Raw genomic sequence first — 57671 nt, 5'->3', positions numbered from 1 at the left:
CTTCTCCTCAGGAAGAAACCGTTAAACATGGAACAGAAATATATGTCCAGAATTCTGAAGATTCAAAGAAACTGGCAGGAAAAATCTATAAAAAATTTAGTGTTCGTAAAATTGAAGAGCGCAATAATCTTCATATTTTAAGAGAAACCAAAGCTCCTGCAGTATTGGTAGAACTTGGATTCATCAATAATTCTTCAGACAGAGCTTATATTACCAGTGAAAATGGACAAAAGGAAATCGCACAAAAATTCGTTGATATCATCAACGGAAATTAAATAAAGAAACAATTTCTGATTTATTCAGAATAAAACCCGGTAAAGGACTTTGTAACGTTGTTGTTTACCGGGTTTGTCAATTTTTATAAATTAAAACTCTTTTTCCAGCCTTCTACCAATTCTGTAAATCGGGAAGTCTCAAAGGTTTTATTTCTTATTTTACCTACAGAAAATATGCCTTTCTCGTCAGAAATCATTAAAATTTCTTCTGCTTTCTGAGATTCAAATGCAATAATTTCGTGTTCCTGGATATCAGCCAGTTTATTTTTATGTAAATAAGTAACGAAGTTTTCCATTAAAGGAGAGATGTAAGCTCCTTCTGTCTGTTTTGGAACTTTAATAACATCTCCTTCCATAAACAAAAGGTTACCACAAGTGGTACGGGCAATCCTTTTATTAGGGTTTAACAGAATAACATCATCAAGATCATTCTCCTGGGCATAAATTCCGCCATAGATGTTTTCCGGACAATGTACTCTGATATTGCTTAGCAGATTATTATTTACATTAATTTCCTTAATCAGATCCAGTTCCAAGGCTCTCTGATGAACAGCCAAAACATCATCCATTTCTTCTACTTCATAAAAATAGGAAATTGAAGATTTTGCTAATGTTAATTCATCCTGATTTCTGAATACCTGGAAATTGATAATTCCATTCTTTATTCCTTTACCTTCTATAATATCCTTTTGGAACATTGACTGGAAAAACTCCAATGTATAGGTTAAAGGAATATTCATTCTCATCTTTCTCATGGAAGCCATCAGGAAGAAATAGCATTCTTCATCCATGATCAACCTGCTGTCTCTTACAAAGAAAGAAACCTTCACTGCATCGCCCCAAAGAAAGGCTCTGTTCTTTACATTCAATGTACCTGAGGTAAAATATTGATTTTCCAATTTTTGATGTGATTTATTTACAAAAAAATAATGAACGATAAATCGTTCATCAGTTTTATCATTTGATATAGTCCTGCATTATGCAGCACCTAATTTTATTCTGAGATTTTCAATAAGATTTTCCCAATACATCGCGTTTTCTTCTTCGTCTCCTTCTTCACAGAAGTCCGTAATATTTAGTGCCAAATCTTCTGTTATATCATCTATAGTGATAGTCATTTCAAAGAAATTCTTAGTTCCTTCATCTTCTTCCCATCTGAAACGCACGAAACCTTCAGGCTTATATCTGATCAAAGTGGCCTTTTCAGCAGGTCCTCCACCCCAGCTAAAAAAGAAATCATCGCCTTTCTCTGTAACCTCATCTGCAAACCATTCAGACAACCCCTCTGCAGTAGCCAGATATTCGTATAAAATCTCTGATAAACAGTGCATTGGAAATTCGTAATGGACTTTATGTTTCGCCATATAATCTTTGTTTTTATCGTCCCGCAATATATAAATTAATTTTTTTATTACACAAAATTGCAGTTACTTTTTTAAAGAATCTGCATGATATTTATCAGAGATTATAAATATGTATTATGTTAAGTATTAAGGTTTAAAATTGCCATGTCAGGCATAAAAAAAATCTCTCCATCGGGAGAGACATTTTCTTTAATCTTCATTAAGAATATCAAGTATAATTTGGCAGCCTTCTCTAATTTCATCAAGAGATAATGTAAGGGGTGGAGAAATTCTCAAATATTCATTTCTATACAATTGCCAGAATACAATAAGTCCGTTTTTCATACATTTTTTAGCTACATTCAATGTATATTCAGGTTCTCCAAGATTTACGGCCAGCATTAAACCTTTACCATTTATATTTTTAATTTTTGGATGTACCAAAAGTTCTCTGAATAATTTTTCTTTCTCTTCAATTTCTTTCATTATACCACTTTCCAGCACTTCTTTCAAAGTAGCATAACTGGCTGCTGCAATCAATGGATTTCCTCCAAAAGTAGTTACATGTCCTAACTTCGGAGAATGGGACAACGTTTCCATAATCTTTCTGGAACTCATAAAAGCTCCTACCGGAACTCCACCTCCCATCCCTTTACCCATAACAAGGATATCCGGAACAATTCCAAAATGTTCAAATGAGAATAGCTTTCCTGTTCTTCCAAATCCGGGTTGGATCTCATCCAGAATCAAAAGCGCTCCCACTTCTTCACATCTTTTTTCAGTTTAATCAGATAATCATCATTCGGAACCAGAAATCCTGCAGCTCCCTGAATAGTTTCCAGAATTACACATGCAGTTTTCTCTGTAATCTTATCAAATTCAGCTTCATTATTGAATTCGATAAAAGTAACCATCGGTAATAATGGGCGGAACTCTCTTTTATGGTTTTCATTTCCCGAAACGCTTAATGCTCCGTGGGTGTTCCCATGATAAGAGTTTTTAAAGGAAATGATTTCTTCTCTTCCGGTATATCTTTTAGCCAGTTTCAAACTTCCATCAATAGCCTCTGCACCGCTATTTACCAAATATGTCACTTCCAAAGGTTCCGGAGTAGCTTCAGCAAGTAATTTACATAGCGCAATCGGTTTTTCCTGAGCATATTCCCCGTATACCATTACGTGAAGATATTTATCTGCCTGTTCCTTGATCGCATTAATCACTTTCGGATGCGAATGCCCAAGGGTATTGGCAGAAACTCCAGCTACAAAATCGAGATACTTTCTTCCATCTGTTCCGTAGATATAGTTTCCTTCAGCTTTTTCAACTTCAAAACCTGCTGCAAATTTTGTGGTTTGTGCCTGATATATAAAAAAATCTTTATGCATTTCCATTGTCTCAAAAAATTTCAGCAAAGCTATAAAAGATTCAGCAAATGCCGAAATTATTGATCGTGAATAAAAAAGCCACCCTTCATTGGTATAAGGGTAGCTTCTCATTGAAATATAAAGATTCGTTTACTTTATAGTACTTTTTCTACCGTTACGTAGCTATCATTCGTTACGGTATAAGCTGTAGTTCCTCCAACTTCTGAAATAGCTTCCAAGGTAATATACTGTCCCTGTACTGCATATACTGAAAAATCAAGATTGATTTTCCTGTTTGTTCCGTCAAAATTTACAGTATCTTCCAGTAACTGAAATCTCAATTGGTCATTAATTAAGAGTCCTGCTCCCAATCTGTTGCTGAATGACCCTGCCGGCCCTGTAAAAGTTATATTCAAATTTATTCTGTAAAGTCCTGTCTGGCGGATGTACAACTTATTGAGATCTGCCCCACTGGTTGGTACATTGGTCTTAAGTTTTAATGGATCTGCTAAGAAGTTAACCTTATCAATTAAAGAATTAATAGGAAGCATCACAGATCCGGTAGTTGTGGCTACTGAATTTATTCTAAATCTGGAAATGTTATCAGATTCCACTTCAAAAGCTTTACTCCAAACTAACCCATCAAATACCATCACCTCGCCTGTACTATTCACAAATAAAAGCATACCTTTCAGTTCTGTAATACTTGTAGCTGGTGCATTCGCTCCAGTATACGGAAGATCTGTCAATGTATTTACAGTTGGAATACCAAATCCTTTTACTCCTGTTGCTTCACTAGTGTTAGTTATGTACATCATTACTTTATCATTTCCACTTGCGTTGGAATCCGGACTTCCGATATTGGTAAAATTTACCTGTGCATTATAGCTGTTTATGATGAACATAAATAAAAACAGACTGTATATATTTTTCTTCATGATTTAAAGTGCTTTAATTAAACGTGCTGCAACGAATGAACTCACCGAATTGGAATCTGTTCCGTACGCTGAAAGCGCACCTCCCGAAAGAGCATTAGAACTGATAGATGGAACCACTCTAAGTTCAGCTCCTGCAGGCATATATAGTGTATGCGAGAAACTTGATGTCTTATTTCCCTGTGTATCTACAATGAAAACAACAGAATAATTAGTCTTAGAAACAACAGTTTCCCAGTCAGATGATGATGTATATTTTACCTGTAACGTTAGTTTAAATTCAGTTACTCCAGCCTGGGCACCAAAACTTCCTCCTGTAAAGCCTAGTGCTACACCTATATCATATACACCATTCTGTTTTACAGTAACAGTACTAGCAGCAGGATTTTTCAGCGCCAGATTATCCACAAGTACCTGACTCTTATCGTCTGGAGCTAAATAGGTAGGAGTTCCACTAGAAAAACAGAAACCTATTCCAAAAGAAATACATGGAATTGAAATTCCTGAAGAAACCCCTAATCGGGAAGCCTTCGGCTGGTAAATTCCCTGTATCTGCCTTGCCGGATTCCATGAATAGCCATCATATTTATAATACTGATCATCACTTTTATTATAAATAAGACCACCTACGAGATTAGTATAATCATCGAATACGTCCGGAGCAGAAGCATTATACTTCGGAAAACCGGTATAAGAATTGGAAAAAGGTAAAATAATTCCCTTGTTTCCATCCTGAACTTTCACTACATTTTTATTGCTTACAAAATTACCTCCAATAGCAACCTGTGCATGCAAATAATATTGAAGAATGAGGGCTAATACAATTATAATCTTTTTCATCTTATTGCATATTTATTTTTTCAACAATAATTTCTGATACAGCATTTCCGGTTTTCGTCATGGCAAAGCTCATGTTATTACCACCCAAAGCTCCTGTACAAACACCTGTACCGATGTTCTGAGTACCTCCTAGTGACATTCTCAATTTGTCTCCTGCGTTGAAAACACCTACATAAGTAAATGCTAAAGATTGCCCTACATCAATGGATCCTGGTAACAATGTTGATACAGATAATGCTCCTGAAGTAGAAGCACTTGTTGTATTATTGATAGGTCTCCAGGTAGCATCCGCTGCTGTACTCATTTCCAGATCCAGCCTTGATTTCAGATTGATGATAACCCCTACACAAAGCGGAGTACTAATATCTATGGCTCCACTTTTTAAAGGATATTTTATAAAGTCCTTTCGTATTAATATTAATTACATTACTGGTAGTGGCAGCCAGTGCAACATCTGAAGATATGTCATTGAAACTACCTGCTGTAAAATTAATATTAGCAGCCGTACAGGTCTTTACTGTAAGACCACAGGCCAGTCCACATGTTCCACAACTCGTGGTCACATTTCCTGATCTGATAAAACGGGCCATTTTATTGTTCTTCATGGTGGTCACAATAGGATCTGAGATTTTCCAACTTGTTCCGTCATTCTGAACAATACTTCCTGTTTCACGGTTAAAAATAATGGATCCTTGGGTACCATCTCCTGTTGTACCAGTTAATGAGGAAGGTAATACAGCAGTTGTATTCGCTCTAGGTAATCTAGCAGCGTAATCATCCTGCTTTACATGCAGCTGAGTCCGAACATCCGGCTGAAAGCCCGTGGTTTTCGAAATACCAACTTGAGCATTGATCTTTATATTACAAATAATAAAGATCAAGATAATAAATTCTAATTTCATATTGTCTTTTTTAGATTGGCTTGACCTATTAAATGTATAAAATATTATAATTAGATAATTATATAGTCATAAAAAAAACAATAACTCCAATATGTTAGAATAAATATAACCAATAAACACCGCTGTAGTGAAAGGAAAATCCCATGTTTATTGCAGAAAAAAAAAATATTTTTAAAATTTAAAATTTAAGAACAAAATCTGAGCAATTTCAGGTTTTTTTTTGTTATTTGAATCACAAAAATTTCACCATTTAATGATATGAAGAAGGTCTTTTTTAATATTTACTAATACAAACAACATTTTACAGCAACTTTTACCAGGAATAAAACCCAATTATATAAAAAATATAAAATATTGTAATTCAATAAAATAATTTAATTCCAATAAAAATAACAAAGCGTTTCAATCATTCATTTTTAGTGTTATCAATCCGATTAAAAAAAAATAATTAACATGTATTTTTTTCACTATTTAATGATATAAAATACAAAAACAACTCAATTTATTGACATTTTAACAATTACCGAAAAAAATATGGCTCTGTTTAACCAAAACCTAGCTGAACAAAAATTTTAAACTCCTCTTTTTATTTCTTTTTATTCAATAAGAAGATCAAAATAACTATTAGAAATAAAAAAACCGCTTTACAATAAAGCGGTTCATTTTATGATTATTTTCTTACTCTTTTAGGTTTTTTAGCTTCTTCTTTAGCCCGTTCTTTCTCTATAGCATCCTGAGCCTGATCATACAATTCATTATCCGAAGAATATTTTATCTCTTCATAATTTGGACTGTCGACCAATATATCCTGCCATTTCCTGATCCGGTCTTTCGTATTCCAGTTGAAATCCGGAAACTTTCTTCTTGAAGGTTCTATTTTACTCATTGGATAAGTATCAGCAGTAGCACCGATGCTACAGGAAATAATCTGTAAAGCCCTTTCCTCAAATAAAGCGCCGATAATACCACATGCAGAAAGTGTAATCCCAATTCTTTCCGGCTTCTGGGTTTCTTTGTTTACATCATCTACATAAGCAATAGATTGTGCATTCCCCACTACTCTAGCCTCTTTAATATCATTACCCTGATAATATACTGTCATGTACTTACCTTTTACCTGATTGAATTCATCTTTCAGAGTTAAAGAGTCTACTTTACTAATAGCTAAAGCATTTCCAATAACTTTTAAGGAATCTATATTTTCATTCTGAGTATTAAAATAGGCTTCAACTTTGTCACCAGTCACCTGCTTTTCCCCGCTCCATAAGATCGGTTTTGTGTACATGTGCATAATACCATCCGTTTCATTAAAGGATATAGAATCTGCTCTTCCCTGTGCATTGGATTTATATATTCTTGCTTTTCTATAGGCTCTTAAAAAGCTCTTTTTTATTTTGATATCTAAAGAGTCCGGTTTTTGATAGGATATGATTTTCTCAGCAGCAAAATAGGCGGTATCTTTTTCCATAATTTTAACAGCGTAAGGACCTTTGGTCATCATTGAAGAATCTTTTTTCTCAAAGATTTCACCATAGCCACCTTTCATATATCTCCTTTCTTTCGGATCATCCAGTTTTACATTACCGGTAGCTTTTCCAAAACCTGTGATCTGATTAAAATACATATCCTCACCGGTAAGGATTTTATCATTATAAAAGATCTTGGAATTTTTGTTCAGGAAAGCTTCTTTGGTTTCCATCCTATAGGTTCCTCTTTCCGTATACACTCTATTTTTAGGATTGGCTCTATTGGTAATGGTTGTAGGTCCGAAAAATTCAGCTACTTTGGTATTCTGGTTCTGCTTGATATTTACTCCTTCAATGATATATTGGGCATTGTCAATTTTCACATTACCTACAAAATCAATCATTTTGGTATCCAGAAAATAGGTAGCAGACTTGGTATACATTACATTTCCCTGGCTGTCAGAAATGGTACCTCCTGTATTAAAATAAGCCTGACTCGATAGTTTATCATAATACAGAATATCAGTTTTGATGGTCTGCTTAGGATCCGTCAGGACAACATTTTTTCTGGCAACACCTTTCTGCGTATTCCCATCATACTCCATTTCCCCTGCTGTAATAACAGAGCCGTCCGCATTCTGAAGTTTTGCATTTCCAATTGCTTTGGCAAAGTTTTCTTCACTATAAAGAACAACTTCATCTGCCGTAAGTATAGATCCCTTTTGTTCTATCTGAACATTTCCTACAAAATATTGATTACCGTCATATTTGGCGGGATCTTTAATAATTTTATCTGCGTTGATAAGTTTGATTTTATCTTCAGGTTTCAATGGCTGCTGCTTTGCAGGAGAAGGGGTGAGATAAGGATCTCTCTTCACAGGAGTTTTATCCTGCGCAAAGCTAAGCGTAGAAATAAAGATAAACAGAAAAAGGATTATTCTCATTAATTAGTCATTCTTAGTGCCATAAAAATATAGCGAATGAGAATCAATTTTTACGCCAAATGCTTCTTCAATGGCTTCTTTGATTCCTTGAATTCTTGGGTCACAGAATTCAATAATTTCTTCGATTTCTTTATCAGAATCTTTTTGTAGATCACCAAGTGATCATGCTGTTTATCAAAATAAGATTTCTCATAAGATGAAGACGTCAAGGTTTTTTCTCCGAACTGATGTTTACGGATTAATCCGGCATCAAGGAAAATCTCAATCGTATTGTAAATAGTTGCTTTCGAAACATGATATTTCTTCTGCATCATCAGAAGATACAGATCATCAACATTAAAGTGATGATCCATATTATAAATTTCTTCTAATATCGTATATCTTTCAGGAGTGTTTCTGAACCCTTTTTCTAGTAAGTAGTTTCTTAAAACATCCTTGATCAAAGCTATATTTTTTTCTTTTTGTATTGTATCCATTAAAAAAATTATCTACAAATTTATTGAATTTTATTTAAATAGATAGTATGGTTTAAAAGCTCCAGGGATTAAGAGTTATGACGGTAATACCCAGATTGTTCAATTTTATTGTCATAAACAGTAAGCTCTGTAATAGGGGCAGACTCTACTTCTACGTTATGTGAAGACACTCCCCACGCCTTAAAGTCATCACTTCCTATATATTTTACAAAGTTGTAAATATTAAGGGTAATCTTCTGTTTAACAGTTAAAAGTATATCGTTGATATAAGTATTATCTATAATTACATATTTCAAATCCGGCGGTATGTCATGAGCTCTTAGAGACGGGTGGCTGCTTCTTGAAGGAATAGTTCCATCTGCCATAAGATCTTTCAATACCATATTGAAATAATCATTGATTCTTCTATCTACTTTAAATCCAAGAAGGAAGTTAATTTTATAAACAGTTCCGGGAAGAATTTCATCAACCGTATACTTGAATGTATACGGATCTTCCTGATTCACAATACTTAGAATAAAGTAATGATCTGCTCTTTTCGGCTGTTTTTTGATGATAGAATAAATAATTTTAGATTCTACTTCATCATTTCTTTTAGCACGGCTCAGATAAGCTAAGTTTGTGGCATATTTGGGAATGGTTTCATCCAACTTCATATCTTTAAGAATGGATATATATTTGTCAATCTTCACAAATTGGATAAATCTTGTTTTGATTAACCTTCCATTATACCATGCATACATAGAGATTCCAATAGAACCGGCTAATACTACGGTGATCCATCCTCCTTCCATGAACTTAATGATATTTGCACTGAAGAAGCCTAACTCAATAGCCAAATAGACTAAAGCAAATAATAATATTAAAACTTTACTTACTCTATGTTTCAACAACCAAAAAATAAGTAGAATGGTTGTCATTAACATTGTTACTGTAATGGAAAGTCCATAAGCTGCTTCCATTTTTCCAGATTCTCTGAAGTGCAGCACTACAATAATGCATAAAATTAAAAGGCCCCAATTGATTCTAGGGATATACATTTGTCCTTTAACTCCAGAAGGATAGTCAATTTTTTGATTAGGCCAAAGGTTGAGCGACATTGCTTCAGAAAAAATGGTAAAAGAACCCGTAATCAAAGCCTGGCTAGCAATAATAGCGGCAGCTGTTGCTAAAATTACTCCTGGTATAATCATCCATTCTTCCATAATCCCAAAGAATGGGTTTACAACAGAAAAACCTGGTTTTTCAAAGTTTGTTAGAAGCCAAGCTCCTTGTCCAAGATAATTTAAAATAAGCATTATTTTAACAAATCCCCAGCTTACTCTTATATTTTTAGCTCCGCAATGTCCTAAATCTGAATAAAGAGCCTCTGCTCCAGTTGTACAAAGGAACACTGCACCTAAAATAACTATTGCACTTGGAGAGTTTACAATGAGTTTGTATGCGTAATAAGGGTTAAAAGATCTTAGAATTTCAAAATTTTCACTCAAATGCATTACCCCTAAACCTCCTAATACTAAAAACCAAACCACCATTACGGGACCAAAAAACTTTCCAATAAAGCTGGTTCCGAATTGCTGTACCACAAAAATTGCAATGAGAATTCCAATGGTAATAGGAACAACAGGAGTATGTGGATTATAAATTTCAAGACCTTCAATAGCTGACATCACGGTAAGTGATGGTGTAATTACCCCATCTGCAATAAGTGCAGCAGCTCCTACAATGGCTATAAGATAAAGCCATCCTTTTTTCAGATTCTTAACTAGAGAAAATAAGGCAAGAATTCCTCCCTCCCCTTTATTATCTGCCCTTAAAGCAATGATTACATATTTTATGGTAGTCTGAAGAGTAAGTGTCCAAATAATACAAGAAAGGGCACCTTCTATATATTCATTGAAAGGCATATTACTCCCTTGAGACCTTGCATTCACAATTGCTTTCATTACGTAAAGCGGAGAGGTACCAATATCTCCAAAAACAATCCCTAGAGACACTAAAACTCCAATAAAGGAAAGTTTCTTTATGTCGAAGTGGTAACCATCTTCTGTAACTTCTGCCATATCAGCTTAATTTAATTTAAAGGCGCAAATTTATACTAATTTTATGACGTCATGAATTTTTCTTCATGAATATAATAAATGAAAAAACTTCCTTTCGGAAGTTTTTTTCTATTATGATTACTTAACGTACATTGCTTTTTTGATTTCCTCTTTTACTTTTTCAAGCTTAGGGAACCATTCTGCGAATAATGCAGCTGAATATGGTGCTGGAGCATCAGGAGTTGTAATTCTCTTGATTGGAGCATCTAAATAATCGAATGCTTTTTGTTGTACCATATAAGTGATTTCAGAAGATATTGATCCAAATGGCCAAGCCTCTTCTAAGATTACTAATCTATTTGTTTTCTTTACAGATGCTAAAATAGTATCAAAATCTAAAGGACGAACTGTTCTAAGGTCAATTACCTCTACAGAGATTCCTTCTTTTTCCATGTCTTCAGCAGCTTGTAATGCCAACTTCATAATCTTACCAAAAGAAACTAAAGTAACATCTTTACCTTCTCTTTTAATATCTGCTTTTCCGATAGGTAAATAGTACTCTTCTTCAGGAATTTCCATTTTATCACCATACATCTGCTCAGATTCCATGAAAATAACCGGGTCGTTATCTTGAATAGCTGTTTTCAATAATCCTTTTGCATCATAAGGGTTTGAAGGTACGACTACTTTAAGCCCCGGACAGTTGGCAAACCAACCTTCGAAAGCCTGAGAGTGTGTAGCTCCTAATTGTCCTGCAGAAGCTGTAGGTCCACGGAAAACGATTGGGCAGTTCCACTGTCCACCACTCATTTGACGGATTTTCGCCGCATTATTAATAATCTGGTCAATTCCTACTAAAGAGAAATTGAATGTCATAAATTCTACGATAGGTCTGTTCCCATTCATTGCTGCTCCTACAGAGATCCCTGTAAATCCAAGTTCTGCAATCGGTGTATCGATCACTCTTTTTGGACCAAATTCATCCAGCATTCCTTTTGAAGCTTTATATGCACCATTATATTCTGCCACTTCCTCCCCCATCAGGTAAATGGATTCGTCTTTACGCATTTCCTCGCTCATTGCCTGTGCAATTACCTCACGAAAAGTATATTCTGCCATATTTTCTTGAAAAATTTAGACTACAAAAATAGTGTTTTTTTATTATACACATAATAAAAAGGCGTTTCATTTGAACAAGATACTTCAATATTAATAATAATTCAAAAAAGGACGTTTTACTGGAAAGGAGGCTGGAAGCTGGAAGAGGGAAGTTTAATGTAGTTTGAAAGAATATATCAATACACTTTCATTTACTTTTTAAAATTAACATCATTCCCATTATTAAAAAATGGCTAATAATAGCTTCCAGCTTCCTTGTTCCAGCCTCCTTTGTTAAACTCTTATTTCTTCCTGAAGGCTCAGTTCTTTATAATTTTTTCTGAGATCCTGCAAAATTTTCCCGTAGGTTCTTTTATAAATTACATATAGAATATAAAGTCCAATCAGGACAACAATTCCAAAAATTATATAATTTGCTATCCCGGGTATCATTGTATCAGGATTGGTAGGTAAGGCTTTTATATTATGAGTACTGTTCCAACCGTCCTTGGATCCTGCCATAAAATCTCTTACATTATGATCGAAATGAATAATATTGTCTGTAATCATCAGGATCAATGAAATACATGCATATGCTAAAATGAGAGTTCTCAGGTTCAAAATACTTTTCATTAATGTTATGCTATCCTGTCCGGTTTTCATTCTATTGAACAGAAAAAGGATTAATCCTGTAAAAATTAAAAATAAAGCAACTCTTATATAAGGAAACTGCTCATCCAGACACCCATACAAGGCCCATAATACAAGTTCAACCATACCGATAAGAAGTAAAGTTTTGGTTACAGAAACAGATTTATGCTTTATCATATTATAAATATCATTTTCGGAATATTCTTTAAAATCATATGATTCTTTATTCCAGTCTTTTTTCAATAATTCTAATTCGTCCATATTATTTTGTGTTTATTTTGGTTTTCAAATTATTTTTTGCTCTGTTCATTTTTACTCTTGCATTCCCTTCTGTAATACCAAGGATCTCCCCTATTTCTTTATAAGGTTTATCTTCCAGATACATCATGATTAAAGCTTTCTCTACATCAGACAACTCATAGATTGCCTTATACATTTTTTGCAGTTTATGCTCGTCATCTTCGTAAGTTTCGTACTCTATTCTAAGGGATGAGACATCAACATCTACTGCTTGCGAGTTCTGTTTCTTAGGTTTTCTGAATAGTGTAATCGCCGTATTAAGCGCTACACGATACATCCAGGTAGAAAACTTGGAATCTCCTTTAAATGTGGAAAATGATTTCCATAACTGAATGGTGATTTCCTGGAAAAGGTCTTCATGATCTTCAGCATTGTCTGTATATATCCTACATATTTTGTGGATAAGCTTTTGATTAGGCTTAAAAAATTCGATAAATATTTTCTCCTGTCCGGTGCTCATAATCTATAAGTGGGGAGATTTTATTTTCGTTACATATTTTCCAAAAAAAATGACATTTCATTTCTGAAATGCCATTTTAAAATTCTATTTAAACTTATATTAATTAGCTTTCTCCCAAACCTGGGTTCTTCCTAATAATGATAATCCCAAATACCCTCTTACATTAAGCTTATCTCCGCTTTTTGTAATGGTACATTTATAAGTTTTACCTGTTTTAGGGTCAGTAATACTACCTCCGGTAAATTCATCACCTTCTTTTTTCAATCCTCTAATGATTTCTAATCCTAAGATTGGTTTACCTTTCCTATCATCTTTACAAGCGGTACAGTTAGGATCAGCAGGTTTTATCAATAACTGAGAAACCTTTCCATAATACTTTCCGTCTGACTTCTTGAAGATTTCAACAATAGATTTAGCCTGCTTGGTTTCATCATCTACTGTCTTCCACTTTCCTTCTATCTGTGCAAATGTCATCACACCAAATAAAGAAAGTGCAAATGTGAACATTATTTTTTTCATATTTCTATAGTTTTAATTTTAATACAATATACTTTTCTATGTATTGATAAAAATATAAATTAATTCTTAACGAACAAAAACTTTTATTATACAAAGCATAAAAGACCTTATAAATGGATTCACTTAATTAAGCTTTCTATTAATCACCCTATCCATATAATCCTGATACCAAGCTTTTGCCGTTTGTTTTCCCTGTTCTACTTCAGGGGTTTTTAATTGGCCAATCAGATTCTTTTCAAGGGCAAGGTCAGATTTATCATATACTCCGACAATATCCTTGCCATCAAAACGATAAATATAATTTCCGATGATAAACTGCTCATTACTTCCATCTGAATTTACCATAATCCCCGGGTATTTTTTATCACTTACCAAACTTCTCCCCCAGCTTCTGATAGGTTTGTTGTAACCAATCAGGTCTGCTAGTGTAGGATAAATATCTATTTGCTGAGCAATCTCAGGATTTTCACCTTTAAGTTGGTATTCTGGATTAGGAGAATATAAAACCAATGGAACAGCAAAACGATTCATTGCTTTTTCATATTCCGGATAATACACCTGGTTGGTATGATCTCCTGTGAAGATGAAAATCGTATTGTGAAACCAGGGTTGTTTTTTAGCCGTTTCAAAATATTTCTTAATGGCATAATCCGTATACTGTATCGGCTCATGCATTTCTATTTTCCCTTTTTTGAATTTCCCCTGATACTTTTCAGGAATCTTGAATGGGTGGTGAGAGGATGCTGTAAAAACAGTAGTCATAAAAGGCTGTTTCTTTCCTACATTTTTAGCAAAATACTGAAGGAACGGTTCATCCCAGATCGCCCACATTCCATCAAAATCTTCATCGTGATTATATTCTGTCTTCCCGAAATAGTGCTTAAACCCTAAAATATTTCCAAATCCAAGAAATCCCATAGAACCATTAGGTGCTCCGTGGTAAAAAGAAGTATCATATCCCAATTCATTACAAACAGAAACAATAGACTGTATTTTTTGGTTGGAGTACGGAGAACCTGTAAAAGCATCAGCAAGACTTGGGATTCCTGCCAAAACACTACTCATTCCGTGGATAGACTGCCTTCCATTGGCAAAAGTATTTGGAAAAATAAGACTCTTGGACGCCAGACTATCCATAAACGGAGTATAGGAAACGTAATCTTTGATGTTTTTATCTTTATTAAAAGCTCCCGAATACTCTCTCCCAAACGACTCTACAATAAAAATAACAATATTGGGACGGTCTTCTACTTTTCTGTCATATTGCTTAACGGGTTGAACATTTTCCGCAATATATTTCTGATCTACAAAATGAACTTCCTTGAAATTATTGGTATTTAAAGTTCTGAAGAAAGAGAATGTACTGTTGAGAACCAAATTTCCCTGCAATGGATTGGTTACAAAACGGGTAGCATCCACCATATTGATAGGTCTTGTACTATGTTTGAAATCCCCCCTGATTCCTCCTACTACCAAAACGGCTGTAATACACAAGGTAACAATGGAAGATAAAAAATAAGGAAGTAATTGAGTAGGTTTCGTCTCTTTAACCTTTATTTTTTTATAAAGAAAAACCCATAATCCCATTAAAACAATAAACCAGATCAGCACAAAAGGATGCTCACCAACGGAAATCATGAGGGTCTGGGAAACATTGGATTCGTGTTCTGCCACCTGAAATACGGCCGAAGTAAGCCTTGCCTGAGAGAATTTATAGTAAATAAAATCTCCGAAATTCATCCCATATGCCAAACCATTAGTCAAAAAGTAAACCCAGAAAAGAACTTTCTGAAACCCTTTTTTGTATTGATAACCAAGGGTAAAAGACTTAACAATATGAATAATGCATTCACATACAATATAGCAGTGGTATCGAAGGCTATCCCATGATAAGCAAGCTTAAGATACTCTGAAACAGAGTCTACCTTAATCAGGTCTTTATTAAAATACCAAAATAAAAGTCTTGCAATCTGATAAAAAGCATAGGCTAAAAAAATCCTGTAAAGCAATGCCAGAACTTCCTGTTTTCTAAATCCTTTTAAAAATTTCATGGGGCAAATTTACATCAAAATCGCTTTATGGCGTTTTTTAGTGCATATTATTTTGAGCTAGAATTTTTAAAAACTGTAATTTTGTACTTATGGATTTTATAAAGAATAATCTAGCCAATGCCTTGACTCTGGCTAATCTATTTGCGGGTTGCGTAGGTGTAATACATCTTATTTTGGGAGACTATCAAACAACGGCAATATGCCTGATTCTCTCCGCTATTTTTGATTTTTTTGATGGATTTGTGGCCAGAGCATTAAAATCAAACTCGAACCTGGGACTTCAGCTTGATTCTCTTGCGGATATGGTAAGTTTTGGAGTTATTCCGGGACTCACCATGTATAAAGCACTTGAGCCATTCGGAACTGAGCTTCTTGGGCTTCATTTCCCATTTGAAATTAAATATATCGGTCTGGTAGTAACTATTTTCTCTTGTCTAAGACTTGCTATTTTCAATCTTGATGAGGAGCAGAGATATTATTTTAAAGGATTAAATACACCTACCAACACGGTTCTTTTATTTGGATTATACTATGCTTTTAAAGAAACCGGAGCATTCAGCTTCCTGTTTGACAATCCATTACTGCTTATCATCCTTTCATTCCTTACATCTTGGCTTCTTATCAGCCCGATTAAAATGATGGCGATGAAGTTTAAATCCAAAGCATTAAAAGACAATTATCCCAAAATTGTACTATTAGTAGGTGGAATTGCTATTCTTGCTATCTTCAAGACTGTAGGAATCCCGATGCTGGTGATTTATTATATGGTAGTATCCCTTATTTTTCAAAGACAATTAAAATAGGAAGTTGAGAACTTTTTATTTTCAAATTAACACATTTTCAAATTATTAATAAGCAATATGAACTTAAAACTCCATAAACCCCTTTGTATTTTTGACCTGGAAACCACAGGAACTAACATCGGAAAAGACAGAATTGTGGAAATCTGTATTTTAAAAGTAAATCCGGATGCCTCCAGAGAAAGCAAAACCTGGAAAGTGAACCCTGAAATGCCGATTCCAAAAGAAAGCAGTGAAATTCACGGAATCTATGATGAGGATGTAAAAGATGCGCCTACCTTCAGGGAAATCGCTTCCAAAATCATGGAAATGATTACCGGAACTGACCTGGGAGGTTTTAATTCTAACAGATTTGACGTCCCCCTTTTAGCTGAAGAATTGCTTAGAGTAGGAATGGATTTTGATCTTAGCAAATTCAAATTGGTAGATGCGCAGACTATTTTCCATAAAAAAGAACCTAGAAACCTTGGAGCAGCCTACCAGTTTTACTGTGGAAAAACATTAGAAAATGCACACTCTGCTGAAGCTGATGTAATGGCAACGTTTGAAGTTCTGGATGCGCAAGTGGGGAAATATGATGATATTCCGAAGGAAATTGCTCCATTAAGCGAATTTACTTTCCATAACAAAAATGCAGATCTTGCCGGGTTTATTGGGTATAACGATAAGCAGGAAGAAGTTTTCAACTTCGGAAAATATAAGGGACAAGGTGTAAAAGCAGTTTTCCAAAAGGATCTTGGATACTTTGGATGGCTTCAGAATGCAGATTTTCCTTTATATACGAAGAAAGTATTCACTAAGATTCAACTGTCAAGCAGATTTTAAATATGTCTGATCTCGTTCGTTTTAAATTTTATGAAACTGCCCTTGAAGCAAACAGGGACAAACAGATTCTTGCTGAAAATGGGATCAACAGTTTCATTGCCAATGAACAGCTTATCCAATCGGATTGGCTGCTTTCTCAGGCCGTAGGCGGAATTCAGCTTCAGGTTTTTGAAGAAGATCTGGAAAAAGCGGGTCAGGTCCTTCAGGATTATAAAGATAACGAACAATACTCATTAGAAGTAGAACACACTATTGAAAATTCGGAGTTTGATTTTGTATGCCCAAAATGTGGGTCCAACCATATTTACAGGGATGACAGAGCTACCAGCTTTTTTGGCATTTCATTTCTAACGAGCCATAAATTTGTGTGCTACTATTGTGGAAATGAATTTACCATGAATGAGTAGAAAAAATATTTACATTAATAATGAAGATTGCTTCGTTCTCACAATTACGCAATCCCAAATAAAATAAAGAATTATGAAGATCATCTGCATAGGAAGAAACTACAGCGAACATGCTAAAGAATTAGGAAACGAAGTTCCGGAGAACCCTGTTATTTTTATGAAACCGGATACGGCGGTTTTGAAGGGAAATGATTTTTATATCCCTGAATTCTCCAATGATATCCATTATGAGCTTGAAGTGGTGGTAAAGATATCAAAAGGGGGAAAATACATTCAGAAAGAAACGGCTCACAAACATTACGAAGAATTGAGTTTAGGGATTGATTTCACGGCCCGAGATCTTCAGAGTGAATTGAAGTCAAAAGGACTTCCATGGGAGCTTGCCAAGGGTTTTGATGGTTCTGCTGTGGTTGGAAATTTCTTTAAAAAGGAGAACTTTACTCTTGATAACCTTTCTTTCTCACTTCTTAAAAACAAGGAAAAAGTTCAGGATGGCAATACAAAGGATATGCTCTTCAATATTGATGATATTATTGCCTTTGCATCTCAATATTTCACTTTAAGAGTAGGTGATCTTATCTATACAGGCACTCCAAAAGGAGTAGGAAAAGTAGATGAAAATGATATTCTGGAAGCTTACCTGGAAGACGAAAAAATTCTTGACATCCGAATATTATAAGTATTTAACATAAAAGTCTGGTAAATTTTTCATATCTTTAGGTAACAAAATGAAAGGTTATGATAAATATTGTATTACCCGTAGATTTTGGGGACAAAACAGACCAACTGGTGGAAGGTGCCATAAAATTTGCAAAACAACTTAATGGTAGAATTTACCTGATCCATGTTGCACCATCTGATATCGGCTTTGCGATTGGTGATATGGGGTTCCAATATTTTCCGGAAGTGGAAGCGAATGAAATTCGGGAAGAATTGGTTCAGCTTAATAAAATTGAACAAAGGATTATCGCCCATGATATCGATTGTGAGCACCTTTTAAAACAAGGATTAGCAAAGGATATCATTTTGGAACATGCCAAAGACAAAAATGCGGATTATATTGTGATGGGATCACATGGAAGAAGTGGAATTTATGATGTATTTGTAGGAAGCCTTACCAAAGGACTTACAAAAAGTTCAAATATCCCTGTTTTGGTACTTCCTATTCACGACTAAGTAAAAGAAAATTTTAATCGTTAGTATAAAAAAACCGATCAAATAAATTATTTGATCGGTTTTTTACTATATAACCAATTAATTAACCTTCTTTTTGTAGATATTCGGATCGTAGTAAGGGTGTTTACCTTCCGTTGGAGAATAATAGTCTTTATCTTTGTCACCACCTAGTGTTACAACCAGTACGTAGCACCAGTAAGTAAATAATACACAGCAAACTATAAATAGAATCCAGTTTAAAACATTTCCGAAAGTATCAAAGAATGCGAAACTCGATTTGAAAACTTTGCTTAAGAATAGAAAGAAAGACGTCATTATTTTCCTTTTTTAAATTAACTTTGTACAAATTTATAAAAAATGTTTAAATTACTTTCAAAAGAAAGCAATATTTTTTCAATTCCTGTTTATATTGGTTGTCTTCTTTTAGTAGTCGTAATATTTAACATACTGAATTTCAATACTTATGAAGCAATTATTGCCGGAATTACTTTTCTGGGAATTGCGTTGGGATATTTTTGCTTTCACAGTGTTGCCCTTAATTATCAGACCCATTTGCCGCTATTCTTATATACATTCTTTATTTTTGGATTGTATCCGGGTAATCTAGATATAGGAATTGCCGTTTCATTGCTTACTAATTCCTTTCTGATCCTACTCTTAACGAGTGCTGATGAGGATATAAGGAAAAAATCATATGTATTGGTGGGAGCCATTGTTGCTTTAAACTTTATCTTTCTGCCAACCACCTGGCCTATGGCTGTTTTTGTGATTATCCACGTCATTGCTACTTCGGCCAAAGTAGGTTTAAATCTTTTCAGATTCCTTTTGGGAATTATTCTGATTGCATTCAGTTATTTTTCTGTTATGTATTTCGTTCAGTTTACTTCATGGAATATTGATTATTTCCCGTTTGGAAAGATGAGACCCGTAACAGATTATACGGAATTATTTCCTTTAATTCCCGTGGCATTAATGCTTATTTATGCCGTATATGACCATTTTCAAAATTACAATAAGAAAAGCCCAATCAGCAGATACAAATACACATTTCTGCTGGTCTTTTCCTTAGCTCAGCTTGTTACCATCATTTTATATATGAATAAAAGCTATGAATATTTATTGCTTCTGGCATTTCCATCCAGTATTATTCTGAGCAGAATGATGAGATTCTTACCCAAATATTGGATGCAGGAGGCCGGCTTATGGCTTATTATTTTAAGTTTACTTACCTTTAAAGCAGGTACGTATTTTGATTTATTTTAAAAAATTATGATTCAGATAGACGATAAATTGATTTCTGAGGAAATCTTTTCCGAAGAATTTGTGTGCAACCTTACCAAATGTAAGGGGGCATGTTGTGTGGAAGGTGATGTAGGAGCTCCACTGGACAAAAATGAGCTTGAAATACTGGACGGTATTTTTGACAAAATTAAACCCTACCTTACTCAAGAGGGCATCAAGGCCCTTGAAGAACAGGGTACATGGACTACTGATCCACACGACGGAATGTATGTTACTCCTATGGTTGAAAACCGTGAATGTGCCTATGTTACTTTTGACGATAAAGGCATTACGAAATGTGGCATTGAAAAAGCATACGAAGATGGTGCTGTAGACTGGCAGAAACCTATTTCATGCCACCTTTACCCTATCCGTGTTACAGAATACTCTTCATTTACGGCTTTAAATTATCATGAATGGAATGTATGCAGCGATGCCTGTACGCTTGGAAAAGAACTTCAGGTTCCTGTTTATAAATTCCTGAAAACGCCATTAATCAGAAAGTACGGCGAAGAATTTTATGATGTTCTGAGCGGTGCTGCAGAAGAATGGAAGAAAGAATATGGTTCATAGATAATCTTCTTTACATAAAAAGCCGGAATTATTAATTTCCGGCTTTTTATGTATAAAGGATAGAAGATGGATGATGGAGGTTACTTCTGAACCTTTAGCAATTGATAATCATATCAATCAATAATGCTAAAATTTAATGATTGTCTTCATTCACTTCCAGCATCAAGCTTCCTTACTCTTTAAGCTATTTAAAATCAGCATCCGTTACTCCGGAATTTACTGTAACTTTAGTCGTTTTAATTTCTACTTTCTGGCCTGCACCTTCTGCTTCAACTTCTTTAGGGAATTGTATTCCATCTACCGTCATATAACTTTTAATCACTACATTACCCTCTCCTGCCATCGTTTTATATAAAAGTCCTGTAGCAGTATCAAAATAAAATTTTCCTTTATCTGAAGCCAATACATTATAGTCTTTACCATCCAGTTTTTCTACGGTAACATTTTGAAAAGTAGCTCCGTCAAATGCTAATGCATCTACCGGTTTTGCTTTTTTAAGTTCAGTAACTTTGTCTGCAGGAATGGCTGTTTTGTTTCCCATCTGATCAAAATATCCTTTTTCACCGTCGAAAAACTGAACCATCTGCTGCCCCATAAGTGATTGTACAGACTTGAACTTGTTCCCCATTTTTTTGGTAGTCATAGTAATTTCCATACCTTGGGCTGTCATGCTATTTTCCATATAAAGAGTTTTTACTCCTTCTAGCTTATCTTTTCCTCCCAATGCTTTAAAGTAGTTATCCAATACCTCTTTAGCGGTAATCGTTGATTTAGCGGCCTCCGTTTTTACAGAAGCGGCATCTTTCTTCTGAGCTGCTGCCGGAACAAAGAAAAGTACGACACAGAAAAATGGAATGATGATCTTTTTCATATATATAATAAGTTTAAAGGGTAAATATAGGAATATTGGCGGACATGCTAAATATGAGTAATGAGTAATTAATAATGAATAATAAGTGAGCAATCATGGGATGATCCCAAAGCTGAGGGAGTCTTATAATGTTCAAATAAAAAAACCGCCAAAGAATTGACGGTTTTGAAATATTTATATCTGAGTATAATTATTTTTTAAGTTCTTCTAAAAATTCGTCGTGAGAAATTTTAGTTTCTTTTTTGCTAGCTTTTTCAAGAATTACATCTTTTAATTTAGCCATAGCCACTTCAGAAGAAATTTGTCTTACTTGCTCCTGATCTTTTAACATTTCAACAGCATATTTTTGGATCTCCTCATCACCTAAGTGGTGGATTCCGTAGATAGCCAATTGGTTTTTCACTAATTGCTCAGCTTGTGCCAATACATCAGCATAATCAAGATTGATTTCGTTATCAGTCATCAATTTACCTTCGATGATCTGGTATCTCAATTGGTTTTTCTCGTTTTCAAGGATTTCTTTAGCCTGCTCTTCAGACTGGATGTTCTGGTTAGAGAACATTAACCATTTTACTAAGAAAGCTTCAGGAAGTGCTACTTCTTCTTTTTCAGTAACTTGCTCTAATACTTTATTCACGAAGTGAACGTCAGCATTTTGCTGGAAATACTCATCTAATTCTGTCTTAACTTTTTCTTTAAGCTCTTCTTCAGACTTGATGTTTCCTTCTCCGTATACTTTGTCGAATAACTCCTGGTTAAGTTCAGCTAAGTCTAATGAATAGAAGTCTTTTACTTTAACTTCCACTTCATTGTGGTGTAGGTGCTCTACTTCTTCTTTGCTGAATCCTAATTCTTTAGCTAATTCTTCATCACCTGCAAGAGTTTCTTTAGTTACTTTTACAGATCCATCCATTTTCAAAGCTTTTACTAATTTGAAAGCTTCTTTGTTTTCAGCTGTAATGGTAACGTTCTTTGGGTGGTGGTGGTGCTCTCCTTCAGCATCTTCTTCCACAACTTGAGAAACTTCTAAAGCGATGTAAGAATCTTTAGTGATTTTATCTTGAGGAACCTGCTCAGCGAAACGCTTCTGCATGTTTTCAATACTCTTGCTGATTTCTTTTTCAGAAGCTTCTACTTTGTAGTGAGGCGCTTCATACTTAGCTAAATCTATAGTGAATGCAGGCTCATATCCTACTTCGAAAGCAACTGTTACCTGATCAGCATTGTAATCTAATTCGTTTACTGGCTGAGGAATAGGCTGACCAACTAATCTTAACTTGTTGTCGTTAACATAGCTGTTCAATGCATCAGAAACCTGTCTGTTGATTTCTTCAAATGCAATTCCTGCTTCATATTGTTTCTTAACCATACTCAAAGGCACTTTCCCTTTTCTGAATCCAGGAACTTGCGCATTTTTAGCATAATTAATCAATTGCTTTTCTACTTTTTCTTTGTAGTCAGATTTCTCCAATGTTACAGTAAGTAATGCACTTACATCATCATGGTTTTGTGCGGTAACCTTCATTATCGATTAAAATTTTAGGTTGCAAAAATATGAATTTTTTATGAAAATCACCCATTTAAAATCAACTAATACAGCCAAATATTGTTAAATAAAAAAACCACTGAAAAAATCAGTGGTTCCCCAAAATTAATATAACGATATATAGGCTCTTTGCTATGAAGAGCTTATTTTTTAATTAATAATATTGTAATTAGCTTGTGCGTCTGTTTCACCTCCTGTATGAGCTCCGTAAATCACCCCGTTTCCACTCACAGCAGAAGCTTCAGAAACCGTTACCGGCTCATGGAATAATGTAAGAACCAACTGACTAGGTGCAGAAGCATTTTTTACAGCAGTATTGACCAGCCATCTTGTTTTCAGCCCTACACGGTTTCCATCCCCTCTTGTAGAGCTTTCATCATCAGTACGGGTTAAGGTGATGTCAGAGTTTGGAAAGTTATACACCAGGAAGTGTTCATTTTTTGCGTCTTTAATTTCCTGAGTAGCGTCTTCGTCACCATTTTTGAAAAGAACCTCTACATTATAAGTATGTCCATTGATCAATTTAACATTAGGGTTCGTGGTACTGTTCACCTGATAATCATAAACTACGGGAACTCCTGTAGCTTCATCCGTTACTTTTAAAAGAACATCTGACAGTTCTTCCTGAGGAAGATCATCTGCTTCGTCATCGCTTCGGTTACAAGAGGTTACACTTAAAGAAACGGCAAAGAATAAAAGTCCTAAAATAAAAGTTGTATTTTTAAAAATATTTTTCATGTTTTTGATTTTAAGTAATTAAAATTGATATTTAAGAGTTAAAATAAAGTTTCTTCCCATTTCGTTGGAAAAGAAACGAAGTCTGTTCAGATAATCTCTGTAAGACGTATTGAATACATTTCGAATTGAAAAATCAATTCCGAAATTTTTAGACAGATTTACCCCTGCCTGAAGGTTCCAAAGGGAATATCCGTTTGGAGGTGTAGAAATATCCACTTCTTCATTGTAAGGATTTCCGTCCGAATCGAATAATCTGATCGGAACGTTATAAACAGGAAATCTTGTCTGTTTCAGATAAGTATTGTTACTTACTGTGAAATAGAAGTTTTTCCATTCTTTTTACTGAATTCCAATGAATTGTTAAAATTCGGTGGCATCATTAAAATAAGCGGTACATCATGAGTCGTATCCTGACCATATACATAAGAGCCGCTTCCTTTATAAGTCAGGTTATCCGTAATTTTAAGCTGAGCATCGATATCTAATCCATACATTTTCGCGTTGATCTGCTGATAATTATACACTACAAAAGCTCCACCCCATTGTGTATTCTGATACCCTGTGGGAATTTGGTTGATGAAGTTTTGAGTATAAAAGAGATATGGGTTTACTGAAACATTCAATCCTTTTAAAACATTTGCTTTTATGTCTGCCACTACATTAAACTGATTTCCGGTTTCACTTTTCATTCTCATATCTCCCCTTTCAATAATGGCAGCAGAATGGTGAAGTCCATCGGCGAAAAGTTCTGCAATATTTGGAGACCTTGAAACTCTTGCATAATTAAATTTCAAATCAAAATACTCAGAATGATGATAAACAATCCCTCCGTTCACAGAAATATTATTATAACTTAAAGATGGTTTTGTAAGAATCCTGTTTTGATTTATTCTTACTACAAAGTCTGAATAATCTGTTGCGTAAGTTTTATTCCAATCACTCAGATCATACCATTTTGTCACTTCATAATGATCATAATCGTATCTTCCTCCAAGTTCGATATCCAGCTTAGGTGCTATTTTATATTTTAATACAGAATAAATTCCTGCATAATATCTGTCATAATTTGGAACAAGACGTCTGGCCTCAGTCTGGGTATTGGAATAGTTATTCTGATACCCCGCATTAATTCCTGTTTCAAGATTCCATTTGCCTCTTTCTACCAGGTGATTTACATTCAGATCATTGGTAATCAACTCAAGATCCAATGCTGGTTTTTTACTAAGTTGTTCTGTACGTCTTATATCATATTCTTTTCTATGATTGTATTGAAAGCTATAGGTAGCTGTAAGTTTCCCAAAGTTTTCAAATCTTTTGTAAGCGGATATTTTAGCAATATGATGTTCAATTTCTTGTTGAGGATTATCAATATCATAACTAAAATCTCTTTGATAGATTGGTTCCGGTGCTGTAAGCGCATTACGTAGATCTTCAGAATTTCCTACATGGGAACTTCTAAGAATTCCTACTGTGCTTTTTGTCAGATAATAATCAAATGAGAATCCTTTTTCAAAGGTCATTTTCTGAACGCCAAAATTAAACCCGGAACTTTCAAGCCCTGTATTCATCAGACCATAATCTGGAGCTTCCAGATCACCTAGCTTTTTATAGCTTCCATTCGTTTTTATTGCCCAGCCATTCTCCCAGGTTTTTGCAAGCTTAACATTAAGATCAGCCCCTCTTCCATTTGAAATTCCGGAAAGAGAAACATTTCCCATAATAGTATCTTTCTTTGGTAAAACCTGAGGTTGTAAAACAACGACTCCACCTACAGCACCCGCTCCATATTTCAAAGCAGATGCTCCTTTGATCACATCGATATGTTCAAAATTATTGACATCCACGTTAGGAGCGTGTTCTACTCCCCATTCTTGTTCAGCCAGCTTCACCCCATCATTAAGAATGGAAACTCTGCTTCCATAAAGGCCATGGATAATAGGCTTAGCAATATTATTTCCGGTTTTAAGAACGTTTACTCCGGAAATGTTAGTTAATAAATTCCCTAAGTTTTCGGTGACATTTCTTGAAAGCGTTGATTTATCAAGTGTTTTCACCACCATACTTCCATTGTTCTTGTGACTTCCATGAATGGTCACTGTTTCAATATCTTTAATATGATGTTCCAGTGTAATGATAAGCTGAATATCCTGATCAACTCTTATATTTTCAGTATAATCATTGCAATCAGGATGTTGTGCAATGAGTGTATACTTCCCTGCAGGGACTCTATCAAAGGAGAACATTCCTTTTTTATCTGTTTTTGCTGTAAGATTCCCAATTTTCACCACTGCATTTTCCAGCATGGTTTTGTCATGAAAATCCTGAACCGTTCCTTGTACAGTATAAGCTTTCTGTGCACTCGTAAATACCGATCCGCAAAAGATCAGCAGCAGGCAATATATCAATTTCATTGTAAAATAGATTGATTGCGTACCCTTTTAATGAGGGGTACACTTTTCGTTAAAATTTATTGAATGGGCTTAGATTCATGATACAGGTATCATGTATCATGTAAAATGTATCACTGATAAGAAGTCAAAAGTTAAGATTGTGGAACTAAGTCAACGAGTACTTATCCTTTACAAGCTACAGCTGTTTTTCAACAACTTTAACCATTAAACTTCAAACCTTGAACATTAAATTCTACAGTATAGAGTTTAAACCCAATAAGAATGTATTGATTAGGAAATTGCGGGTGGTCCGCGAAGCTGAAAGGTAAATTTGGTCTGAGACCAGATTTTTTCCTGAATGGCGATAATTTGCTTTACCTCGTGCGTATAATGCTCAAAGCTAAAGCTGAATTCTTCAGGAGCTAATGTGTGTCCGGTCACCAAAAAGTGGCAGGCCAGACAGTCACCCGCTTTCTCTTTAGTAATGGCTTTCGTTACAGAATTTTCGACTTTTTTAAGATTAAATGTTTTAAAATAATCTACAGATTCATGATGGTGAAAGCTCTGAGAAAGCAGCGCGATGAAGTATACCCCAAACAACAGCCTGGAGATAAATACTTTTAAGTTTCTGCTTTCTTTAATCATGGGTCAAAATTATGAAAATAATTTAATTTTCAGCCAAAACTTCTATTAAATTACTTTTATGATTCACTTTTGATAAGTAGAAAAGAATCATATTTTGTTACAAAAAAGCTTCATAAAGTAAATTATGAAGCTTTGTATGATCAATTAATCAAGTTGGGTTCCCAGGTACTCCCATTCCTGCAGAGCGTTGTCCAGCTCCTCTTTAGCTTTATTGTATTTTTCTAAAGTTTCATCGGAAGGGTTTTCTTTAGCGAAAGAAGCTTCCATTTCTTCTACTTTAGTTTCAAGCTCAGAAATTTTTTCTTCTACCTTCTTGATTTTATTTTGAATATTTTTTTGTTCCTTGCTGACAATATTAGATGCCTGGCTGGTGCTAACGACAGGTTTCTCTTCTACTTTCTTTGGCTCTTCTTTTACTTCATTGTGAAGTTTAGCTTTTTCTGCAGAAATTTCTCTGATGGTTTCTTTTTGTCTGTACTCAAGATATTCATTGATATCTCCAAGGAATTCTTTCATCTTCCCATCACGGAATTCATAGATTTTATCACAAAGTCCCTGAAGGAATTCCCTGTCGTGAGAAATTACAATTAACGTACCTTCAAAGTTCTGTAACGCCAGTTTAATAATCTCTTTAGACTGAATATCCAGGTGGTTGGTAGGTTCGTCCATGATCAATGTATTGAAAGGACGAAGTAATAGTTTACAAAGTGCCAGACGATTTCTTTCCCCTCCGGAAAGTACTTTTGTTTTCTTGGTAACAGCATCTCCCTGGAATAGGAAAGATCCTAATAAATCTCTTACTCTAGGCCTGGTTTCTTCTGTTGCTGCATCTTCTGCTTCTTCAAGAACCGTTTTATTCGGTGTTAAAACTTCTTCCTGATTTTGGGCAAAGTATCCGATGTTTACGTTATGTCCAAGATTCCATACTCCTGAATAATCTTTAATATCTCCTGCTAAAATTTTAGCCAAGGTTGTTTTTCCTTGTCCGTTTTGTCCTAAAAGAGCAATTCTATCTCCTCTTTGAACAATAAAATCTACATCGTCAAAAATCTGCTTCTGACCATAAGCTTTTCCAAGGTTTTCAGCTTCGAAAATTACTTTCCCTGGAACCATAGACTGTACAAAACGGATATTGAATTTTGAAACATCTTCATTATCTACTTCAATACGTTCTATTTTATCTAATTTCTTAATAAGTGACTGGGCAAAAGATGCTTTGGTAGCACTTGCACGGAACTTATTAATGTTATCTTCCATCTGCTTGATCTCCGCATCCTGATTCTTTTTAGCCTGAATCAGTTTTTCACGGCGGTCTTCACGCATCACAAGATATTTGGTATAATTGGCTTTATAGTCGTCAACCTTCTTATTGTTGATATCAAAAGTACGGTTACAAACAGCGGTCATAAACTGTTTATCGTGACTTACCAGCACAATTGCTCCGGGATAATCTTTTAAGAAGTTTTCCAGCCAGATGATAGATTCCATATCCAGGTGGTTGGTAGGCTCATCGAGAAGCATGATGTCATTCTTTTGAAGAAGCAGCTTTGCCAATTCGATTCTCATTCTCCATCCTCCTGAAAACTCATCAGTGATTTTTTGGAAATCATCAGCTTTAAACCCTAAACCAAACAACACTTTTTCCATATCACCTTCCAGATTGTAGGCATCATGGTTCATCAAAAGGTCATTCAGTTCGGTCATTTTATTAATCAAATCCGTATAGGAATCACTTTCGTAATCGGTTCTTGTCGCCATTTGGTGATTCACCTCTTCAAGTTCGTTCTTCCATGCATTAATTTGCTCAAAAGCCTGCATGGTTTCAGCCCAAACCGTTCTTCCTTTTACAAAATCAAGATCCTGCTTTAGGAAACCAATGGTAACGCTTCCTTCTGTAATCACTTCTCCTTCGTAGAAATTAATTTCTCCGGACAGCATTTTCAATAAAGTAGATTTTCCTGCTCCATTTTTTCCTACGAGCCCCACTTTATCATCCTTTTTAATGGTAAAATTTACATTTTGAAATAAATAATTTCCCGAATGGTGTAATCCTAAACTTTGAACCGAAAGCATTTTAATTGATAATTAGTAATGAATAATGAATTTTCGGGGGCAAAAATACGGAAAAAGAAATGAATGGCCCAGAAATAAAAAAAACGGCCCAAAACAGACCGCTTTTTTAGCTTTTCAAAGCCATCCCGATCCTATCATCTTATTGTATCAATGATCATCCAGAAAACACAGGTTCGCCAGCTGATTTTCCAGAAATACATCCAATTTCAATTCTTAGAAAATAAAAATTCTATTTCTAAAGGAAAATACAAAGGGCATCTGATGTGATGCCCTTACAACCTAAAATTTAAAACTAAAAAGGACTACTACTAATTATTGATTTCATCCAACTTTATTGCCGGAGTTCTGATAATAGAACGAGTCCAGATATCGTTATTGGGAACGCTGGTTCCATACAGAAAATCGGATACAAAACTATCTTCGGGAAGATGAAGTTCAACTGAAAGCCTTGCATTACTTTTTTGATCCACGATAGTGCTGCTTGAAACATTCAATCCATTGTTGAGAAGCTCAACATTTACTTCATATTCCGATCTAGCCTTCAAGCCATCGTGATACAACCCGAAATTAGCTGAAATATGGATATAATCAGCCAGTATATTGTAATCGTATAATGGCTTTTTATCTATAATAAACTCTCTTACATATTCTTGCAATTCTTTATACAGCTCTCTCAATAAAGGATGTCTACCATAATCTGTTTCCAGCTCATTTCCTGATGCAAAAACTGGTGAAACGGCATTGGTTTCTTCCAGCATGAGTTTTCCATATATTTTTGATAATTCATTGTACACTTTATCTCTGCAGACATAAGCTTTAGAAAAGGCATCTTTTCTTTCTATTTTGAATCCTGAAAGTAAAGCATCCCATGCCTTATTTCCTTCAAGATCGGTTTTCCTGTTTCTTATATTTTGAACATAATTCTTAAGATCATCTGAACTGGCAAAGTCTGTAGAAATATATGCTGACTGCGGACCTTCCAGATAACCGCCTCCGATATCAGCATGAGCTCCCGGAACAAAAATTTCTTTCCAGACGGTGGTATTATTCCGGAACTGATGATCCTTCATTATTTTAGAATTCTCAAAAAAGCCAGTCAGCGGGAAAAAAAAACGGCATTCATGAAGTGCACAGATATGAAATACATTTTCCACCTGATGAGGCACACTCAGATCATAAGTATTAAACGGTTTTGATTCTACCGTATCAAAAGCTCCCAAAAACTTCACCTTAATTTTAGCAAAAGGATAGTTGGAAAAAAGCCAATGACTAAAGGTTCTGGCCAGCATTCCTCCTCTCCCGAAACCATATAAATAAAAATGATATTCGTCATTTTCATCATGAACGATCTTCTTTACAAAGTCTTCTGCTCTCTGAAGTTTATCATCTGATGAATACCCTTTTCCATAAGGTGGATTTGCACATGTTGTCATGGCAAAATTACTGTCTTCCTCTCCTGAAACGGTTCCTATTCCTTCAATGTATATTTTCTCAGTACCGATAAACGATTTGTACAATTTATAGATATTGGTGAATGCACCGTGATAGCTTTCATTATTATTCAGTGGTTTATCTGATGAAAGTGCATTTACCCCATTGTTTCCTGTGCCGTCAAAAAAAATTCCGGCGGAAATCACTCTACTGCTATTCATTCTTTTGTTAATTTTTTATTACAGATCTCTCTGTACATTTATGTTTTTATTTTAAAATCCCTAAAAGAGACATTTCAAAATAACGGAAGAAAGAGCAGTCTGGCTAGAGTGAAAAGTACCAAATAAAAAATTCCGTATTTCTACGGAATCAGATTATATTTTTTCAAGGGAATAAATATTGTTGACAATGGCATAGATTACTATTCCCACTGTGTTTTTAGCTCCTATTTTTTCAAGGATACGCTGCCTGTGGCTTTCAACAGTTCTGGGACTTATGAAAAGTTTCTCACCAATTTCATTGTTGGTAAATTCCTGACAGATCAGTTTTACAACGTCTTTTTCTCTTTCAGACAATTCGTCTTCGGTTTCAAAAAGTGAATTTTTCTTAGCTGAGCTGTTCATATAGGTAAACAGCATCTGATGGTCTTCAGCAGTAAAGAAAACTCCGTTTTTATAGACCATCGTAATGGCATCAATAAATGTTTTCTTATCAGAATTTTTAGGAAGAAAAGCGGAAACGCCCAGCTTGACCATATATCCTAAAATGGATGTTTTATAGTGGGAAGATAAAATAATGATTTTAAGATCCGGATATTTTTCTTTGAGAACCTCCACCAGTTCAAAACCATTCATCGGCTTCATTTGAACATCTACGAGGGCAATATCAGGAAAGTCTTTCTCTGAAAGCTTCTCCAGACAGTCTATAAAATCAGGGCCGTTATCTGCAGTAAGGGATACAGATATATTTTTTTCATTAGACAGCAGCATTTTTACCCCTTCAAGGATCAGCTGTTCATCATCAATCAGTGCTATTTTGATTTGGGAACTCATGATATTTCGGAATTTTAATAATTAAACGACTTCCTTTATTTAAAAAGATTTTTTCCATTTATGACTGGCATTCATCGATTTGATCCTGGATTCAATGTTTTTGATCCCCATTCCTTTTTTCACTTCTTCATATTCGAATCCCTGTCCGTTGTCTGAAATAACGACGGCCATATTTTGCGGATCATCTTTAATATAAATCCAAAGATCTGTTGCTGTTGAATGTTTGATAACATTGGTGGTAAATTCCTGAATAATCCTGTACAATTGTACTTCTACAAAAAGATCTTTCTTTTCATATCCCGGCATTACCTGCATGGATATATTAATTTTGTGAGAAAGATTGGCAATGAGTTCTTCTACATACAAGATCAATCCTACTGATTCGAGATTAACAGGATATAATGAATGAGAAATACTTCTGGCAGCATCGATCAATGAGGACATTTGCCCATAAATATTTTTTTTAATCAATTCATCACCTTGGGTATCCAGATTATTGAGCCATAAGGATAGGATATTGAGCCTGTTTCCAATATCATCATGAATCATTACGGCTATTCTTTTCCGCTCTTCTTCCTGAGCCTTGATATTTTCCAATGCCAGTTTTTTCTGATGAAGGACTTCTGCTTCATGCTGTACATTTTTCTCCTTCATAATCCTGCTTATAAAAGCCCTGTAAGCTAATAGAATAAAGGCTACTATAATTGCTATGGTAACAATTATAAGGATTAAAAGGTTGATATTTAAGGTTACTTCTTTAATCGGATAAAGGTATATAAGAGTGAACAGTACAGGATACTGGAAAAAATATTATTGGCACTGAAAAGTATATAATAACTGTTTTCCGAAAGATTAACAATCTGATGCTGGATGATGAAAATAAATACTGAAACAGAATAATAGAAAAAAATACTGGCATCTACCCAAAGAAAGCGGTTCTGTGCTGATGTTTTTTTAATTTCACTAATCAATGTAAGCCCTGAAAGGCAAATGATGATCATATTAGAAACCACCTTTGCAATATCAGCATTGGCCGGATAGTCAAACCCGTACTTTGAGATCATAAAGCCAACGGAAATGGCTGCTCCCAATCCTAAAAGATATTTAGACCAATCCAGCTTTCTGATAAACAAACCTGTCAGTAGAAAAAATTCTCCGGCTATATAAAACGGATAGAGAAATGAAGTATCATTAAGCCTGAAAACATAAGGAAGTGCAAGATTCAGCAGTTCAATAAAAAATAGAAAAGCAATACAATAAAAATATTGCTTTTCTTTATGATTTAATATGCGGTATTTAGCTGCTCCCAGCAAAATAACTGCCAGAAGCAATGCATAGTTTAGGAATAAAATCGTCTTATAAAGATCTGCCATTCCTTAATTAATTTATTATTTTTAAAATCCATTTTCAACCCCTGGTATACGACAGATTGGAGGACATGGTTTTGCCCAGTCATACATATTAGAAAATGTTTCAGCATGTTGTGAATTCTGAAGGTCTTCACGGAAAGAAATGAAAATAAGAGTTACTAACATTTTCCCGTATACTTTGTTAAGTTTAAGCCCAAAAGAACATTTGATTTCTCGCAAGCCTGCATCTGAAAGACATAAATCTGCTGTAGGAACATAAAATTTGGTAAAGATTCCTGCTCCTTCAGATTCTTTGTGTTCTTTATAGAACCAGTCCATTCCTGATTCTCTCCAGGTTTCAATAGCATCAATAGCCACATCCTGATCCAAAATAGGTTTATTGGAGATAGGATAAGCCATATCTGAAGTTTGTTCCATTTTTTCAAGCCCTTTGGAAAGAATGGCATTTTTAACAATAGTATATTCCTGAATCTCCTGAAGCTTCAGGTCTTTATCTAATTCAGTAAGATAAGTGTAAGGATATTCTGTTTGATCTATTCGGTCTCCTTTTTCATTCAGTGGATAAAAAATCAGAATGACCTGATTGTTCAATATTCCCATTGCAGCACAGAATTCAGGATACTCCTTATAGCTTTTCATCCATTGAAGGGGGCCATCAGAAATATTGAATACATAATTGGTAGGAATTAAGTTCTTTATCCTTAAAAAATCCCAGCGGCAGCCAATCCATTCGTCAGCAGCTGCTTTACATTTTTCTACAGAGAGCAAATAATTTACGGAGTTTAATGTTGTCATAAGCATGGTTTTTAGCTGTATAAAATTATACAAACTAAACATGCTGTGCAAGTAGGAATTTAATTAATAATTTCTCACTGTAATATGATAACAGCTTTGTTGTTTTTCTTTTATGTAATAAATTCTACCAGCATCCGCATAATGCTTTAAAACTTTCTCTAGAGCCGCTTCCATTTTTGGATTATATTTCAGGACATTATTAAATCTTATATAAGAAATATCAAAAGAATTGCCATAGTTATGAGAGCTTATTCCCAATGATGCATTAGAATTCACTCTTCTTAACCGGCATTGGTCTTCCAATGTTCTGGTAATGGATGAAACCGTGAAAGTGCCTCCTTTTGTTGCCTTGCTGAATTTGGAACCCATATTTTCCAGTGTAGTCTTTCCTTTAGAAACCATATAAGCCCTGCTGTAATCTAGCCTCTGAACCTGATATCCTTTTCCTGACTTCTTGATTTTATGAAACTTCCCTTTGTTGATATATTTCTGTACGGTTTTGGAGTCTTTCAGTAGATGTACTCCAAAACTTTTGGAGGCATCCAGATGTGATTTGTAAAGCGCTGTAGGTTCTACCTTTAAAACAGTTGTAAGATCATAGCAGGGAAGCGCTTTTTTTGCTGCCTGCGAATAATGTAAACTATACATAAAAGGTACAAAGACCACATAAAGAAACTTTCTCATTAACCACCACTTTAAATTAGTACCGAACAATAAAACGATTATGTTAGTTCATCCAATAGCAACTATAATCGTATCCCGACAAATCCCAAACAAACATCAAACCAATTTGTTTAATTTATAATTTTTATTCCTTCAATTTTGAAATATTTTTTCAGTTTTAACTTTTTACTTTAAGATATAAATTCTACATTTGAGTTACATTTTAAAAATAAACAACATGATAAAAAAACTTTTTGCTGAATTTTTCGGCACATTTTGGCTTGTTTTCGGAGGTTGCGGGAGCGCTGTTTTTGCAGCGGGTGTTCCTGATATCGGGATCGGACTTTTAGGAGTTGCGTTAGCCTTCGGTCTTACTGTTCTTACAATGGCGTATGCCGTAGGTCATATTTCCGGCGGTCACTTCAACCCTGCTGTTTCTTTCGGACTTCTAGCTGGGGGAAGATTCTCGGCTAAAGACCTTATCCCTTATATTGTAGCGCAGTGTCTTGGTGCTATTGTAGCAGCCGGATGTCTATATACAATCCTTAACGGAGCCGGGGTTGTCGATTTCTCGGCACCGGGAGCTTTTGCTACCAATTTCTACGGAGAAGCAGTCTACAACGGAAAAGCATTCAGTATGGGTGCTGCATTTCTGGCGGAGTTTTTATTAACAGCTTTTTTCCTTATCGTGATTATGGGTGCTACGGATAAATGGGCCAATGGTAAGTTTGCCGGTATCGCCATTGGACTTGCCCTTACTTTGATCCACTTAATCTCCATCCCTATTACAAATACTTCTGTAAACCCTGCAAGATCCCTATCGCAGGCAGTTTTCACAGGCGGATTAGCGATGTCACAACTTTGGTTGTTCTGGGTAGCTCCTATTCTTGGTGGAATTGTAGGTGGACTGATCTACAAATTTTTACTTCAGAGAGATTCTGACGAAGTAGTAGATTAATTCATTTTAGAACTATAAATAACTATAAAATCCTGTCTAATGACAGGATTTTTTTATGCAATGTTTTTATATTATTTACTTTTTATTTTTAAGATCAAAAGGATTTTTGAAGATGAGTTCTTCATGCTTACCTTTGATTTCCATTTTTCGCTGAAGTAAGTTCAAGGCTATTTTTCTGATGAAAAGATCTTTATCATTCAGTTGCCAGTAAGAATCTCCGTGAAGTCTTTTGGGTGGACGGATAAGATAGAATTCTGTATTCCAGGTATCTTCATTATGATAAAACTCAATGATTCCGCAATGCTCCGGAATACTGCCAGCATCTACCATTCCCATTGGCAATAAGAAGCTGAATGCGTTACAAATATAATCTCCACAAGAAATTTTATCGTGTTTCAGAAACGTCTCTCCGGTATCTTTATTAATGTATGATTTTTTGAAATCATTTTTAAAATCACTTTTTGAAAGCTTAATTTCAATTTCATGGCTTATTCCGTCAGCGTCAATAATAAGTAGATCTGCTTCCCAATCAGCCTGGAAATAGTTGGTCAGGACGAGTTCTTTTTCAAAATCGCAATGGGTATGAATATATGCATGAACAAGTTCCTCTATTTTAAGCATACTTTACATGTAAAGATGAGATGTTTAGGCTGAGATAAGAAACATTCTTCAAAATTTCAAAATCTCTTATTATTATTCTAAGCCATTAACTCACTAACAAACTACAGCCCCTGATATCAGAATGATCTATTCTTCCCAGCACCTGAAATTTGCCACCTACTATTTTACCTAAATCCTGAGTTGCAATAAAGGAGCAGGAATGTGTATTGGCTAGATCGATGATATTAATTGCTCCGGTTCTTCCTTCTTTTTCATAAGAAAAAGGATCTTCTGCATTTCTGATCTTGATGCTCATCCAATTAGGGCACTGATACTCATTGTTTCCTAGGGAATAAGCCTGAGAAAGCAACTCTGTCATTGAATATTCTGAGTAAATTCTATCTGTTTTAAAGCCTTCCTGCAGAATTTTCAAAAGTTCATCTTTGGTCATTTCTTCTTTTCTTCCCTTCATTCCTCCTGTTTCGATAACAATTAGGTTTTCAAGAATGCCCAAAGATTCCCCATCACGTTCGGAATGACAGTAATCTAAGAAGTCTAGCAAAGCAAAAGAAACTCCGAAAAGGATTACTTTTTTATCTTGTAACTGGTTTAAAAGATTGAAAAGATCGGCATGATTATAAAGGAAATAACCGTTTTCTGCTTTTGAAGATTTTTTCATCAGATAATCTACCATATAGATTAGCGATGAATTCTGCTTTTCAAGATAACTTGGAAGCAGCCCAAGAAAAATAAAATCTTCAGGTTTGCCGATAAATTGTTCAAAACTTTTATAAATACTTTCTTCATACAACTCCGTATCAGCAATGAAATGTTTTGAAAGGTTCATCTGTGTTGTTCCGGAGCTCTGAAAAAATAGATCTGTAGTTACATTTTCATCCAGAATCTGATGGTTTTTAAACATTTCAATTGGAAGAAAAGGGATTTTTAACAAGTCGTCAACCTCATCGGGATTGATGTTTAAGAAATCGACAAATTTCCTATATATCTCAACGTTTTCATACTGATAACGAAATGTTTTCAATGATGCATTCAGGAAATCCTGTTCAGTTTGTATGTTGAATATATTTTTCGGTTCCATAATTTTTCAATCTTCTTATTACTTTTATGTAAAGCAATTATCTGGATAAAATATTTTTATTTAACTTTTTTTTAATATCTGAAATTGACTTTGGTAAACTTCTTGCAAGTATTTAACCGGAATATGGATTAAAACAGAATGAGTCCCCCACTCATTCTCAAATTACCTCCTTTTAGGGGTAATTTTTTTTATTTTTCGAAAGTCTTCAGTTCAAAGTCTTGATCAAAAACGCCATAGGTAAAGTAAGAAATCCAGTCTCCCAGATTGATATATTTTGAATTTTGTCCTAAATTCAATACCATAGGAAGATGGCGGTGCCCATATATGAAATAATCAATCTTCTGGGTCTTCAGTTTCTCCTTGGAATAGATAATCAGAAACTCTTTATCTTCCCCTAAGAATGCTTTGTCTTCTTCTCCTGAGATCATTTTATTTTTCTGGGAAAGATATAAGGCTACTTTCATGGCAATATCAGGGTGAAGCCATTTGAAAAACCATTGTGCCACCGGATTGGTAAAAAGTTTTTTCATTCTTTTGTACCCTTTATCACCAGGCCCCAATCCGTCTCCATGAGCCAGCAAAAACTGTTTTCCACCCATCTCAAAATATTGTTTCTGGTAAAAAACCGTACACCCAATTTCTTCTTCAAGATAATCTTTCATCCACAGGTCGTGGTTTCCCACAAAAAAATAAATATGGATTCCTCTGTCTTTCAGTTCTGCAATTTTCCCTAAAACACGAATATATCCTTTGGGGACTACGTGTTTCCATTCATGCCAGAAGTCGAAAAGATCGCCCATTAAAAATAAAACCTGTGCATCTTCTTTGATCTGATCCATCCATCGTATAAATCTTTCTTCACGTACCTTACTTTCTTTAGGAGTAGGTGCACCGAAATGCTGATCTGAAGCAAAGTATACTTTTTTTCCAGGTTCTAAATTAATTGTTGTTTTTAACACCGTCTGAGCTTTATGGGATAATAATTATTGATTGTCTTCTGCAAACCATTCTCCATAAGAGTTTTCTGTCTCATGAAGTTTAAGATAAGCCAGAGAAATTCCTTCCGGAAGTCTTGATTTTATTTTAGCGGCAATAGCATACAGCATATTTTCACAGGTTGGCTGGAAAGTGCAATAGATTACTTTATGCCCTTTTTGCTCAAGATCATCACCCAATTCTTTATGGGGAGTCAAGGCATTTAAAAGTACTGCATGATCCCAGACGTCTACGATCTCAGATTTTACGATACTTTTGATATCTCCGAAATCAACTACCATCCCATTTTTAGGGTTATCAATATCATTAATCGGCTTCCCTTTCACTGTTACAAACAGCTTATAGGAATGTCCATGCATATTTTTACATTTCCCGTCGTAGTTATACAGTACGTGGGCTGTTTCGAATGTAAAAATTTTTGTAATACGTATCATATTGCAAAGATATGACAAAACAGTCTAACTTTAAAAGTCAGACTGCTATTAATAAAATCGAAGAAATACATTGAAAATCAATAAAAATCCGATCAATTTGTTAAATGTTCTGAGGCATTGGTTTGTTTTATGAAAATAATTCCGTCAAAGCATTCATTAAGCTTTAAAGGTTCTGTAATAGTAAATTTTTCTGTTGCAGGTGTAATCGGACCATATCCTACAAATCTCATCTTAAAAGGTTGACCATATCTATTTTCCGAGTTGTTATTAAAGTTTACAAAATAATTTTCATAAGTATTATGTTCTAACTTTTCCTCCCAACTGTTTTCCAGTTTTCCAGGAAGTTGATAAGATGTATATGTATTACTTTTCACTGCGCGTGGATCGGTTGTAGCACTATAGTGTCCAAGGGAGGTAGATGTTGCCAATGCATAATAGTTTTTTCCATATTTTTCTTTAATATACCCTCCCATTCCATCTACAAGAATAGGCTTGAGGGCAATATGGGCATTATGAGCAAAAAGAATCATCTTTTGATGATATCCAGATTGAATTTTCCCAATCATTTCAGCCATAATAAGGTCTCTGGAAACATCATAATTTTTTTTGCCTGCTTCGTAAGGAATCTTAAACCCTTGTTCAAGGTTGTATAGAGCCAGTTTGGAACTCAGATTCATTTTTTGACCATATAAGCTGTCTGCTTTCTTAACTAATAGAAATCCTTCTGTTCCATTTTTTATTACAGTTTTCATATCCAGTTTGAAAGCGGGGTCATTTTGTTTTTCCCACATTTCATCCTGTAATGCTGCTTTTGTTTTAATCTCACTTGTTATTTCTGTAAACTCTTTTCCTAAACCTACAGATTTTTTCAAAATTTCTGCACTATTGGTAAGAACGTCTGTATCAAACCCGGAAATAATTACCTTGTCTGTATGATTTTTATTATACTCTCTAATCCATGTCAGCAGAGCATAGATCTCTTTTGTCTGCCAGATAGATGTTATATATTTCTTTAAAGCAATATGTAAATCCACCTCTGAGTTAACAGCCTCATTCAAAAATGAAGCATCACCATAAGCACTTTCAAATGCTATAATTCTAAAATCATTTTTACTGATTAATTGTTTGGAAATCTCCCCTCTGATTTCATTAAACTCTTTGGTTCCATGTGTTCCTTCTCCCAGCCCTACTATCGTATGATCTTTCAATTGTTCGCTGATATTTTTTATCGCTTTACCCATATTCTTTTGGTCAGCAAACTGCTTAGGAATTTGAATGTCGTTTTTGGTATTTTGTGAAAAACCAATTAAAAAACAGGATAAAAAAGCAAGCGTCAAGTATCTATTTAACATGATATATTTATTTTTTAGTTGATTTTAAGGACTAAATTATTATCCTGGGTTCCGTCTGTATTAGCTGCATTATAAGGAATGGTCAACCATCCGCTCTTATTCATCACAAACTTAAAGCCATAGCTTTTTCCTTTTTCAAATTGAGATTTGGGTGCTGCCAACTCAAAGACATTATGCTTTTTAGGGGTCATTTGATAAGATGGATCATTCATATTCCAATTATTAAATGTACCTGCTAGTGAAACGGTTTTAATAAATTCTGTACTTGAATGTTTAGGATATTGGTAAGAAAAAATTACCTTGTCATTTTCTATTCTGTATCCATATACTTCTTTTTTCAAATTGGGGTGAACAAAGGAATCAGCGATAGTAATTTCTTCTGCCAACGCATATGGGTCCATCAGATTCTTATCCATAATTCCCGCAATATGATGAACCATCTGATACATCACCGGAAATCCCTTATTTCCATTATACATAACGATAATTGCCATATTATTATCCGGAAAAATGCTGTATGCACTTACATTTCCACCAGAGAAACCGTACGATCTTGTCGTATTGGAATCTGTAATTTCCCAGCCATGAGCAAACTCCCAACCATTATTTTTATAGCTAAATGGTTTCCACATCATTTTTTTAGTCTCCGGTTTCAGAAAATCATTTTTGCTGAAATGAATACTCCACTGCAGAAAAGCAGGAAGTGTAACCGCCAAACCATTAGCTGAATGAGATCTCACTCCATCAATAGAAGTTAGTTTTTCATATTGCTTTTTCTCCGGGTTATAATTATACTTCCCTACTCTATTAGGAATTTTCTCGACAGAATTGGAAGAAAAGATCACCTGATCCCTAGAGTCCGGGAATTGATTTTCCAGGATATATTCTTCAAAAGTTTTTCCTGTTATCTTTTCAATAATCATTGTAATTAACAGATAGTTGGTCTGGTTATAGCGATAATGATCTCCCGCCTCAAATTCATTTTTTTCATTAGACAAACGGCTAATAACTTCATTATGGGTTGCTTTCTCCGGAAAATCTTTAATGTCAGCCATATCCGGCAGTCCTGAAGAGTGTGATAAAAGATTCTTCACTTGAATATTCTGCCAGTCTTTTGGGAGGTTGTCTATATATTTTGAAATTTTATCATCTACTGAAAGTTTTCCTTCTTCTACAAGTTTAAAAAGACCTATATTGGCGACCAGCTTTGTATTGGAGTATATCCTGAACATGGACTTGGAATTCACTTTTTTATTACTTTCAAGATTATCCCTTCCATAATATTGCTGAAATGTTACCTTATCATTTTTCACAATTCCCACCGCCATTCCGGGAATTTCATTGATTTGGATAACATTCTTTATATAGCTGTCGATTGCTTTTGATTGTTCTGCTGTCTGACTGAATCCTACAATGGAAACATTTAAAAATATAGCTGTTAAAACAGATTGCTTCATTATTTGTTGATCTATTATTCATAAGACAACAAATAATTATATTGTGTTACAAAATTTCTGAATTTTATTAAAAAATAGCTACATCTTTCTAATTAGGCTTTAATGGGTCAATATCATACCCCACTTGGGCTAAATAATCAAGTCCATTTTGTTTTTCCATCTTATTTTTCCCATCCCAGCCTTTTTCTCTTCCTTGTAAAATAAGTTTCTGTATATATTTAGGTTCATTGATATTGACACCTTCCTTGGAATTTGTTATCATATTCATCAACCAGATTCCTGATTTTAAAGGCTGCCCCATGATATAATGATTATAGGTCAGAAAATCAATGATTAGCGGAGTCTGCTTCTCATCTTTTAGAAATATCTTTACAGTAAGGGTATTGGTATATGTTCCGGGATGATACTTATCTGTAACCAAGTACAAATATTCTGTTTGCTCAACTGTTATTTTTCTTAATTTACTCTTCATCCTCTTCTCTGATTTCTAACAATCTACCTCAGTTTCTCTAACCAGTTATTTTCCAGGCGCTTTATTTTCTTCGCTTCTATATCAAACAGAACCCAGAGCGTACTAGAATCCACTACCAGATTATTATTGCAATAAAATTCTACTTTTCTTGGCTGCTTAGCGCCTTCAGGAGCCTGCGGATAGGTTTTTATTGTAATCATATCACCCAGATAAACTTGTTTTTTGTATCGGATATGATGATCCAAAAGCATCCAGACATCACTCTCATACTCTGTTTTATGTTTTAAAAGATCCCAGTGCTCTGCTGCTATTTCTTCTACCCAATGTACATACTGAACATTATTGACATGGTTGTTTTGGTCTATATGCTCTTCTGTTACTTTGATCTGCTTTTCATACACTAAACTCATCTTGCTGAAATATTTACTCAAATTTATGATTTAAAATAAAAGGTTTCTAATGCTTTTCGGACAAAAACTAATATTTACCTTAAAGAAAAACGGAACCAGATGAGTCTGATTCCGTTTTACAATATTCAATAGATTGAAATTATTTTTTAGCTTTTCCAGCTGCAGGTTTAGCAGTTGTGGTAGAAGCTCCCAATTTTGTTTTTACCTGATCGGTAATATCTTCGCTTCCATCTGTATAAATAAGATTACTCCCTTGTGTAGCCACATCAAATACAAAGTTCAGATTTCTTTCTTTAGACACCGCAAAAATAGCAGTCTTTATTTTTTGTTGTATTGGAGTAAACAATTCGCCTTGTTTAGCAGAAATCTCCTTAGCTGCCTGTGCTCTTGCCTCTTCAATTTTTTTACCCAAACTATCAAGTTCTGTTTGTGCAGCAATTAATTCTTTAGTTAAAGCTTCTTTATTAGTATCGTTGAATGTTTTTTCTTTATCCTGTGCTACTTTCAACTTTGTTTGATATTCACCGATCAGTTTATCAATTTCAGCCTGCTTTGTTTTAGTCAGGTTATCAAGAGTTGTTCCAGCTGTTTTTACTTCAGCTAAGTTTTCAAAAATGTCTTCAGTATTTACGCTTCCGATCTTTTGTTGAGCATTTACAGCATTAGCAGTTAAAGTTAATCCTGCTGCAATAAAAAATAATTTAATTAGTTTCATTATAATATATAATTTTTTCGAAAATTCTTTTTTTTCCGTGTCCAAATATAGTATAATTTTTCGTTTAAGATGATCCTTATTTTTCAGTCTTATTTAAAGCACAAAACCTATCAAAAACATTCCGGAGCCACATAAGGATACTTCATGATAAAAAAGTTTCTTCAACATAAAGCCCTCCTCAAAATTGAGGAGAGCTTCGAAAATATGTATAATGCAAAAAACTGATTTTTAATGAAACTGTGCCGTTTCTGTAGAGTCTTTCATCGCTACGGTAGCTGAAGATCCATTGGTAACAATATTCTGAACCTCATCAAAATATCCTGTTCCTACAAAAGACTGATGTTTTACGGCTCTGAATCCTTTTTGCTGTAATGCAAACTCACGTTCCTGAAGCTCGGAATAACCCGCCATTCCTTTTTCTTTATAAGCTAAAGCCAGCTCAAACATTGCGGTATTCAAAGCATGGAATCCCGCTAACGTAATAAACTGGAATTTATATCCCATTTTTGCCAACTCCTCGCGGAAGGTTGACATTTCTTCAACACTTAGCTTTGCAGCCCAGTTGAATGAGGGAGAGCAGTTATAAGCAAGCATTTTTCCCGGAAATTGTGCATGAATACCATCAGCAAATCTTTTTGCCTGTTCCAGATCCGGATTTGAAGTTTCCATCCAGATTAGGTCTGCATAAGGCGCATAGGACAATCCTCTGTCTATTCCTTGTTCTACTCCGTTTCTTACCACATAAAATCCTTCAGAAGTTCTCTCTCCTGTTACGAATTTTTTATCTCTGTCATCAATATCTGAAGTCAATAAGTCTGCAGCATCAGCATCAGTTCTTGCAATAATAAGACTTGGAACCCCCAATACATCTGCGGCCAAACGTGCTGCAATTAGTTTATTAATAGCTTCCTGAGTAGGAACCAATACTTTCCCTCCTAAATGTCCACATTTTTTTGCAGAAGAAAGCTGATCTTCAAAATGTACACCGGCGGCCCCTGCTTCAATCATTTGCTTCATCAGTTCAAAAGCATTTAAGTTTCCTCCAAAACCAGCCTCAGCATCTGCAATAATTGGAACAAGGTATTCTTTATCTCCTGCTCCACTCACGGATTGAACCTGGTCTGCTCTTAATAAAGCATTGTTTATTTTTTTCACTACAGAAGGTACAGAATTCGCAGGATACAAAGATTGATCAGGATACATTTCTCCAGATAAGTTAGCATCTGCAGCTACCTGCCAGCCTGAAAGATAAATTGCTTCTAAACCAGCATCCACTTCCTGCACCGCCTGATTTCCTGTTAAAGCTCCAAGTCCTGCGACATAATCTTGAGTATTGAGTTTTTCCCAAAATTTCTTAGACATTTCTGTCGCAATGGTATATTCTATTTTATAAGAACCACGAAGTTTTAATACTTCTTCCGCTGTATAAGGTCTTTTTACACCATTCCAACGTGGATTTGTCAGCCAATCTTGCTCTATAGCCTGGATTTGTTCTTGTTTTGTTTTCATAATATTTGGATTTTTGTTTGTTGAGTTTGGGGTTTTGAAATGTAGAAGCCGAGATTTAGAGTGATTATCAACAGATATAAAATTAAAGCTCTTAGATACTCAAGCTTCTTATTCTCAAACTAAATAAAAGGGTATGCTTTCAGGGTTAAAAATTCTTCAAAGTTTTCAGAAAATATCAATTCATTGAACAATTCTTTAGCAAGGTTGAATTTTCCGCTTTTAAAACGGGCTTCACCCACATATTTTTCAATATTGTCCATTTCTTCAGATTCCCATTGAAGAACCATACTTCTGGTTAATGTTCTGTCATCACTTAACACCGCTTCATTTTTTAGCCATTGCCAGATTTGTGTTCTGGAAATTTCTGCCGTAGCAGCATCTTCCATCAGATTATAAATGGCTGCTGCACCAGTTCCCATCAGCCAGCTTTCCAGATAAAGAATGCCTACATTGATATTTTTTCTTACTCCTTTTTCTGTAATAGCTCCTTTTGGAATTTCAAGCAGATCATTTTCCTGTATGTTGTATTCAACTTTTTTATCGATCTGATTTTTAGAAGGCATGTATTGATCAAAAATATCCTTAGCCACTGAAACCAATGCCGGATGCGCTACCCAGGTTCCGTCATGACCATTTTTCACTTCTCTTTCCTTATCACTTCTTACTTTTTCAAAAGCTGTATTATTGGCTTCATCATCATTTTTTACCGGAATTTGTGCTGCCATTCCGCCCATCGCATGAACATTTCTTTTGTGGCAGCCTTCAATCACTCTTTTTGAATAGGCACTCATAAAAGGAGAGGTCATGGTTACCTGGTCTCTGTCCGGAACAATAAACTCCGGAAGATTTCTGAATTTTTTGATGTATGAGAATATATAATCCCATCTTCCACAATTCAGGCCTGAGCTGTGTTCTTTTAATTCATATAAAATTTCATCAATCTGAAATGAAGCTGTAATGGTTTCAATTAAAACAGTTGCTTTAATCGTTCCTTGCGGAATTCCCAGATATTCCTGAGCAAAGACAAATACTTCATTCCACCATCTTGCTTCTTTATAATGTTCTAATTTTGGAAGATAAAAGTAAGGGCCACTTCCTTTCTCCAAGAGATTTTTAGCGTTTTTGAAAAAATAAATTCCAAAATCTATGAGAGATCCTGAAGTTTCTTCATCATTGATCTTAATATGTTTTTCAGGGAGATGTAATCCTCTTGGACGTACCAATAAAACAGCAGTCTTTTCATTCAATTGATAAGCTTTTCCTGCCTCGTTGACAAAATCTATGTTTCTTTTGATCGCGTCGGAAAGATTAATTTGCCCTTCCATACAATTGTTCCAAGTCGGCGAGTTGCTGTCCTCAAAATCCGCCATGAAGGTCAAGGCTCCTGAGTTTAGAGCATTGATAATCATTTTACGGTCAACCGGTCCTGTAATTTCCACTCTTCTGTCGAGTAAATCTTCCGGCAGTGGAGCACATACCCAATTTCCATTTCTGATCTCTTCCGTCTCTTTCGGAAATTTCGGAAGATTCCCCTGATCGAATTCTTTCTGAGTTTTTTTCCTTTCTTCTAAAAGCTCTACTCTTTTCTGGTTAAAATTCTGATGAAGCGCTATCAGAAAATCTATCAAATCGGGAGTGAAAATTTCTTCAAACTGCTTCTGAGCCGTAATTTTTAATTGAGTCTTGGTTTTCATAACATATTGATTTTGTGACTTGATGTTACAAACATAAACAAAAATTTTCACAAACAGCGAACGTTCGCTAAATTTATTTAAAAATTATTATGCGAATAATCGCATCTAATTATTTATATTTGAGTAATGAATTCAGAAAGCGACTATATTAAAACAGTTTTTGGGCTAAAACTGAAACAACTGAGACAAAAGAAAAATTGGTCTCTACAGGATCTTGCAGTAAAAACCGGATTATCAAAATCTTACCTTAATGAGATTGAAAACGGTAAGAAATACCCAAAGCATGATAAAATCATCCAACTTTCGGAAGCTTTGAACTGCACTTATGATGATCTTGTTTCCACAAAACTGGATAAAAGTCTTGCTCCTTTTAATGAAATTCTACAGTCTGATTTCTTCAAAGAGGTTCCCTTAGAATTATTCGGGATCAATAAAAACAACCTTATCAGTATCATCAGTGATGCTCCTAAGAAAGTAACAGCTTTTATTAATGCATTGATAGAAATTTCCCAGAATTATAATCTTGGAAAGGAAAGGTTTTATTTTGCTGTTTTAAGGTCATTTCAGGAATTATATGACAATTATTTCCCGGAAATTGAGGATAAGGTCAGTTTATTCACTGAAGAAAACCACCTTCAGATTGATAAAAATTTAAAGTCAGATATTCTGGAGAACATTCTTACAGAAAATTTCAATTATACAATTCAATCTGAAGATTTTGAAAACTACGGAACCCTGGACAACCTACGATCTTTGTTTATTCCGGAAAAAAAATTATTGCTACTGAATAAAAAGCTTGAAAAAGATCAGAAAACATTTATCCTGGCCAAGGAAATAGGATTCAATGTTTTGGAGCTAAAGGTTCGCCCTACTACTTATTCATGGCTTGACTTCGGAAGTTTTGAGGAAATCCTGAACAATTTTTATGCTTCGTATTTTGCCGGAGCTCTATTAATCTCCAAAGAACCAGCCATTGAAAAATCTTCTGAATTTTTCCAACAAAACACTTGGGTACCTGAGAACTTTGCTGCCCTTATCAACAGTTTCACCAATTCTCCGGAAACTTTTTATTATCGCCTTACCAATATTCTTTCTGCAGAAATGGGAATTAAAGATCTTTTTTATTTATGCTTAGTAAAGAAGAAAGGATCAGAAAAAATTCAAATCCTAAAGGAACTTCATCTTAACCACCAGCAGGCCCCTCACGCTAATGCCATGAATGAACATTATTGCAGAAAATGGATCGCCGTAAAAAACCTGCATCATTTAAAAGAAAATGAAACACTTACAGATGCCCAGATCTCTCATTATAAAGACCAGGGAATAAGCTATCTGGTTATTTCTACTTCTCAAAAAAATCCTTTTTCTGATGGCAGCAACAGAAGTTATTGCCTGGGAATCTTACTGAATCCGCAAACGATTAAAAAAATAGGTTTTATAAAATCTCCATCCTTAAAAACCATTAACGTAGGAGTAACCTGCGAATCTTGCAGCATCCCGGATTGTGAAGTAAGACAGGCTCCTCCGGTTCGATTGGAGAAAGAACATTTTAATCTTAGCATGAAAAATGCAATTGAAAAGATAAAAAAAGAATTCTAAGTTTAAAGAAATCAAAGCATCAATACTGGACTGAAGACTCAAAACTATTTCATATCTTAGTAAAAACACACTTATGATATTGGACTTATTCTTTCCTAACCGATGCCTCCATTGTAATAGAATTATTGAGAGTGATCTTCTGATTTGTGATCTATGTTTTAATCAAATTCATTTTACACATTACAATTATTTCGAAAATAACCCGGTAAAAGAAAAGTGCAAACTTCTTTTTCCTGTTGAAAACACCTATGCTCTCATACAGTTTGAGGAAGAAAGTCTAAGCCGGAAAATCATTCATGAACTGAAATACAGAAGCCGGGAAATTACCGGAAAAATTCTGGCCAATTGGACTACTGAGCGATTGGATTTTAAAGATCAAAAACCGGATCTCCTGATAAGTGTTCCTCTGCATCCTAAAAAGCTCAGAGAAAGAGGCTATAATCAGCTTCATCTTTTCACAGAAACGCTTTCAAAATATTACGAAATCCCATTTGACCATCAATTAATCAAAAGAAATTACTATTCTAAAGCACAAGCGTTAAAGGATAAGCAGCATCGGCTGGAAACCAGGAATACTTTTTCAGTAACCCGGACTATAACAGGAAAACATATTCTAATCATTGACGATGTTTTCACCACAGGAACTACTGTTTCTTCAATTGCATGGGAGATTTTAAATGCCGGTGATCATAATAAAGTCAGTGTATTGGTTATGGCAATGGATGTATAGAAGAGTTTAAGGTTTAAAGTTTAACTAATATTTATACCTACCGTTCTTTAATACTAAAATTTTAGTTTTTTTCTTCGTTTTCGTGTTTTAATTCTTTTGCTTAATTTTCCCAAAAATAAACAATCATGCAGAATTTGGTTTTATTACATGGTGCTTTAGGTCATTCTGAAATATTTAACCCTTATTTAGATAGCCTTTCATCTTATTTCACCATTCATACTCCTTTATTTTCTGGCCATGGAGGCAAAGCCCTTCCCTCAGACGGAATCAGTATAGAAAAATATACTCAAGAGTTAACGGAATATTGTGTAGAAAATAATTTAACAGATGTATATATTCTGGGGCACAGCATGGGCGGTTATGTTGCTCTTTGCTATGCTATGAAACATCCTGAAAATGTCAATTCTATTATGACGTTGGGAACCAAATTCGATTGGACTGAAGAACAAGCTATAAAGGAAAGTAAAATGCTTAATCCGGATGTCATTCTTGAGAAAGTACCACAATATGCTCAACTTCTGGAGAAGCAGCACGGTCCAAAATGGAAACAATTACTTCCGGCTATTGCTGACTTAATGATTGATCTGGGGAAGAATCCTCCATTGAAAAACAATCTTGCCACGATTAATATTCCGGTTCAGATTATGGTGGGAGATAAAGACAATATGGTAACTATTGAGGAAAGCACAGCTGTATACAGGGAACTTCCAAATGCAAAATTAGCCGTACTCCCCGATACAAAGCATCCTGTGGATAAAGTACGACCTAATTTATTATTGAATGTAATAAAAGATTTCTGGAATCTTTCCTAGATCATTATCGTTGAAGCTTTTCTCCGTAGCTTAAATCTCCGGCATCTCCTAATCCTGGAGTGATATAGCCCTTGGATGTTAATTCTTCATCAATAGCTCCTACCCAAATGTGAGCATCAGGATAGGCATTTTGAACAGTTTCTACACCTTGCCTTGAGGCAATAGCTGCTACAATGTGAAGCTGTGTTGGATTCCCATTGGTCAATAAATCTTTGATCGCTTCAATCAGGGAAGCTCCGGTTGCCAACATGGGATCTGCTACGATTAAAGGCCTCCCTTCAATACTTGGGCACGTCAGATAATCTTGTTTGATGGAGAAATAATCATTAGCATCGTGTTTTCTGTACGCTGCTACAAAACCACAATCCGCTCTGTCAAGATAGCTAAGAATTCCTTCAAATAATGGAACACCTGCTCTTAAAATGGTTGTAATCACAGGTTGTACAGCAATTTCTCTGGTTTTAATGGTATCTAAAGGGGTTTGGATTTCAACATCTCTTACTTCCAATCCTTTACTGATTTCAAAGGCCGCAATTTCTCCGATTCTTTCCATATTTCTTCGAAATCTCATTCGGTCATGCTGAACCTGAACGTTTCGAAGTTCATTAATCCATTCATTAACAAGGGAAAAATTTTGCGATAAAATAGTAAGCATGAAGATTTAGGTTTTAATTACAGTTAGTAAAACATTAATTCCTGCAAAATTACAACTAAAAAATGAAATTGAAGTTTGACAGCGAATAGAATAAGTATGTCTATAAAAAATCTGGTAAGTTTCCTTACCAGATTTTTATTAAAAAGTTATTTTTATTTTTGTCTGAAATACACTTCAATTGGAACTCCGGTAAACCCGAATTGTTTTCTCAACTGGTTTTCAGTAAATCTTTTATAGGGTTCCTTCACATACTGTGGCAGGTTACAGAAGAACACAAACTGAGGTGATGGTGTAGGAAGCTGAACGCAATATTTGATCTTAATATATTTTCCTTTCAATGCCGGTGGTGGTGTATTTTCGAAAATAGGAAGCATTACTTCGTTCAGTTTTGAAGTTTTGATCTTCTTTTTACGATCATCATACACCTGCATTGCTACTTCTACTGCTTTTAAGATTCTCTGCTTCGTTAGTGCAGAAACAAATAGAATCGGAATATCCTGGAACTGACCAATTTTATCTTTGATTGATTTTTCGAAATCACGCATCGTATTGGTTTCCTTGTCTTCGATCAAATCCCATTTATTGACAAGGATGACGATTCCTTTTCTGTTTTTCTGTGCCAATCCGAAGATATTCATATCCTGAGATTCCCATCCCTGGGTAGCATCTACCATGATGATAACCACATCAGAATACTCAATAGAACGGATAGATCTCATTACAGAATAAAATTCTAAGTCTTCATTTACTTTAGACTTTCTTCTCATTCCGGCTGTATCTACCAACACAAACTCGTGTCCAAATTTGTTATATAGAGTCTGGATACTATCTCTTGTAGTTCCTGCAATATCTGTTACGATGTTTCTTTCAACATCCAGTAAGGCATTGGTCATTGTGGACTTTCCTACGTTCGGACGACCAGCGATGGTGATCTTAGGTAATCCTTCAAAAGGATCTTTATACTCTGTTGTTGGAAAATCTTTAACGATATCATCCAATAGATCTCCGGTTCCTGAACCTGTAGCAGAAGAAAGCGTATAGTATTTATCAATTCCTAATTGATAGAATTCTGTTGCAGGAAGTTCTTCTTTCGATGAATCTACTTTATTGATTACAATATAAATTGGTTTATTCGATCTTCTTAGCAATCTGTAAATTTCGTAGTCAGTATCAGTAAGTCCTTCTTCCACATTCATCATAAAGATAATAGAAGTGGCTTCATCTACTGCCAATTGTACCTGCTTACGGATTTCTTCTTCAAAGATATCATCCGTACCTACATCATATCCTCCGGTATCAATTACCGTAAAGTCTACTCCATTCCAGTCAGATTTTCCGTAGTGGCGGTCTCTGGTTACACCGGCTGTAGAATCTACAATAGCCTCTCTTCTCTCTAATAAACGGTTAAAAAGCGTGGATTTTCCTACGTTGGGACGTCCAACGATTGCGACAATATTTGACATAAAAAATGTTTAATAATCCTTTTGCTGCGCTAAGGATAAGTTATTAATGGGTTACTCCAACTTTTGGAGCCCAATTTTTTTGCAAAGATAAGATTTTATTATTTAGTATTAAAAGTCTTCCTTATTTCGAAAAAAAATCGTGAAAAATAATTATTTGGATATCAGCGGATAAGCCCTTTATCACGTTATTATGTCGGTAATTTTTTAATTTGAGGTTTTGTAATTCAAATAATTTTTCTAATTTTGCCACATCAAAACAGACCCATGGTGTAGCGGTAACACTACTGATTTTGGTTCAGTCATCTGGGGTTCGAATCCCTGTGGGTCTACATTGAGCACAAGCAATCTTCTGATGATCGGAAGATTGCTTTTTGTTTTATCATTTGACTACTGCTACTCAAAGATATCTGATTATATTCTTAAATCCCATCCCTCTTACTCTATCGTTCTCGCATCGTTCTCGCATCGTTCTCATTTCTACCGGATAGTTTTTAGGCATATACTCTCTAATCTACATCATAATGATTTAAGAGATTTTCTTAGTAATCAAATTTAAGTTTAACTCTACTCCAATGTGATAAAACTCATATTAATTCACCTGACAATGAGCGTTAAAAAATGTTAATAAATATTAATTTCGTGCAATTTTAAAATTACTATTAATAAACAACAGGGAATGAAAAAACTTTATCTCAGTATATGGACTTTATCTACAATTTCAGGGGTAGCAGCCCAGGAAGTTCTCTGGCAAAAAGACATCCAATCCTCTACCCAGGATTTTCTAAGTCAGGTGACGACAACAATCGATCAGCAATATCTTATCACCGGAAGTTCTATACAGTCAAGAAACGGGAATTTGGAGGCTGGAAGTAAACAGAACAACGGTTATGATTTCCATTTGGTGAAACTGAATCAACAAGGAGAACAGACCTGGGAAAAGTATTTTTCAGGAAATAATCATGATTATCTCTCTGCAACGGTATCTACCCAGGACGGCGGGTTTCTTGTAGCCGGAACTTCGTATTCAGATAAAGGTCTGGATAAAAAGATGACTCCAAAGGCGGATCTGATATGTGGCTGATCCGAATCAATGAATTTGGGGATGAATTATGGCAAAAAACTCTGGGAACCAATTCAGATGAAGAAGCCAAAGCAGTCATTCAAACTACAGATCTTGGATTCTTTATTGCCGGAAATGTACAAAACTCATCCAAAGGCTATGGCTCTAAAGATGTTTGGATCACCAGATTGGATAAAGAAGGAAAAGAAATTTCCCAACTGATCCTAGGTGGAAAAGGGTTGGATGAAGTTGAAAAGATGATCCCAACAAAGGATGGTGGAGCTTTACTAGGAATTTACTCCAGAAGTTCCGAAGTTAAGGATTCTGGGGTTAGAAATCCTGAAAGTAAATCTTCGACTGGAAGTACTGCTACCCGCAACCTGATATCTGCTGCCTCAAAACAAAGCAGCAATTTTGGTGAAGGCGACTACTGGATTGTCAAACTGGACAAAAATGGAAAAGTTGAATGGGAAAAGAACTTTGGAGGGAAAGGAGATGACCATATCAGAACACTGGCATTAACATCAAATGGTTATATCATTGGTGGAGAATCCAGATCCGAAAGATCCGGAAACAAAACAGTGGGCATTGAAGATGGAACAGACCTTTGGTTAATTTCCCTAAATGAAAGAGGTGATGAACAATGGCAGAAATCCTACAATTTCAAAAATCGTGATATCCTGATGGGAATGAGTGTGATTCATTCCGCAGACAATCAATCTTCAAAAGGAATCTTATTAGGTGGTTACACTCAGGCTGAAGGAAGAATACAAGAAAATGATGAAACCTTTTGGATACTGTATTTAGACAGCAATGGAAATGAGCAGTGGAGAAAACACGTTACAGGAGAATCCAGACAGAAAGAAGAGAGACTTTCAGACTTGAAACTAAACAGAGACGGTTCTATTGTGTTAGCGGGAACAAGTGCTAAAGAACTGGGGAAAGAAAACTGGAAGATTGTAAAGCTGGGAGACAAACAGGTGAGTGATCTGATTGCCAAATATGACATCAAGATTTATCCAAACCCAGTATCAGATTATGCTTATGTAGAAATAGGCTTTGAATTTAAAGAAGCTGATATTATGCTGTATGATATGAGTGGAAGACAGCTTCAGAGTTTAAAAACCAAGAACAGAGTGGCGAAGATTGATACCCAAGCACTTATTCAAGGTGCTTACTTAGTAACCATAAAAACAGATGCTAACAAAATAGCGAATTCCAAACTGATTAAGAAATAAAGCTAATGAAGAAGATTCTAATAACAATAATATTCACATTCATATATTCAATTGGGGTTTCCCAAATATTTAAAGACCCTCGAAATATATTTCCGTATGCACCAGAAACAAGTAGTTTGGTAAAGTATCAGGAAACACCTGTTTCCAACTATACAGGAGTTCCGAATATCTCAATACCTATCTATACTGTTAAATCTGGAGGTATAGAAGTACCTATTACCTTAAATTATCACTCTGGAGGAATTCTGGTTTCAGAAATTGCGGGTACTGTAGGTTTAGGCTGGTCTATTGGTACTATCTCACCTATAACTAGAAAAATAAACGGATATACAGACGAAAATGGAGTGATGAAACAGAATGATAATATTGAGGGGTTTCTTACTAGCGGAATTGATAATCAACAGCTGAGATTGATTTTTGCAACAAACGGAATGTATAATGAATCTATTGCTGACCTCATGTCAGACGAGTTTAATTTATCTATAAACAATTTTACAGGTAGTTTTTTATATAATCCTAAAAATAAAAGGATTGCAACTTTTCCAATATCAGATTTGAAGATTGATTATTATATCAAAAATATCAGAACAAATAGAAATCAAATTGATACTATTAATGTTACTGCTACTGATGGATTAAAGTATACTTTTGGAGGAGACGGGGTAGAAACTTTCAGTTATAACGGTGGTATGTCAGAAAGTAACTATTATGGAGCAAATGCTTGGAAAATTAAGAAATTAAAAGGAATTGATAATAATGAAATTAATTTCTCTTATATATCGAATAATATTCTTAAACGAGAGCTCCCGCCACAAGTAAAATTTATCAAATATACTCGTCATAATTATGTGACAGGGTGTAATTTTCCAGATCCACCTGGTTCTGAAGGGATAACCCCAAATTTTGACACACAATATTCGACGAAAGAAGCTCTATTAGATAAGATAGAGACTACAGATGCTATTGTAAACTTTATTTATTCTAATCGATTAGATTTTAGTGATTTAAAAAAACTAGATAAGATTATTATTAGAAGTAAATCAGGGGAGTTCATTTCTGAAAAAAAATTTAATTATGATTATTTTCAAACTATAATTGAAGCTTCGGGTACTACAGATCCAACAGAAAATCCAGCTAAAAAATTAAAATTGATTTCTTATGATGAATGTGACAAGGATGGAAAATGTATTTCTACTTCATTTGAATATTATGAGGGTTCCAATATGACACAACGATTATCTTATGCAACAGATCACTGGGGATACTATAATGGTAAACTTAATAATGATGGATTTCCCAACGTCCCTATAAAATACATTGATACTAGGACAGGTATTGCTACTACCATTAAGGGGCTTGTTTCTGATCTTGGAAATAATGTTATTCAGAAATCAGATAAAAACGTTGACCCTAACCTTGTTAAAACATTTTCACTAAAATCGATTACATATCCTGAGGGAGGAAAGAATGAATACATTTATGAAGCTAATACAGCAAGTTCTTTTTTATATAAGCCCAATGAGGAACATTATTTTCTTCCCCCTAAAAAGAAACCTACAAAAAGTAGCTTCTTCAAAGTAAGCGGCTATGCAAATGGTCCTAACTTGATTACAGATGATCCTGCCTCACCAACAACTAATACTGGACCAGTAAAAACTTATGTTTGGGAAGTTGATTTAACAAATTATGATAAGCAGGGAATATTGAATATAGATTATAGTTCCACATTTAAAGCATCTAATTTTTCAAATCATATAAGTGAAAGCTCTATAATTGCTGAATTAAGTATTTTCTATTACAAAAATGGTGTAAAGACCTACTGGTTTCAAGCTTCCCCAATGGGAACTACACAATCAATTACAAGGAATTCTTTTAATAACACTGATGTTCCAAACCAAAAGGTTTATGCTGAAATAAAACATGAATATTGGGGTGGATTAAATTGGGGAAGTAATCTCTCCGATTATATCTTTTTTTATTCACAAATCACTTTTAGTTGGGATGAAAAAGATCCTAATTTCAAGCCATATGATGATGTCATTTATGGAGGAGGAATACGAATTAAAGAAATCAAACAGTATGATAATGGTATATATAAACATTCTACAAAATATTCTTATATAAAAGATGGAAACCAACAACTTTCAAGTGGTATATTATTTAATATCCCTATGTACACTAAAAATAATCGTTTTGGGCAAATTAAGAGCCATTCATGCTCTGGTAACGGAGGTGTTTTAAAAACAATTGAAGACGGAACAGAAATTTCAGTCAGACCAGCTACTGCCGGGATGAGAACTCAGGGAAAAACTATAGGTTATACAAATGTAGAAGTAATAAAAACAGATGCATCTAATAACACTAAAGGTAAAGAAATATATCAATACTATGTAGAACCTCCACTACAAACTGGAGATAACTCACTCGCTTATGTAGAAAGTACTCAGGCGAAATATGAATTTATGGAAAGTAGAGATTGGAGAAATGGTGAATTATTAAAATATATTGCATTTAATAATAACAATGATACAATAAAAAAAGTCAACAGAGACTTTTATCTTTCAGGACCACCACAGGCAACAGCAGAATATTATAATCAAAGAAACATAAAAATGCTATTATATGCATTAATATCACCTATTGATTATTGGCCAGGAGGAACTCCATTACGAAATACTTATGCAGGAGCTTCAATGATGGATCCAGATGTTTCTATAAACGGTATTTTCCCATCTTATATAGGCCTGAATACTACTACTCAACCTGGTTACTTTCCTATATTTGTAAAACATACTGATGCATTTTTATTGAAGAAGGAAACGGTTACCAATTATTTTACTGGGGGAAGAAAAATTACAAATACGTCTGAATATTTTTATGATGAGCCATTATATCCAACTCTATTAACTTCAAAGAGAGATTCATTTTCCGAAGGAAGTATTCTTAATACTACATTCAAATATGCTTACAACAAAGGGAATCAATTAATGGTGAATAAAAATATGATTGGGATTCCGTTAGAAATAATTACGACAAATGATTCTAATAATACTTTAAGTAAAACAGAAACCATCTATCCAACTTCATTACCAACACCTCAAACTGGAAATTTGGTACTTCCTATTTCTGTCTTATCTTATGGTCTCCAGAACCCTACAATTACGAATATTGAAGTAAGTTACGATAAATACGATAACAAAAAAGGTAACCTTCTTCAGTATACAACAAAGGGTGGGATTTCTACAGTTATCATCTGGGGGTACAATCAAACCAAACCTATCGCCAAGATTGAAAATGCAAAACTGGAAAATATTAGCCAGTCTTTAATAGATGGGATCATTAATGCCTCTAATCTGGATACTACCGCTGAAAGAAATAATGATGAAACCAATTTGTTAAACGCTCTTAACAATTTCAGAAGTAACCTTTCTAATTACCAAATTACAACCTATACATACGATCCTTTAGTTGGAGTACGAAGCGTTACTCCACCATCCGGAATCAGGGAAGTTTATATGTATGATACTGCAGGCAGACTTAAAGAAGTCAGAGAGCAAAGTAATACAGGAAAACTATTAAAAGAATTTAAATATAACTATAAACAATGATAACTCAAATTATGAAAAAAATAATATTCACTACAGAAACTTTAACCATTCCACTATATATATCAGTAGATATTGTTCATACAGTATCTGAATCCCTATTAGTAGATGCTTATGATTCTCATTTCAATACAAAGAACTAATCTGCTAATATAGAATAATGCATAAGAAAATATATATAAGCATTGGGTTGCTATGGAGTCTTCATCATTTTGGACAGATTGTTTTAACAACCCCTCCTGCTCCTAATACTGAAGTTGCGGACCCAGTAAGTGTACGTATGCTTCCAGGGTTCCAATTCAATTCCATTAATGGAACTTTTCGTGCCTACATTGGCGGGGCATCCTCTGGTAATGGTGATACCTATACTCCTATCGCTGTAGATTATTCATCCAATAATATTCCAGGTACCGAAAATTATATTTATACCAGACAGTATTTAGTGCCTACTACTGTTTCAGACGGATCTCTTCAACAAATACAAAATATTCAGTTTTTTGATGGATTGGGA

At 34.8% G+C, this 57671-nt stretch carries 56 protein-coding genes, 1 tRNA gene and 3 pseudogenes (2 of these 60 running past the window's edge); 18 read left to right on the top strand and 42 right to left on the bottom strand.

All coding sequences use genetic code 11. The annotated features are described in order from the left end of the window. Positions 1 to 275, top strand: partial view of an N-acetylmuramoyl-L-alanine amidase family protein gene (locus H5J24_RS02920; RefSeq protein ID WP_068944468.1) — the final stretch only. The gene continues 310 nt to the left of window position 1, outside the view; only the last 275 of its 585 coding nucleotides appear in the window; its start codon lies off the left edge, out of view; its stop codon occupies positions 273 to 275. Positions 276 to 358: 83 nt separating this feature from the next. Here H5J24_RS02920 and H5J24_RS02915 read toward each other — a convergent pair whose 3' ends face one another. The 15 genes and pseudogenes from H5J24_RS02915 to H5J24_RS02845 all read right to left on the bottom strand — a co-directional run bounded on the left by H5J24_RS02915 (position 359) and on the right by H5J24_RS02845 (position 15666). Beyond that, positions 359 to 1174 (bottom strand): aminotransferase class IV, encoded by an 816-nt coding sequence (locus H5J24_RS02915; RefSeq protein WP_068944469.1) that lies wholly within the window; start codon positions 1172 to 1174, stop codon positions 359 to 361. A gap of 78 nt (positions 1175 to 1252) precedes the next feature. Further along, entirely contained in the window at positions 1253 to 1639 is a 387-nt protein-coding gene (locus H5J24_RS02910; RefSeq protein WP_034696870.1) for an START-like domain-containing protein, read from the bottom strand. Between the two features lie 189 nt (positions 1640 to 1828). Beyond that, positions 1829 to 3003 (bottom strand): annotated as a pseudogene (locus H5J24_RS02905) (aspartate aminotransferase family protein). A gap of 134 nt (positions 3004 to 3137) precedes the next feature. Beyond that, positions 3138 to 3920, bottom strand: coding sequence for a hypothetical protein (locus H5J24_RS02900; protein ID WP_096788319.1), 783 nt, complete (start codon positions 3918 to 3920; stop codon positions 3138 to 3140). Positions 3921 to 3923: 3 nt separating this feature from the next. Continuing rightward, positions 3924 to 4757, bottom strand: a complete 834-nt coding sequence (locus H5J24_RS02895) for a hypothetical protein (RefSeq protein WP_068944471.1) — start codon at positions 4755 to 4757, stop codon at positions 3924 to 3926. Between the two features lies 1 nt (position 4758). Next, positions 4759 to 5061: a hypothetical protein gene (locus H5J24_RS02890; RefSeq protein ID WP_232816013.1), complete on the bottom strand. Its 303-nt coding sequence runs from the start codon at positions 5059 to 5061 to the stop codon at positions 4759 to 4761. Between the two features lie 55 nt (positions 5062 to 5116). After that, positions 5117 to 5659, bottom strand: a complete 543-nt coding sequence (locus tag H5J24_RS02885) for a hypothetical protein (RefSeq protein ID WP_232816012.1) — start codon at positions 5657 to 5659, stop codon at positions 5117 to 5119. Between the two features lie 670 nt (positions 5660 to 6329). Further along, positions 6330 to 8069, bottom strand: coding sequence for an OstA-like protein (locus H5J24_RS02880; protein WP_068944473.1), 1740 nt, complete (start codon positions 8067 to 8069; stop codon positions 6330 to 6332). A gap of 3 nt (positions 8070 to 8072) precedes the next feature. Then, positions 8073 to 8545, bottom strand: a pseudogene (locus tag H5J24_RS02875) (Fur family transcriptional regulator). A gap of 68 nt (positions 8546 to 8613) precedes the next feature. Then, on the bottom strand, positions 8614 to 10608 hold the full coding sequence (locus tag H5J24_RS02870) for a KUP/HAK/KT family potassium transporter (protein WP_068944474.1): 1995 nt from the start codon (positions 10606 to 10608) through the stop codon (positions 8614 to 8616). A gap of 117 nt (positions 10609 to 10725) precedes the next feature. Continuing rightward, entirely contained in the window at positions 10726 to 11706 is a 981-nt protein-coding gene (locus tag H5J24_RS02865) for a pyruvate dehydrogenase complex E1 component subunit beta (RefSeq protein ID WP_027374696.1), read from the bottom strand. Between the two features lie 273 nt (positions 11707 to 11979). Then, the gene (locus H5J24_RS02860) at positions 11980 to 12597 is read right to left on the bottom strand and encodes a hypothetical protein (protein ID WP_068944475.1); all 618 of its coding nucleotides are present in this window, start codon (positions 12595 to 12597) and stop codon (positions 11980 to 11982) included. A gap of 1 nt (position 12598) precedes the next feature. Further along, complete coding sequence (locus tag H5J24_RS02855; RefSeq protein ID WP_068944476.1) at positions 12599 to 13096, bottom strand: RNA polymerase sigma factor; 498 nt, start codon at positions 13094 to 13096, stop codon at positions 12599 to 12601. A gap of 99 nt (positions 13097 to 13195) precedes the next feature. Continuing rightward, on the bottom strand, positions 13196 to 13615 hold the full coding sequence (locus tag H5J24_RS02850) for a DUF2147 domain-containing protein (protein ID WP_068944477.1): 420 nt from the start codon (positions 13613 to 13615) through the stop codon (positions 13196 to 13198). 123 nt (positions 13616 to 13738) lie between these two features. Then, a pseudogene (locus H5J24_RS02845) lies at positions 13739 to 15666 on the bottom strand (LTA synthase family protein). 89 nt (positions 15667 to 15755) lie between these two features. On the opposite strand from H5J24_RS02845, the gene H5J24_RS02840 reads away from it, so the two are divergent. The 5 genes from H5J24_RS02840 (at position 15756) to H5J24_RS02820 (ending at position 18874) form a co-directional block, all read left to right on the top strand. After that, positions 15756 to 16469: a CDP-alcohol phosphatidyltransferase family protein gene (locus tag H5J24_RS02840; RefSeq protein ID WP_068944479.1), complete on the top strand. Its 714-nt coding sequence runs from the start codon at positions 15756 to 15758 to the stop codon at positions 16467 to 16469. Between the two features lie 57 nt (positions 16470 to 16526). Further along, the gene (locus tag H5J24_RS02835; protein ID WP_068944480.1) at positions 16527 to 17291 is read left to right on the top strand and encodes a 3'-5' exonuclease; all 765 of its coding nucleotides are present in this window, start codon (positions 16527 to 16529) and stop codon (positions 17289 to 17291) included. 2 nt (positions 17292 to 17293) lie between these two features. Beyond that, positions 17294 to 17698 (top strand): putative signal transducing protein, encoded by a 405-nt coding sequence (locus H5J24_RS02830; RefSeq protein WP_068944481.1) that lies wholly within the window; start codon positions 17294 to 17296, stop codon positions 17696 to 17698. 73 nt (positions 17699 to 17771) lie between these two features. Further along, positions 17772 to 18377, top strand: a complete 606-nt coding sequence (locus H5J24_RS02825) for a fumarylacetoacetate hydrolase family protein (protein WP_068944482.1) — start codon at positions 17772 to 17774, stop codon at positions 18375 to 18377. 59 nt (positions 18378 to 18436) lie between these two features. Continuing rightward, the gene (locus H5J24_RS02820; RefSeq protein ID WP_068944483.1) at positions 18437 to 18874 is read left to right on the top strand and encodes a universal stress protein; all 438 of its coding nucleotides are present in this window, start codon (positions 18437 to 18439) and stop codon (positions 18872 to 18874) included. A 78-nt stretch (positions 18875 to 18952) separates the two neighbouring features. Here the strand turns inward: H5J24_RS02820 and H5J24_RS02815 are convergent, their stop codons facing one another. Beyond that, positions 18953 to 19189 (bottom strand): DUF6341 family protein, encoded by a 237-nt coding sequence (locus H5J24_RS02815; protein WP_232816011.1) that lies wholly within the window; start codon positions 19187 to 19189, stop codon positions 18953 to 18955. A 42-nt stretch (positions 19190 to 19231) separates the two neighbouring features. Here H5J24_RS02815 and H5J24_RS02810 point away from each other — a divergent pair, with 42 nt between their 5' ends. Further along, on the top strand, positions 19232 to 20137 hold the full coding sequence (locus tag H5J24_RS02810; protein ID WP_068944484.1) for a DUF6427 family protein: 906 nt from the start codon (positions 19232 to 19234) through the stop codon (positions 20135 to 20137). Between the two features lie 6 nt (positions 20138 to 20143). Beyond that, on the top strand, positions 20144 to 20728 hold the full coding sequence (locus tag H5J24_RS02805; protein ID WP_068944485.1) for a DUF3109 family protein: 585 nt from the start codon (positions 20144 to 20146) through the stop codon (positions 20726 to 20728). A gap of 184 nt (positions 20729 to 20912) precedes the next feature. Here H5J24_RS02805 and H5J24_RS02800 read toward each other — a convergent pair whose 3' ends face one another. From H5J24_RS02800 to H5J24_RS02745, 13 genes are all read right to left on the bottom strand, one after another. Then, a complete protein-coding gene (locus H5J24_RS02800; RefSeq protein ID WP_068944486.1) occupies positions 20913 to 21599 on the bottom strand; it encodes a hypothetical protein in 687 nt (228 codons plus the stop codon). Between the two features lie 190 nt (positions 21600 to 21789). Beyond that, complete coding sequence (locus H5J24_RS02795) at positions 21790 to 23124, bottom strand: trigger factor (protein ID WP_068944487.1); 1335 nt, start codon at positions 23122 to 23124, stop codon at positions 21790 to 21792. Between the two features lie 171 nt (positions 23125 to 23295). After that, the gene (locus H5J24_RS02790; protein WP_068944488.1) at positions 23296 to 23883 is read right to left on the bottom strand and encodes a hypothetical protein; all 588 of its coding nucleotides are present in this window, start codon (positions 23881 to 23883) and stop codon (positions 23296 to 23298) included. A gap of 18 nt (positions 23884 to 23901) precedes the next feature. Beyond that, positions 23902 to 24099, bottom strand: coding sequence for a hypothetical protein (locus H5J24_RS25460; protein ID WP_346729946.1), 198 nt, complete (start codon positions 24097 to 24099; stop codon positions 23902 to 23904). A 92-nt stretch (positions 24100 to 24191) separates the two neighbouring features. Further along, positions 24192 to 26294, bottom strand: coding sequence for a TonB-dependent receptor (locus tag H5J24_RS02785; protein WP_283250758.1), 2103 nt, complete (start codon positions 26292 to 26294; stop codon positions 24192 to 24194). A gap of 270 nt (positions 26295 to 26564) precedes the next feature. Further along, the gene (locus H5J24_RS02780; protein ID WP_068944490.1) at positions 26565 to 26918 is read right to left on the bottom strand and encodes a hypothetical protein; all 354 of its coding nucleotides are present in this window, start codon (positions 26916 to 26918) and stop codon (positions 26565 to 26567) included. A gap of 144 nt (positions 26919 to 27062) precedes the next feature. Then, positions 27063 to 28991: an ABC-F family ATP-binding cassette domain-containing protein gene (locus H5J24_RS02775; RefSeq protein WP_068944491.1), complete on the bottom strand. Its 1929-nt coding sequence runs from the start codon at positions 28989 to 28991 to the stop codon at positions 27063 to 27065. A 308-nt stretch (positions 28992 to 29299) separates the two neighbouring features. Next, positions 29300 to 30643 carry a T6SS phospholipase effector Tle1-like catalytic domain-containing protein gene (locus H5J24_RS02770; protein WP_068944492.1) on the bottom strand — a complete coding sequence of 448 codons (1344 nt, stop codon included), beginning with the start codon at positions 30641 to 30643 and terminating at the stop codon, positions 29300 to 29302. Between the two features lie 153 nt (positions 30644 to 30796). Further along, positions 30797 to 31474, bottom strand: coding sequence for a response regulator transcription factor (locus H5J24_RS02765; protein ID WP_068944493.1), 678 nt, complete (start codon positions 31472 to 31474; stop codon positions 30797 to 30799). A 39-nt stretch (positions 31475 to 31513) separates the two neighbouring features. Beyond that, complete coding sequence (locus H5J24_RS02760; RefSeq protein WP_232816010.1) at positions 31514 to 32128, bottom strand: sensor histidine kinase; 615 nt, start codon at positions 32126 to 32128, stop codon at positions 31514 to 31516. A 95-nt stretch (positions 32129 to 32223) separates the two neighbouring features. Then, entirely contained in the window at positions 32224 to 32847 is a 624-nt protein-coding gene (locus tag H5J24_RS02755) for a hypothetical protein (protein ID WP_068944495.1), read from the bottom strand. 21 nt (positions 32848 to 32868) lie between these two features. After that, entirely contained in the window at positions 32869 to 33639 is a 771-nt protein-coding gene (locus tag H5J24_RS02750; protein ID WP_228407667.1) for a hypothetical protein, read from the bottom strand. A gap of 63 nt (positions 33640 to 33702) precedes the next feature. Further along, on the bottom strand, positions 33703 to 34323 hold the full coding sequence (locus H5J24_RS02745) for a DUF5715 family protein (protein ID WP_068944497.1): 621 nt from the start codon (positions 34321 to 34323) through the stop codon (positions 33703 to 33705). Between the two features lie 220 nt (positions 34324 to 34543). Between H5J24_RS02745 and aqpZ the strand changes: the two genes are divergently transcribed. Next, entirely contained in the window at positions 34544 to 35260 is a 717-nt protein-coding gene (gene aqpZ / locus H5J24_RS02740) for an aquaporin Z (protein WP_068945190.1), read from the top strand. 75 nt (positions 35261 to 35335) lie between these two features. Here the strand turns inward: aqpZ and H5J24_RS02735 are convergent, their stop codons facing one another. From H5J24_RS02735 to aceB, 11 genes are all read right to left on the bottom strand, one after another. After that, positions 35336 to 35881, bottom strand: a complete 546-nt coding sequence (locus tag H5J24_RS02735; protein WP_068944498.1) for a hypothetical protein — start codon at positions 35879 to 35881, stop codon at positions 35336 to 35338. Positions 35882 to 35966: 85 nt separating this feature from the next. Further along, entirely contained in the window at positions 35967 to 36959 is a 993-nt protein-coding gene (locus H5J24_RS02730) for a LuxE/PaaK family acyltransferase (RefSeq protein ID WP_068944499.1), read from the bottom strand. Positions 36960 to 37147: 188 nt separating this feature from the next. Beyond that, entirely contained in the window at positions 37148 to 37918 is a 771-nt protein-coding gene (locus H5J24_RS02725; protein ID WP_068944500.1) for a UDP-2,3-diacylglucosamine diphosphatase, read from the bottom strand. A 24-nt stretch (positions 37919 to 37942) separates the two neighbouring features. Continuing rightward, positions 37943 to 38389 (bottom strand): 6-pyruvoyl trahydropterin synthase family protein, encoded by a 447-nt coding sequence (locus tag H5J24_RS02720; RefSeq protein ID WP_068944501.1) that lies wholly within the window; start codon positions 38387 to 38389, stop codon positions 37943 to 37945. A gap of 92 nt (positions 38390 to 38481) precedes the next feature. After that, entirely contained in the window at positions 38482 to 39741 is a 1260-nt protein-coding gene (locus H5J24_RS02715; RefSeq protein ID WP_068944502.1) for an erythromycin esterase family protein, read from the bottom strand. Between the two features lie 14 nt (positions 39742 to 39755). After that, positions 39756 to 41198 (bottom strand): serine hydrolase, encoded by a 1443-nt coding sequence (locus H5J24_RS02710; protein WP_068944503.1) that lies wholly within the window; start codon positions 41196 to 41198, stop codon positions 39756 to 39758. An 88-nt stretch (positions 41199 to 41286) separates the two neighbouring features. After that, complete coding sequence (locus H5J24_RS02705; protein WP_068944504.1) at positions 41287 to 41670, bottom strand: hypothetical protein; 384 nt, start codon at positions 41668 to 41670, stop codon at positions 41287 to 41289. A gap of 23 nt (positions 41671 to 41693) precedes the next feature. Further along, positions 41694 to 42101: an acyl-CoA thioesterase gene (locus tag H5J24_RS02700; protein ID WP_232816009.1), complete on the bottom strand. Its 408-nt coding sequence runs from the start codon at positions 42099 to 42101 to the stop codon at positions 41694 to 41696. 118 nt (positions 42102 to 42219) lie between these two features. After that, the gene (locus H5J24_RS02695) at positions 42220 to 42795 is read right to left on the bottom strand and encodes an OmpH/Skp family outer membrane protein (RefSeq protein WP_068944506.1); all 576 of its coding nucleotides are present in this window, start codon (positions 42793 to 42795) and stop codon (positions 42220 to 42222) included. A 228-nt stretch (positions 42796 to 43023) separates the two neighbouring features. Continuing rightward, positions 43024 to 44304 carry an isocitrate lyase gene (aceA, locus tag H5J24_RS02690; RefSeq protein ID WP_068944507.1) on the bottom strand — a complete coding sequence of 427 codons (1281 nt, stop codon included), beginning with the start codon at positions 44302 to 44304 and terminating at the stop codon, positions 43024 to 43026. A gap of 119 nt (positions 44305 to 44423) precedes the next feature. Beyond that, a complete protein-coding gene (gene aceB / locus H5J24_RS02685; RefSeq protein ID WP_068944508.1) occupies positions 44424 to 45998 on the bottom strand; it encodes a malate synthase A in 1575 nt (524 codons plus the stop codon). 126 nt (positions 45999 to 46124) lie between these two features. Between aceB and H5J24_RS02680 the strand changes: the two genes are divergently transcribed. The 3 genes from H5J24_RS02680 (at position 46125) to H5J24_RS02670 (ending at position 49139) form a co-directional block, all read left to right on the top strand. Continuing rightward, positions 46125 to 47597 carry a helix-turn-helix domain-containing protein gene (locus H5J24_RS02680; RefSeq protein ID WP_068944509.1) on the top strand — a complete coding sequence of 491 codons (1473 nt, stop codon included), beginning with the start codon at positions 46125 to 46127 and terminating at the stop codon, positions 47595 to 47597. A 73-nt stretch (positions 47598 to 47670) separates the two neighbouring features. After that, on the top strand, positions 47671 to 48327 hold the full coding sequence (locus tag H5J24_RS02675; protein ID WP_068944510.1) for a ComF family protein: 657 nt from the start codon (positions 47671 to 47673) through the stop codon (positions 48325 to 48327). A 125-nt stretch (positions 48328 to 48452) separates the two neighbouring features. Continuing rightward, positions 48453 to 49139, top strand: a complete 687-nt coding sequence (locus tag H5J24_RS02670) for an alpha/beta fold hydrolase (RefSeq protein WP_068944511.1) — start codon at positions 48453 to 48455, stop codon at positions 49137 to 49139. A 4-nt stretch (positions 49140 to 49143) separates the two neighbouring features. On the opposite strand, the gene upp is transcribed toward H5J24_RS02670, so the two are convergent. Both upp and der read right to left on the bottom strand, forming a co-directional pair. Further along, positions 49144 to 49794 carry a uracil phosphoribosyltransferase gene (gene upp, locus H5J24_RS02665; protein WP_068944512.1) on the bottom strand — a complete coding sequence of 217 codons (651 nt, stop codon included), beginning with the start codon at positions 49792 to 49794 and terminating at the stop codon, positions 49144 to 49146. 152 nt (positions 49795 to 49946) lie between these two features. After that, positions 49947 to 51257: a ribosome biogenesis GTPase Der gene (gene der, locus H5J24_RS02660; RefSeq protein WP_068944513.1), complete on the bottom strand. Its 1311-nt coding sequence runs from the start codon at positions 51255 to 51257 to the stop codon at positions 49947 to 49949. A gap of 258 nt (positions 51258 to 51515) precedes the next feature. Between der and H5J24_RS02655 the strand changes: the two genes are divergently transcribed. The 6 genes from H5J24_RS02655 to H5J24_RS02635 form a co-directional block, all read left to right on the top strand. Next, positions 51516 to 51586, top strand: a tRNA-Gln gene (locus H5J24_RS02655). Between the two features lie 347 nt (positions 51587 to 51933). Further along, the gene (locus tag H5J24_RS02650) at positions 51934 to 52338 is read left to right on the top strand and encodes a hypothetical protein (RefSeq protein ID WP_232816008.1); all 405 of its coding nucleotides are present in this window, start codon (positions 51934 to 51936) and stop codon (positions 52336 to 52338) included. Beyond that, complete coding sequence (locus tag H5J24_RS02645) at positions 52329 to 53555, top strand: T9SS type A sorting domain-containing protein (RefSeq protein WP_232816007.1); 1227 nt, start codon at positions 52329 to 52331, stop codon at positions 53553 to 53555. Before H5J24_RS02650 ends, H5J24_RS02645 begins: the two co-directional genes overlap by 10 nt. 116 nt (positions 53556 to 53671) lie before the next feature. After that, complete coding sequence (locus tag H5J24_RS02640) at positions 53672 to 57163, top strand: RHS repeat domain-containing protein (protein ID WP_068944515.1); 3492 nt, start codon at positions 53672 to 53674, stop codon at positions 57161 to 57163. An 11-nt stretch (positions 57164 to 57174) separates the two neighbouring features. Continuing rightward, entirely contained in the window at positions 57175 to 57303 is a 129-nt protein-coding gene (locus tag H5J24_RS25455) for a hypothetical protein (RefSeq protein WP_262495898.1), read from the top strand. A 17-nt stretch (positions 57304 to 57320) separates the two neighbouring features. Then, positions 57321 to 57671 carry the 5' end (the start) of a DUF6443 domain-containing protein gene (locus H5J24_RS02635; RefSeq protein ID WP_068944516.1) on the top strand. 3258 nt of this gene lie beyond the right edge of the window, so the window shows 351 of its 3609 coding nt (coding positions 1-351); it begins with the start codon at positions 57321 to 57323; its stop codon lies off the right edge, out of view.

The organism is Chryseobacterium capnotolerans, from assembly GCF_021278965.1.
In the GTDB taxonomy this organism is placed as follows: Bacteria; Bacteroidota; Bacteroidia; order Flavobacteriales; family Weeksellaceae; genus Chryseobacterium; species Chryseobacterium capnotolerans.
This window is presented reverse-complemented; position numbering and strand designations above follow the sequence as displayed.

Bases quoted from the DNA above. Each gene is read 5' to 3' on its own strand.
- H5J24_RS02910 (WP_034696870.1), bottom strand. From the start codon at position 1,639: ATGGCGAAACATAAAGTCCATTACGAATTTCCAATGCACTGTTTATCA.
- H5J24_RS02800 (WP_068944486.1), bottom strand. From the start codon at position 21,599: ATGAAAAAGATCATCATTCCATTTTTCTGTGTCGTACTTTTCTTTGTT.
- H5J24_RS02885 (WP_232816012.1), bottom strand. From the start codon at position 5,659: ATGAAATTAGAATTTATTATCTTGATCTTTATTATTTGTAATATAAAG.
- H5J24_RS02745 (WP_068944497.1), bottom strand. From the start codon at position 34,323: ATGAGAAAGTTTCTTTATGTGGTCTTTGTACCTTTTATGTATAGTTTA.
- H5J24_RS02730 (WP_068944499.1), bottom strand. From the start codon at position 36,959: ATGGAACCGAAAAATATATTCAACATACAAACTGAACAGGATTTCCTG.
- der (WP_068944513.1), bottom strand. From the start codon at position 51,257: ATGTCAAATATTGTCGCAATCGTTGGACGTCCCAACGTAGGAAAATCC.
- H5J24_RS02780 (WP_068944490.1), bottom strand. From the start codon at position 26,918: ATGATTAAAGAAAGCAGAAACTTAAAAGTATTTATCTCCAGGCTGTTG.
- H5J24_RS02825 (WP_068944482.1), top strand. From the start codon at position 17,772: ATGAAGATCATCTGCATAGGAAGAAACTACAGCGAACATGCTAAAGAA.
- aceB (WP_068944508.1), bottom strand. From the start codon at position 45,998: ATGAAAACCAAGACTCAATTAAAAATTACGGCTCAGAAGCAGTTTGAA.
- H5J24_RS02895 (WP_068944471.1), bottom strand. From the start codon at position 4,757: ATGAAAAAGATTATAATTGTATTAGCCCTCATTCTTCAATATTATTTG.
- H5J24_RS02715 (WP_068944502.1), bottom strand. From the start codon at position 39,741: ATGTTAAATAGATACTTGACGCTTGCTTTTTTATCCTGTTTTTTAATT.
- H5J24_RS02670 (WP_068944511.1), top strand. From the start codon at position 48,453: ATGCAGAATTTGGTTTTATTACATGGTGCTTTAGGTCATTCTGAAATA.
- aceA (WP_068944507.1), bottom strand. From the start codon at position 44,304: ATGAAAACAAAACAAGAACAAATCCAGGCTATAGAGCAAGATTGGCTG.
- H5J24_RS02835 (WP_068944480.1), top strand. From the start codon at position 16,527: ATGAACTTAAAACTCCATAAACCCCTTTGTATTTTTGACCTGGAAACC.
- H5J24_RS02680 (WP_068944509.1), top strand. From the start codon at position 46,125: ATGAATTCAGAAAGCGACTATATTAAAACAGTTTTTGGGCTAAAACTG.
- H5J24_RS02805 (WP_068944485.1), top strand. From the start codon at position 20,144: ATGATTCAGATAGACGATAAATTGATTTCTGAGGAAATCTTTTCCGAA.
- H5J24_RS02695 (WP_068944506.1), bottom strand. From the start codon at position 42,795: ATGAAACTAATTAAATTATTTTTTATTGCAGCAGGATTAACTTTAACT.
- H5J24_RS02840 (WP_068944479.1), top strand. From the start codon at position 15,756: ATGGATTTTATAAAGAATAATCTAGCCAATGCCTTGACTCTGGCTAAT.
- H5J24_RS02880 (WP_068944473.1), bottom strand. From the start codon at position 8,069: ATGAGAATAATCCTTTTTCTGTTTATCTTTATTTCTACGCTTAGCTTT.
- upp (WP_068944512.1), bottom strand. From the start codon at position 49,794: ATGCTTACTATTTTATCGCAAAATTTTTCCCTTGTTAATGAATGGATT.
- H5J24_RS02770 (WP_068944492.1), bottom strand. From the start codon at position 30,643: ATGAATAGCAGTAGAGTGATTTCCGCCGGAATTTTTTTTGACGGCACA.
- H5J24_RS02750 (WP_228407667.1), bottom strand. From the start codon at position 33,639: ATGACAACATTAAACTCCGTAAATTATTTGCTCTCTGTAGAAAAATGT.
- H5J24_RS02830 (WP_068944481.1), top strand. From the start codon at position 17,294: ATGTCTGATCTCGTTCGTTTTAAATTTTATGAAACTGCCCTTGAAGCA.
- H5J24_RS02645 (WP_232816007.1), top strand. From the start codon at position 52,329: ATGTGGCTGATCCGAATCAATGAATTTGGGGATGAATTATGGCAAAAA.
- H5J24_RS02890 (WP_232816013.1), bottom strand. From the start codon at position 5,061: ATGAGTACAGCAGCGGATGCTACCTGGAGACCTATCAATAATACAACA.
- H5J24_RS02820 (WP_068944483.1), top strand. From the start codon at position 18,437: ATGATAAATATTGTATTACCCGTAGATTTTGGGGACAAAACAGACCAA.
- H5J24_RS02795 (WP_068944487.1), bottom strand. From the start codon at position 23,124: ATGAAGGTTACCGCACAAAACCATGATGATGTAAGTGCATTACTTACT.
- H5J24_RS02850 (WP_068944477.1), bottom strand. From the start codon at position 13,615: ATGAAAAAAATAATGTTCACATTTGCACTTTCTTTATTTGGTGTGATG.
- H5J24_RS02870 (WP_068944474.1), bottom strand. From the start codon at position 10,608: ATGGCAGAAGTTACAGAAGATGGTTACCACTTCGACATAAAGAAACTT.
- H5J24_RS02650 (WP_232816008.1), top strand. From the start codon at position 51,934: ATGAAAAAACTTTATCTCAGTATATGGACTTTATCTACAATTTCAGGG.
- H5J24_RS02785 (WP_283250758.1), bottom strand. From the start codon at position 26,294: ATGAAATTGATATATTGCCTGCTGCTGATCTTTTGCGGATCGGTATTT.
- H5J24_RS02860 (WP_068944475.1), bottom strand. From the start codon at position 12,597: ATGGACGAATTAGAATTATTGAAAAAAGACTGGAATAAAGAATCATAT.
- H5J24_RS02755 (WP_068944495.1), bottom strand. From the start codon at position 32,847: ATGGCAGATCTTTATAAGACGATTTTATTCCTAAACTATGCATTGCTT.
- H5J24_RS02855 (WP_068944476.1), bottom strand. From the start codon at position 13,096: ATGAGCACCGGACAGGAGAAAATATTTATCGAATTTTTTAAGCCTAAT.
- H5J24_RS02760 (WP_232816010.1), bottom strand. From the start codon at position 32,128: ATGAAGGAGAAAAATGTACAGCATGAAGCAGAAGTCCTTCATCAGAAA.
- H5J24_RS02720 (WP_068944501.1), bottom strand. From the start codon at position 38,389: ATGATACGTATTACAAAAATTTTTACATTCGAAACAGCCCACGTACTG.
- H5J24_RS02865 (WP_027374696.1), bottom strand. From the start codon at position 11,706: ATGGCAGAATATACTTTTCGTGAGGTAATTGCACAGGCAATGAGCGAG.
- H5J24_RS02775 (WP_068944491.1), bottom strand. From the start codon at position 28,991: ATGCTTTCGGTTCAAAGTTTAGGATTACACCATTCGGGAAATTATTTA.
- H5J24_RS02765 (WP_068944493.1), bottom strand. From the start codon at position 31,474: ATGAGTTCCCAAATCAAAATAGCACTGATTGATGATGAACAGCTGATC.
- H5J24_RS02710 (WP_068944503.1), bottom strand. From the start codon at position 41,198: ATGAAGCAATCTGTTTTAACAGCTATATTTTTAAATGTTTCCATTGTA.
- H5J24_RS25455 (WP_262495898.1), top strand. From the start codon at position 57,175: ATGAAAAAAATAATATTCACTACAGAAACTTTAACCATTCCACTATAT.
- H5J24_RS02790 (WP_068944488.1), bottom strand. From the start codon at position 23,883: ATGAAAAATATTTTTAAAAATACAACTTTTATTTTAGGACTTTTATTC.
- H5J24_RS02810 (WP_068944484.1), top strand. From the start codon at position 19,232: ATGTTTAAATTACTTTCAAAAGAAAGCAATATTTTTTCAATTCCTGTT.
- H5J24_RS02900 (WP_096788319.1), bottom strand. From the start codon at position 3,920: ATGAAGAAAAATATATACAGTCTGTTTTTATTTATGTTCATCATAAAC.
- H5J24_RS02675 (WP_068944510.1), top strand. From the start codon at position 47,671: ATGATATTGGACTTATTCTTTCCTAACCGATGCCTCCATTGTAATAGA.
- H5J24_RS02705 (WP_068944504.1), bottom strand. From the start codon at position 41,670: ATGAAGAGTAAATTAAGAAAAATAACAGTTGAGCAAACAGAATATTTG.
- H5J24_RS02735 (WP_068944498.1), bottom strand. From the start codon at position 35,881: ATGCTTAAAATAGAGGAACTTGTTCATGCATATATTCATACCCATTGC.
- H5J24_RS02815 (WP_232816011.1), bottom strand. From the start codon at position 19,189: ATGACGTCTTTCTTTCTATTCTTAAGCAAAGTTTTCAAATCGAGTTTC.